Origin of the sequence: Agarivorans sp. QJM3NY_33, from assembly GCF_050870865.2 — a bacterium.
Taxonomy (GTDB): Bacteria; Pseudomonadota; Gammaproteobacteria; order Enterobacterales; family Celerinatantimonadaceae; genus Agarivorans.
Genome location: NZ_CP194039.2, coordinates 2,912,984 through 2,970,654 on the forward strand (window position 1 = coordinate 2,912,984; position 57,671 = coordinate 2,970,654).

Below are 57,671 nucleotides of genomic sequence, written 5' to 3' on the forward strand. Positions count from 1 at the left end.
TGAGCTCAGCTAAAGCCTGACATTGACTAAAGCTCTGCTCTACAAGATGCAGCTGTTTTTGGCAGCTTAGCTGCCGTTGCGCTTGCTGCTGGGCCGAAGTGAGTTGTTGCTGTATCGCTGATTTACTATTTTCTAGTGTACTCAGCTTTGCTTTTAAACCTTTGCCCTGTAACTCTTGTTCGTTTAAACGGCGCTTTGCCTCACCCAGCTCACGCTCTATTTGCTGCTGCTTTTGCAACAGCGGCTTAAAACTTTCCAGTAACCGAAGTTGCTCTTGGCTGGCACTAAGTTGCTGCTCTTTCTCCGCCACTTGTTGGAAATCTTGCTCCGCGAGTGTCAGGGCTTGTTTAGCTTCGGCAAAAGCAGTTTGGCTTTGGCTTTGGGCCAAACTGGCATTTTTAGCGTCATTAAAGCGCTTTGCCTTCGCTTGATCGGCTGGCTCTAAACGCTGAGCCGCTAAAGCCTGCTCTAATTCCAATTGTTGTTTTTGGATCCCCGCTTGCTGTTTTTTCAGCGCGCCAACACTCACCTTGAGTTTTTCTAACTCGGTAAATTCACTGGCCACCAGGTTAGCCGATTCAAACTGTTTATTTGCGATGTCATAGGCTTCACTGGCCTTTAACTGCGCTTGCTTGGCTGCTTCCAACTGCGGGCCAAGTTGGCTAATTTGTTCTGCTAATGCACTTTCTTCGCTCAACTCGGCGCCTTGTAAAATTCCCTCGCGGACATTTTTTTGCTCCAACGCCGTAGCACGGATCGTCGCTGCTTTTACTTTTAAACGCTCTTCTATTCGCCGATAGATGTGAGTTTGGAACAATTGGCTGAAGATCTTCTCGCGTTCTTTGGAATCTGCCATCAACAATTGGCGAAATTTACCCTGCGGTAAAACCATCACCTGACGAAATTGGTCTGCATCTAAACCAGTTAAACGTTCAATTTCGGCATTCGCTTCGGAGACTTTGGCTGCCACCATCAATGAAGACTCTCCCGCGAGGTCAAATTGGTATAACTGCGCCTCCGGTTTTTGCTGCGTATAACCATCCCCGGATTTTTTCAGCCGCGGCTGCTCTGGCACCCGACGGATCCGATAGCGTTTAGTTCCCAATTCAAATTCAAATGTAACTTCGGTCAATAAGGCTTCGTCACTGATATCACAACGCATTTGACCGCCTTCTCGCTCATCCCCGGTGGTTTTGCCATAGAGCGCAAAACAAATCGCATCCAGAATGGTCGTTTTCCCCGCCCCCGTCGGCCCATTGAGTAGAAATAGCGGGTTGCTACCAAGTTGGCTGAAATCGATATTCTCACAAGTGGAAAATGGCCCAAAGGCGCTCATGCTCAGGTGAATGGGTCGCATTATGCTGGCTCTCCGCGGTGTAGCTGCTCAATAGTCTGCTGTACAAACAGCTGCTGAGCCTCGCTTAAAGGCTCGCCCGAGACCTGCTCAAAAAAATCGCTGAACATGGCATATTCGCCTTTTTTGATGTGATCGCGCTGCAGTTCTAAATGCGGCTGCTGCGCCATTAAGCCGCTGCGCTCCAAATGCAACACGTTGGGGTAAACCGCACGCAGTTTGCCCATAGCATCCAAAATAGCCGACTTGTCGAGCAGCCGAATCATCAGGTAATCGTCGGCATGCGGGTCACTTAAACCCGCGGCTAATAACTCGCTAAAAAAGCCCTCGATCACCCGTACATTACGCAGGGGTTTAAGCGGCAACAACGTGACCTGCGGCCCTTGTGGAGTCAATTCAACCAAGCTAAGCGACTTGTTTTGATGCTGTTCGCTAAAAGAATACTTTAACAAAGAGCCAGAATAGCGGATATGTTCAGCCCCCTTATATTGCGGCCCATGCAGATGCCCAAGCGCGCTATAAGCAAAATCTGCGAAAAGTGATGGCGAAATCTTATCGGCACCGCCCATGCTGAGAGGCCGTTCAGAATCAGACTCGTCACCACCATCCAAAAAGCAATGCGCCACCACCACTTTGGCTAAACCGCCACTGTCATGTTGCTTCACTTGCTCCACTAACACCGCCATCGCTTCTTGATGGGTACTCACTTCACAATCAAAGACTTGCCTGACCATCGCAGGCTCTGCATAAGGCAAACCGTAAAACATCGCCGACTCGCCATTTTTCGCGCCAATTTTAATAGCTTGCAGCTCCCGACTTAATGGGCCTACAATATACAGACCACTGGCTTGCATTTGTCGAGCAGCAAAGGCGAGACGCTGCGCGCCGTCATGATTGCCGGCAATCATGATCACCGGAATAGCCAATTGCTTCACCAATCGGTCTAAGACCTCATCGAGCACTGTAACAGCTTGGCTCGGCGGTACTGAACGGTCGAACACATCACCTGCGACCACCAAAGCATCCACCTCATGTTGTTTGGCGAATTGAATCACTTGCTCCAAGACAAAGACTTGGTCCTCTAACAAAGAGTGATTGTGTAACTGTCGACCTAAATGCCAATCGGAAGTATGCAGAAACTTCATGAAATGCCTGTGCGTTAACGAAATGAAATATCAAGAATTTGCGAATTATTTGCGCGCCTCATTATCGCCAAGCAAAGCCTCTAAATCAACGAAAGCTCGGGCTTTAACGACCGCAATTGTACAAAGCTGTCAATTTTTCCTTTCGCAAAACTCGCCTCAAGCGACTGTCTCTGGCAACATAGCAACACAAACCTGATTTTAACTAAGGAAGCGTCGTGTCTACGCAAGGTTCCGCTGGCAATGTGATTGCCGCAATCTGTAGTTTTTTTATTCCCGGTCTGGGTCAGTTAGTCCAGGGAAGATTGTTAGCCGCATTGCTATTTTTTGTGGTGACCGCCGCAGGTTACGCCATGTGGTGGCTGATTTTTCCTTCAGTCATTGCTGCATTGGTTCATCTATGGGCGATTATTGACGCAGCTCGGTTTCGCTCTGGAGAATAAAAATGAGAATACTAACCCTTATGTTACTGCTGAGCTTGATACAGGGCTGTGAATCAACCTACTACTCGGCCATGGAAAAAGTAGGTTACCACAAGCGCGAAATATTGGTGGACCGAGTCGAAGACGCTCAACAGAGCCAACAACAAGCGCAACAACAGTTTGGCTCGGCCCTAGAGCAACTAAAAACACTAAGCCAATTTGAAGGTGGCGACCTCGAAGATATCTATGATGAAGTCAACGCCCAATATCAAGATGCTCAGGCTGCGGCCGAAGACGTGAGTCAGCAAATCAATCAAGTCGCCAGTGTCGCCGAGGCTATGTTTGATGAATGGCGTGGCGAATTGGACCAATACCAGTCGAAGAGTCTCAAAGCGCAAAGTAGTAAACAACTCACCACTACCCGCCAACGCTACGCCAGCATGTTAAAGGCGATGCGCAAGGCCGAAGCGCAAATGCAACCGGTATTAAGTCGACTCAAGGACAATCAACTTTACTTGAAACACAACCTGAATGCCCGTGCCATTGGGGCGGTTGGCCAAGAGTTTTCACGCTTAGAAAAAGAGGTGGCGAGTGTCATCGAACAGATGAGTAAGGCGATTGCCGAGTCCGATAAATTTATTGCCAGCATGCAATAAATACTAAATAGCCAATGCTGGCAGTCAGTTAACGACTCGCCAGCAGTGTTTTAGGCACTTCAAGAAAGCCCCCTTTCTGCAACATTTCCTTCATAAAATTGTAGTAAATTTGCCATTGCTCATACTTAGCCTAGGCGCAACAGTGACCCGCAATGCATATATTTAACCATCAAATTCGATTGACTCAGCCCCCTTCAGAACATCAGCAACGGACCCGGCAAAGTTGGTTTTCTTCGCGACATGTTAGGCCGATACTATTCACGCTTATTTGCAGCCTCCTGCCCATCGTAATGAGTTATTCTTGGACCTTAGCGCATACTAAGCAGCAGCGTCGTGAAGCATTTGCTCAGCAATTTGAACTCAGTTATCAAGCAATAAACCAAAACCTGCAGGCGCTGCATCACTATTTTATTGGCTTAGATCGACTCGATATTAACTGTGATCCTGAAACCCTACTAGCACTACGCAAGGTGCATTTTCAAATCACTTATGTCGCAGAACTTGGTTTAGTTGATCAAAGCGGACAACTCAGATGTAGCAGCTGGGGGCCGGTCAATCCCCCTTATGAGGTCCTTAAACCAGTCGCGAATCAGCAACTGCGTTACTATGGGCCAAGCGTTTTGGAATACAGTCAAGAGGTGGCGATGATTATCGCCAAAACACGCAGCAATGGGAGTGAAATTAACGCGGCAATCCCGTTATCTGTATTTAAGGCTTTTGTTCAAGGCAACGACAATAAACAAGATCTCGTTGCTTTGGTCGACTCAAACAATGGCACACCATTATTTGTCAATGGTCACTACAGCTTACCACTGCAGCACGGCAAGACACTATTTCCTTTAACTCAACCGGTGATCGATCAAACCGCCCACTTTGACGACTCAAACAGGCGGTATTACTTAGCGAAACCGTTTTCCGCTCTGCCCGGTTTAAGCTTGTTATCGACTCGTACCGAGCAACAACTTTATCTTGGGGCCCACCGCTTATCCCTGTTACAGGTCGCATTGTATTTATTGCTAATTTGCGGCATCTTTTATTTTATCCAACGCCAACAGGGGCGTCGACTTAGCCAAAAAAGTCAGTTAAAAACAGCCATCCGTAATCAAGAATTCATTAACTATTACCAAGCAATCTGGGATAGCCGAACGGGTCGTTTAATCGGCGTAGAACTGTTAGCTCGATGGTTACACCCAATTGACGGCATACGCAGCCCAGATTCATTTTTGCCAGACATCCAACGGTACCGACTTCAGGTGGCTTTAACCGAGCAGCTACTGGCGACCTTAAAGACCGATCTCAATGGCTTGCTCACACACAATGCTTTACTAAAGATCAATATCAACATCACTGGTCAGCATCTCAACGATCCCGAGTTTGTGGTGAAACTGTTGGCGATTCATCAAACTTGCCGGCAAATTTGTCTGGAAATTACCGAAACTCAACTGGTGGATATAGACTCACCACAGGTTCAAGACGCGCTCAGTAAACTACAAACCCAAGGCGTAAAATTAGCCATCGATGACTTTGGAACAGGTTATGCAGGCTTACAGTATTTGCAACAACTCCCCTTAGATACGCTAAAAATTGACCGCAGCTTTGTGGCTGCTATCCATACCGACTCTCCGCAGGCTAAAGTACTCGATGGAGTCATAGACCTAGCCTTAAATCTTAATCTACAAATTGTGGCAGAAGGAGTAGAAACCGAGGCTCAAGCTCAGTATTTACGTGACAAAGGTGTCTACTTACACCAAGGTTGGTTGTATAGCAAAGCAGGCCCTATCGAGGATTTATTAACACTCACACCAATCATTGAACCGCCAGCGGCGCGACAATTTAACCCGGTTTATGGTGAGAGCTCTTGAATTGCTCAACACTTGCCAATCCCCAAAGACTCTATCAAGCACTCCAAGGCAAATGTGCTGCTCAAGCATCTAGCTCGATACCGTTAGCAAGGATCTCTATAGAATTTACAAAACAAATTTAGTTTCAAACCGTTAGCGAAACTTGCAAGCAGGCGTCAAGTTCCGCAGAATAGCGCGGTACAATTAGCAGAGACTTAATCATGATTTCAAAATGGGCAAAACGCTTCTTTCAAATGGCTGAACTGGTTGGCTCTTGGAGTAAAGATCCTTCCACTCAAGTTGGTGCGGTCATCACCGAGCACAATCGTATCGTATCGCTAGGATTTAACGGTTACCCACACGGAATTTCCGACAGTGCAGAAACCGACAATCGCGAGATGAAACTGCTTAAAACCCTACACGCAGAAGAAAACGCGATCTTATTTGCCAAGCGCGATCTATCTGGTTGTGAAATTTGGGTCACCCACTTTCCCTGCCCCAATTGCGCCGCAAAAATCATTCAAACTGGGATTAGCGAAGTTCATTGTCCTGAGCAAAACCAAGAATTTATGGCTCGTTGGGGTGACAAAATAAAAATAAGCCAAGATATGTTTGAGCAAGCTGGTGTGCGAGTTGACTGGTTGCCTCAACAGGAACTAAGTAAAGCATCGGCAGACTAACCCCTTGCTACTGGTTGATGTAAGTCCTTAACTTTTTCGGCTGCGGCATAGCGATTGGCTAGCAGCGCACAGTAAAAAATCTGGATTGGATGATAGAGCATAATCGGTAGCAACAGCATCCCGAGGTCTGGGTTAGCGCTAAAGATCACCTTAGCCATCGGCACTCCCGCCGCTAAGGTTTTCTTGCTACCACAAAAAACTGCGGCAATTTCATCGGCCGAATTAAAGTCCAGTAGTCTCGCAACCAAACGAATACTATGCACGACACTAAGCAACACCAATAGCGAGATCAGGAATGAAAATAATAAATATCGCGGACTAAACTCCCCCCAAATATGCTCCACCACCGAATCACTAAAAGCATTAAACACAATCAATAAGATCACTAGCTTATCAATTTTATTTAAGATGCTTTTATAACGCTGAAACAGGCTTAACAACAGTGGTCGTAGAGCTTGCCCAATGATCATCGGCAACAACAATAATTGACAAATGGAACTCACCGTTGCCATTAAATCCATAGCGCCGCCGTCTCCGCCCATGAATAACTGCACTAACAAAGGCGTGATAAAGACCCCAAGCAGACTCGATAGGGAGGCATTAAATACAGCCCCCGCAACGTTCCCTTGAGCAATACTGGTCATCGCGACCGACGACGAAATAGTACTGGGCAAGGCGAATAAGTAACAGAAACCAAAGGCCAGCGCACTGGGCAATAAGGCATGTAACAAGTCACCAAACAGTACCCATAGTAACGGATAAACCACAAAAGTGGTCACTTGAACCATCAGATGTAATCGCCAATTAAACAGCCCTTTTTTGATTTCCTTCGGTGCCAAACCTAAACCATGCAAAAAGAAAATTAAGGCAATACCGATCGCCGTCAGCTGATCAAGATGCAAATAGCCTCCGGAGCGTCCCCATTGTGGCACCAGCAACGCCAGTACAATAGCGAACAACATACCGAGTAAAAACCATTCTTTTTTTATCCAACGGAAGTACATCATAATTGGGATAAGCTCTTGATATTTAAGCGACAGTCATATCATACGAAATGAACTAGCACAAATGCAAAATAATCTTTATATGAACCTATTCCGCTTTATCATCCGCTCTCATTTAATTGAATAAACAAATATTCTACTTCAACGCTCAGAGCAAGCTCAGCAGCTTTGTATTGGATATCTTAATAAAGGCTATTAAGCACTTAATCACAACTTTTCGATAAGCTGGCGCCAAATCAGAGGAGATATATGATGATTACCCCTAGCTTATGTAAGTTATCTTTAGCAGCGCTTATCGCATCGAGCTGTTTATTCAATGTCAGCCCCAGCACAGCGGGCACTCCCCAAGCCACTCAGGCCGAGCAACTGCAACAAGCGCTGTACAACGAATCCTATACCTTAGCGGTGAATGCCTATCTATGGGGTTCAACCTTAGTCAGAATGGAGCAAATCGCCCGCCAATATTCCGATGTATCTGAACCCCAAGCGGCCACCAGTTATCGTGGCCCACTCAATCAGTTTGGTCATGCCCGTCGACTCAGTACGCCTGCCGATACCGACATGCCAACAGCCAACCGCGACACCTTGTACTCCAGCGCGGTACTGGACTTAAGCCAAGAGCCGATGGTCTTGAGTGTACCAAAGCTTGATCAACGCTACTACGTCATCAACATGTTCGACATGTGGCATAACTTGTTTCAATATGTAGGCACTCGCGAAACAGGCAAGCTAGCCAAACAGTTCTTAATTGTTCCTCCGGGCTGGGAAAAAAAATCAACCACCCCGCGCGACCTGAGCATTATTGAAGCGCCAACGAGCAAAGTGTGGTTATGGGGGCGTACCCAAGTATTTGGTGAGCAAGATTACCCAGCAGCGCACCAGATCCAAGATCAGTACACCCTCACCCCACTGAGCGAGTATGCCGGTGAAGCCAGTAGTAAAGTAACATTCAGCCCCTTAGCACCTCGTCCAGGTAAGGCCGATGACCCACTCCGTTTCTTCGTTGAACTTGGTGAATACTTAATGGCTAATCCACTACCGGAACGTCAACAAGCCTTAGCGGGTCAATTTAGCAAAATCGGTCTCAGCCAAGATGGTTTCGATGTAAGTTCACTGAGTGAGTCCAGCCAAGAAGCGCTAATTGCTGGTATACAAGACGCACAGAAAATTGTTATGGCACAACAGGCCAACCCTGCCAATCTCGAATTTAAAGACGGTTGGGTATATACCTTCGCGCTAGACGCCTTTGGCGATGACAATGCAATGCGTTCACTTATTGCTCACCCCTACCTCGGTGGCCAAGGGCCTCAGGAAGCCATCTATCCGATGGCCGCGATGGACGTAAACGGTCAACCGCTATCTGGTGAAAACAGCTATGTAATGAATTTTGACGGCGAGCCACCAGTCGACGCATTTTGGTCAGTCACGGTCTATGATGCGCAAACCAAGATGTTGGTTGAAAATTCGATCCACCGCTACAGCATCAGCAACTTGAATCAACTGAATAAAAACCCAAACGGTTCATTTCAATTGCAACTTAGCCATAAAAAACCGACCGACGGACAACTTGCAAACTGGCTGCCACTGCCAGAAGGTCGCTTCTATGTATTAGCTCGACTGTATATTCCGTCGAAACAAATTCTCGACATGAGCTGGACGGTGCCAGGGATCAGCAAGGTCCAATAGCATTATTTCACCCGGAAATAGCCGAACCATATCGGCTACTTCCGATTGATTGACTTGATCATGAGTAATCCATAGTCCTAGGAAAAAATTGATGACTAAATTGGTAACCAGCCTCTGTACGCTTCCTTTAATGTTCTCTGGTTTGACTTGGGCAGAAACCGCCAGCGACAATTTACAAGACATGTCGGATCCACTTGCTGTTTATACCCAAGTTGGCGGCGGCATCACCGATATGGGCCTCAACCTAAAAATTGGCCAAAGCTATGATACCGGAGTCGAAAATCTCGGCGGGATGAATGTTTTTGAAGTAAAAGGCTTTGCCGGTGACATCACCGGTTGGAGTGACTCCCAAACGGGACCCAGAAACAATAGTATTGACTCAATCCGCTTTCGAAATTTTGAAGCCAGTCTAGAAAGCGGTCGCGGCAGACAATTGGATGTGAATTATAACCTTGCCCAAGAGTTCGGCACGGCTTCCTATAGCTTCATTCAAGCCTTGCCCAAGTTTGGCCAGCTTAGTCTGTTTCCACTGCTTGGTGCGGGTGTTGCCTTTGGCAATAATGTAATGGGCGACCACCAACAAACAATCAGCGGCTACTCGGTACCCGGAACGTTTGCGGTGGTCGGAACTTACGCCAAGTATGCGCTTAGTGACCGCCTGTGGCTTAACTATAACCCGATGTGGATGAATACATTGTCGGGCTCGGATATATACAAACAACATGGCTTTGAGGACCACGATAGCGTGTTAACTCACGAAATAGCGCTCTCCTACCAAGTATCGCCGCGCTTTAATATTAGGTATTTTGCCAACTGGTCTGAGTATAGCGACATAAGCAAAGGCAACCATCGGATAGAATTTAACTACCAGCTCTAAATCATCGAGCAACCATTTACGCTGCCACTCAAGTCGAGCGGCAGCGTGAACCCACGCCCTACACGAGAACACCGAATGGTCATTCACCCAACAACATTTCACTATCAACACTACCCCACGGTCTATGGTTGATTAGAATCACTTGCCTTTATGTGGTTTGTCGTATTGGTTACCCTCGGGATTGCAATTTGGCTCATCGCCAAACTTTGGCATATCCACTCTATCCCCAAGCACCTGGCATAGGAGCAAGGTCTGGCGCAGGCTAAACTGATTTTTTGGTTGTGCATTCTTGGGCTGTTTTATAAACCACTATGGATCCTTGCCGTTTTGGCCATCGTCACCGATTGGGAAAAACTACAACAGTGGCTTAAAGGAGCAGTCTCATGAAAGAAATTATGTTGCCCTATATATTGATCGTATGGTTACTATTCAAATTTAAGGTTCTCAAACCAAGCGCCAGAAACTACTTTGCCAGCATCGTGATTGGTTGTTTATTGGCACTGGCACTGTTTGTCGGTCACCGCTTCTACTCGCCCTTAGATTTAACCAATTCAACTACGGTCAAGGCCCCCACGCAGTGCTCTCACCCGCATTGGGTCAGCACATCGATAAGATCTACGTCGATCATAACCAACAAGTGAATGAGGGAGAGATCCTTTATACCTTAAAGGACGATAAAATTGCCGCCGCGATGAGCGAAGTACACTCGGGCTTAAGTGAAGTAAAACGAAGCATTGAAGCCCAGCAGGTGCTGCTTTCTCAGGCGCAGCGCGATTACCAGCGTAACTACGATATGCAACAGCACGTCAGCCTTAAAGAACTGGAAGAGTCAGAAGATGCGGTCGCGATGATCAAAGCCGAGTTGAAAATACTTGAGGCGAAGCGAAATGGCCTGCTGGCGAAACTTGATAACCTCAAATTTGACTTATCACGACTCACGGTTCGCGCGCCCTTCACTGGCATGGTCACACATGTATACATTGCCGATGGTTCACGGATTGGCTCGCTGCATCTTTGGGATATCAACAAAAAATTTGTCGAAATGCGGATTGCCGATCAAGCCTATCAATACATTAAACCGGGACAGTTTAGCGAATTTTATGTGGATAGCTTTCCGGGACAAATATTTCGCGCCAAAGTCCATAGTATCGTGAAGGCAACGGGCGAAGCCCAAGGCAATCTATTGCCCACGGAGCAAGCCGTATCCAACCATATTCAACGCGGTGGCGCGCCAGTAGGTCGAACCGTAATCTTGAGTATCGACCAAACCACCATGGACATGATGCCCATCGGAGCCACTGGCTCGGCATGGATCAGTGCCGAGAAGCCTCACGCCCTATTCGGCTTTCTTGACATTATTGGCGGAGCGACCTTAAGGCTAAGCTCAGTCAAATCCTATCTGACCGCACTCTAAGCGCACGCCCCTGACGCAAAGTACAGTGCTGTGCGAGCACTGGACTTTTCCTGCGGAATCAAACGCAGCCCCGATAAATGGAGGCCGCAATGGAGGCCACTATGATATTGACAAGGCCTAAAGCCATGCATGACAAGCTTGGAATTGATAACGGCTTTCCTCCCCTGAGCCAACACGGAGACTCAGCCTTGCCTTCGGAACTGACAAAATCTGGCTATCCTCTGATTGACACACTCCGACCGAAGCGAAACCGCAGACAGAGACCAAGCCAATCCACCAGCGGCCAGTCAGCGTCTATGCGACGAAAACCAAGCGACTGCTTGAAAATTTAATCTATCACGAGAACGTCAGCAACTGGTCTCAAAGCAATGAAAATCCAGACATTTCATTGCGCTTACAAGTCAAGCATAAAAAATCAGTCGATAGACAACTTGCAAACCAGCGGCCACGACGAAACGCCAACTTGCTTGTATTCAGCCGCGGGGATATTCCGTCACAACAAATTTTCGACATGAACCGGACGGTGCCAGACAGCAGCAAAATTCAATCACCACATTTCCACCGGAAATAACCGAGTCATATCGGATTTTTCCAATTGCACGCCGAACCACCTTAGACTTTTCCCAAGAAACAACCGCGCGTTTCACCAGCTTGTAAAAAAATTAATAGCGAAGGCATTGAAGATGTCTACAAAAAAACCGCACACCAGCGGCACAATAATAAACGCCCGATGCGCCGCTCCATGTTGTTTACTCACCGCCGTCATATTAGCGATGGCAGTCGCGGTAGAGCCAAGGGTGATCCCACCAAAGCCAGAGCAAATGACGCAGGCTTGGTAGTCTCTTCCCATCAAACGAAACACCACCAACAAGGAAAACATAACCGACAGTAAAATTTGTAAGCTCATCACCACCGACAAGTAGCGAAACAAACCCGCTAGCTCCCAAACTTTTAAATCCATCAGCGCCATCACAATAAACATCCCCAAACAAATATCGGAGATCAGTGACAAGCCCTGATCACTGCCCTCAACATGTGCTTTGGGTAGCACTTTACCGGGACGATTACCAATCAATATGCCTGCCATTAGACAGGACACAAACATAGGAAGCTCGGCACCAGCAGCCTGGAGACCTTGTTGTATGCCATAGCCCAACATTAATGCCAAGTTAAGCCGAAGCCAGGCAAATAGCAGGCTATAACTGTCGACCATTTGGTGGGGTTTGGTATAGGCCTGACCAATATCTAAAGACGCTTCCTGATTCCCCTGTAAACGGTGTTTGCTAATTAAATAATTGGCAATTGGTCCGCCAATTACGCAGGCAAAGATCAGACCAATGGTATTACTGGCAATGCCTAACTCCATAGCATTACTGATCCCTAAGTCATTCACAAACTTTGGCGCCCACGCCAAAGTTGTACCCACCCCACCAATCAGCGCAATCGAGCCAGACATCAGGCCAGCTCGGGGATCCATCCCAAAACTACTCGCAACCCCCATGCCGATAAGGTTTTGCAACACAATATAAATAGCAGCCAAGCCACTTAAAATCAGTAAAGGTTTCCCCCCGCGGAGCAACGATTTGATATCCGCATTCAGCCCCATCGCAGCAAAAAAGTACAGTAGCAAAATATCTCTAGCTTCAAGATCAAAACTAATTTGAATGCCAAACAAAAAGTAAACGGCCGCCACCACACAGGCACATAAAAAGCCGCCAATCACCGGCTCAGGAATGCTGTAACGTCTCAGTAATTCATAACGATTAAGACTGGCTTTACCGACAAACAATAAAATAATGGCGAGGGTAAATGAAAAGAAACCACTGGCACTCAAATTTTCCATAGCTAAACCCTTAAAATATATATGGATACTTCGCGTTGTCAGTTTAGCACTATTAATACATTTTGTTTGCGTATATCTATCGCTGCTGGGCACACTGCAAAGCTGAACGCTTTGCTTTTTTATCTTTTAAATCAATCACACATCAAGCGCTGCAATCTTTCAATAAGCCGCAAGCGCTAAATCAACAAGCCTGATCTGGCCGCCAGCCCCATTTTAGACCAGCGATGTGCATGACTCAGACGAATCCTTTGTGTTGCGCTCGCCCTTATGGCGCTAAAACGAGTGATTTAAGGTGACACCGATAAACTGATTATGATTATCAAAATGACCATTCATTAAACCGGATTGGATCGCCGGCGAACCATAATCCACGTAGCTATAATAAACATTCATCGACAACTTTGCGTTCCATTGATAAGTCGCGCCGATGCTATAACGATGCTGCTCTGCAACCGGTAGGTCTGCCGATTGGCGACTGGCATCATCCAGTGGTGAACTGGTGTAACCCAAGCCAGCTTCTAAACGAAGTGTCGGATTCAGTTGATAACGTCCCCCAATAGCTGCAAACCAAACATCCTTGAAATCACGTTTTTTTTCGGCCACCTGCTGATTATTTAGTTCGATAGAAGTGATTTCGTTAGCACTCCATTGCTCCCAACCAAGGCTCCATACCATGCTCATGGGCTGGCTCAGTTGGTGCAAACCAGACAGTTCAAACTGGGCAGGATGAACTAAATTGATCCCAACATCGCCTTCCACAGGAGAACTGGAACGCAGATGCCCCCCAAAATTGTGGTGCATCGCAGAGCGATAGCTCGCGCCCAAGCGATGCTGGTGGTTAATTTGATAACTCAAACCTAAGTTGTAACCAAAGGCAAAAGAATCGGTTTCTAAAGCTGCATTATCATTGAGCAGCTGTTGTTCAAAGTTTGCGTAATCCACTTGAATACCGGCACCCAGCGACCACGCCTCCGACAGGCGATATGAGACTGAAGGGTTAAATTGCAACACCGATAGTTGCAAGCTATTTAAACTCAGAGCCCCCGCATACTGCTTCCCGTAGTCTAAAGCACTACCGCCAGTGGCTACCAAACTAGCCCCCACAGCAAGTGTGTCAGAAAGGGGCTCAAGCCAATAGAGTGAGCCATAAGCCTGAACGCCGCCCGCATTATCGCTGTCCAGAGCAGAACTGCGCTGATCATGATATTGCACTTGCAGATCCATGGCCGCCAAATTTACCGCCAGCTGTCGTTCACTGAAATATGCCATCGCAGCGGGATTGCTGTAGGCCGTACTGGCATTGTCGGCAAGTACCGCGCTGCCCGCACCCGCAGTCCCCACATTGAGCTTGCTCATCTCCTGTACCAACGAGCCTGCCGCATAGGCTGGACTGGATAGAACGGCGATGGTGAATAGCGATAACCTGCTGCCTAACTGCATCATCATGAACTCCTGGATACTGCAACGCGATGTTGAGTCGCTAACAACAAGCGCTTGTGAGTGAAAAAATGAATGCCCTAGGCTAGCAAATTCAAGCGGCTGAACTTGCTATAAAAAAGAATAGCGTGAATTAAATAATTTAATATAAAACCAATTTTCCATAAAAAATATTCAAAAAATCAACTCAATATGAATCATCCATCGCAATTAGCAAACGTCACCCCTCTCGTTTATTAAATATATTAATAGAGCTTATTAAACCAAACCAACCCCAGCTTCGCTACACTGGACTCGTCCAACATCGGTTTGGAGCTTCTGAACTGGTGAGCGGTGCGTTGCAGGCAGTTGCTTGCAACGCACCGCTCGCCGCCAAACCATTAAGAGGTAGATAACATGACCAAAAATCGTTCTATACTGGCACTGGCGCTCGGAGCATCTTTTAGCGCCTACGCTGCGCCACAGCAACCCAATGTCGTTGCCATCATGCTTGATGACGTCACCACCATGGATATCTCGGCCTATCACCGAGGCTTAGGTGCCATCAAAACCCCCAACATTGACCGCATCGCCAAAAGCGGCATGATGATCAGTGACTACTATGCACAAGGAAGCTCCACCGCTGGCCGCTCCGCCTTTATTACCGGACAATACCCATTTCGCACTGGCTTAACGTCGGTGGGTCAACCGGGTTCCAGCATCGGTCTGCAAAAAGAGGATCCAACCCTCGCCGAAATGCTGAAAGCCAAGGGCTATGCGACGGTGCAGGTGGGAAAACACCATCTTGGCGATCGCAACTCAATGCTTCCCACGGTGCATGGTTTTGATGAGTTTTTCGGCTTTTTGTATCACCTGAATGTGATGGAAATGCCCGAACAACCGGAATATCCACAAGATCCAAATTTTGTGGGCCGCCCGCGTAACGTATTACATAGCATCGCGACCGACAAATTTGATCCGACCGAAGACCCTCGTTTTGGGGTGGTTGGCAAACAAATCATTACCGACCAAGGAAAACTCGGTGCCAAACGCATGGAAACGGTGGATGAAGAGTTTCTCAACTTTGCCACTCAATGGTTGGATAAACAGCACACAGAGGCACCCGAACAACCTTACTTCATGTGGTATAACCCCACTCGCATGCACCAGAAAACCCATGTTCGCGCCGAATATCAGGGGAGTAGCCAAACCAGTGTTTACTATGACGGTTTAAAAGAACTGGACCATCAAATTGGTGAATTGCTCGACAAACTGGAATCGCTTGGCGAAATGGAGAACACCATCGTGATGTTTACCTCCGATAATGGAGTTAATCTCGACCATTGGCCAGATGGTGGTGCGGCTTCTTTCCGAGGCCAAAAAGGCACCACCTGGGATGGTGCCTTTCGGGTTCCAATGCTGATTAGCTGGCCCGGACATATTCCAGAGAACAGCTACAGCGACGGATTTATGACCGCCGAAGACTGGGTACCCACCATCATGGCGGCAGCCGGAGACAGCAGCATTAAACAACAGTTGCTGAAAGGTAAAACCATCAATGGCATCAACTACAAAGTACATCTCGATGGCTACAACCAACTGGACATGCTGACCAAAGACGCCCCCAGTAATCGTCATGAGTTCTTCTACTATAACGAGCAAGATCTAAACGCGGTTCGAGTGGATGAATGGAAAGTGCATTTAAAGACTAAAACCGAATGGATGGCACCTGCAAAAGAGTGGCCCTTGGGTATTTTGCTGAACATTAAAGCCGATCCCTACGAGCGCTCACCCGATACCTACGGTTGGTTTTTGTGGATGAAAGAGAAAACCTGGGTGGTACCAAGCCTGCAGCAGAAAATTGCGCAATACCAGCAATCTCTCAAGGACTTTCCACCACGCCAAAAAGCCGGAGGAATAGGCATGGCAGATAAATCGGTTATCGCCAAGTAACTGACTAGCTTCGGTAGAGGGTTGAGCCTCTATCGAAACGTTAAATCCAGACCAACAGCGGACTTTGCGGCTCATGGACGACTGAACGACAACTCACCAGAGGTAATCCATGACAACTCAAGCACCTGTTCCTTATAGCCTATTCATTAAAGCCGAAGGTGCAAAGTGCAACTTAGATTGCAGCTATTGCTACTACCTTAAGCAAGCCGAGCAGCGCAGCACCAGAATGAGTGAGGCCAAGCTGCAACAAGTGATCAAAAATCACATTCAATCGCAACCCGATTCAAGCCAGCCTGTCGACTTTATTTGGCATGGCGGCGAACCCATGTTACGTGGCCTGGAGTTCTATCAGCAAGCGGTGGCTCTGCAACAACAACATGCGGCGGGCCGACCCCTGGCCAACACTCTGCAAACCAATGGCACGCTGATCAACCAGCGCTGGGCTCAGTTTTTCCGTGAGCACAAATTTTTTATCGGGGTGAGCATCGATGGAGACCAAGTGCATCACGATATCGCGCGGATCGATCATTCCGGTCAGTCGTCATTTCAGCGCACCATGCGTGGCATTGCCCACCTCAAGGCCCATCAGGTTGATTTTAATACCCTGACCGTAGTGAATAATCGCACTTATCAACAGGGCAAGGCTATCTATCAGTTTTTGAAACAACATGGCAGCGGCTACATGCAGTTTCAACCCTGTATTGACCACCCCTTGGACCGGCGTTCAGAACACGACTGGAGCCTTAATGGTAAGCAGTGGGGAGAGTTTCTGTGTGATGTTTTTGACCAATGGAGCGAGCAAGATGTGGGTCAAGTTTACGTGCAATTTTTTGAAAATTGTCTGATGTTGTTGATGGGCTACCCCAGCCAAATGTGCCACCATGCCGCCAGCTGTGGACAACAGTTGATGGCAGAAGCCGATGGTGAAGTTTATAGCTGTGATCACTTCGCCTACTCTGATCACCGCCTCGGCAATGTGCAACAAGACTCGCTGCAAAGCATGGTCAGCGGCCAACAGCAACGTCAATTTGCCGCGAATAAATCGGCGAGCCTTTGCAGCCAGTGCCAAAGCTGTGATTTTTTAGCCCTATGTCAAGGTGGCTGTCCGAAAAACCGTAGCCTCGCCGCTGAACCAGGCAAAGCCCTGAATCAGCTCTGCGAAGGCTATCAAATGTTTTTTATCTATGCACTGCCCCGATTATTAAAGATGAGCGATGCAATGATGAAGGGCTATTCTCCTGCCCACTACAAGATGTTTTAAGCCTCTGTAGAGGCAACCACAGCTGTTTAAGCATAGCAGGAGCGCCCGTGCCTAATCACCAAATGCCATGCTCAAATTCAAGCTAGCATGAAATGGTTGCCCCACTGCCACCGCATAGGCGGAGCTACCAATAGACGAGCTGTAATATTGGGTATTAAACAAATTGTTCAAATTCAATTGCACAGTAATCGGATGTTCGCGCTCGAAGGTATAGGCTGCAAATACATCGGCAACACTGTAAGCTGGCAGGTAAAAAGAGTTGTTATTGTCACCCGCCCGTTTACTGGCGGCGCGAAGCCCCCCACCGTAACGTAAACTCCCCTTACCAGAGAAAAGCGATCCTTGATCATAACTTAACCACAGCGAAGCGGTATGTTTCGCAACGTTCGCCAAACGCTTGCCTGCATAGTCAGGATCTTCCAACACCTTCGCATCCGTCAGACCATAACTGGCAACAACTTGCAATCGCTCGAAAAGTTCACCCGCCACATCCAATTCGATGCCTTGAGAGCGAACCTGACCTGCGGTGCGATAAACCGTTTCATCGTTCACCGTTTCGGAGTAAGCCACGTTTTGCTTAAGTGCATGATAAAACGCCAGCGTCATGCTAAAACGCTGGCCCAGATCAAACTTACTGCCAAATTCGTAAGCCGTGCCCTGTTCAGGGTCCAAATTACCGTAGGGATTGCCAATTGAACTATTCGGACGAAAAGTTTGGCCAACATTAGCATACAGCGAGCTATCCCCAGTCACCTTCCATACCAGACCTGCATTAGGTAATAAGGCGGTGCCACTGGAGTCGGTATTGTGCGCAGCGCCTCGACCAGCATCGATATCAAACTGCTGCATCCGTAATCCAGCAACAGCTATCCATTGCTCATTCAAGTGCAGTTGGTCCTGCAGATAAAACGCACTCGTTGTTATGGTTTCATATTCGCCCACTGCTTGCTCGGCATTGTAATCACAGCCCTGCATCTGTCCATACAGCGGGTCATAAATATTAAAATCTGAGTTGGTATTACAGTTTTGCAGTTTGGAACGTCGAGTTGTTTCATGGTCGAAGGAAGCGCCCAATAATAAATGATGCTGCCCCCCCAGACTGGCGGTCTGGCCGGTGAGGTCGCTGCGAACCGCATGCATACTCCGTTTATAATAGTCTCGAACATCCGCCCGTCGGGTCACATTGCCGGTCGCCGAATCGTAGCCTCGAGTTCGAACCTGATTGGCGACAAAATCATCCTGAGAATAGGCATAATGGAGTGCCACATCCCAACTTGCATTGAGATGATGGTTCAGCGCTAGTTTTGCCAGATCCGAGTCCCCTTCGATTTCCGAGAACACTTCATCGAAACGAAGTCGTGGGTCTGTCGCAACAAAATCTCCCTGAGTCACATCAAAGATGGTGCCGCGATCATAGGGGGCTAAATATTGTTGATGGGTATAAGAAAGTAGCACTTCGGTGTTCATTCCTTGCCAAAGCAACGAAGGTGCAATCGTCCAGTTTCGATTCTGACCAAAATTTCTCCAGTAGTCGCTGTCTTCAAATTCACCAATCAGTCGGTAGGAAAAATCACTATTGCCGAGCTGCCCGGTCAGGTCGCCCCCCAACACCTCGCCAAAACGCCCTGCCCCCAAGGCAGAATACTTTGACCAAACTTCAGCAGAAAAAATTTGCTGTGGTTTTTTACTCACCACATTTACCATTCCGCTTGGGTCGAGCACACCATACAGCGTAGAAGAGGGACCCTTTAATACTTCGACATAGGCGGTGGTTACATTAAACGAATGAGGAAAAGCCGTCTTTAAACCATCGCTTAACAAAGAGCCATCACGACTAGAGCCAAAGCCGCGGCGAATAATTGCGTCTTCTTTCCCACCAATGGTATTGGTTTCGCTCACGCCACTCACATGAGAAAGAGCATCGATCAGGGAGTCACTGGAGCGGTCTTTGAGCTGCTGAGGGCTGATCACGGTTATCGATTTTGGGATGTCCATGACAGAGGTGGCTGTTCGTGTCGCCAGCGAACTGTTTGCTAAACGATAACGGTCTTGAGCGGCTTGAACCTTCATCACCGTAAGCTCTAAGGTTTCCTTGGTCAGGCTGCTTTCAGTCGCAGCATACAGTAAACGAGGACATACCAGTAAAGTAAAACCCAAAACAACGCGGCACTGGCCTGCCTGTCTAGAAGAAATATTGAATAACATCGATCATTCCATTTATACGATGGCTACACTGCAAACGGGTTATTTTTCAGCCTATCGCCACAACTTAATTTAACAAGACCATAAATGTTACGTGATTTTCACCTCAATAGAAACTAAAATGCGAATCGTTTGCGTTACTATTTGTATGAAATTTAAACATAATTTAGGCAAACATCGATGTCACATACGACTATTACCACCTAGGAGATAAATAAATGGACAAGCGCGCTCAGCCGACCTCAGAGCCTGCAATCCTGCGTGCTGAACATTTAGATGCCGGACACGCAGGCCATAACGTTCTAAAAAACCTCAATCTCAAACTGGCCTCCGGAAAAATGACGGTGTTACTGGGACCTAATGGATCGGGGAAGTCGACCTTGTTAGCCAGCCTTTCACGTTTATTACCAGCCCAACGAGGCTCTGTCTTTTTACAACAGCGGAATATAGCTGATATACCCAGCAAGCAAGTGGCCCGTACGCTTGGCTTATTACCACAACAACCAAGCGTGCCGGAAGATCTCAGCGTTAAGGATTTAGTTGCCCGGGGTCGCTTTCCACACCAAGGCTTGCTCAAGCAATGGAGCGAACAGGATCAACAGGCCGTGGCCGAAGCAATGCGGTTAACCGCGACCACTCATCTTGCCGCAAGATTGGTCGATAGTTTATCCGGCGGACAGCGCCAGCGCGTTTGGATAGCCATGATCTTAGCGCAGCAAACCGAGCTGATCTTGCTAGATGAGCCAACTAGCTTTCTCGACATGCGCCATCAGGTTGAATTGCTTGAATTATTACGAGATTTAGTCAAGCATCACGGGCGAACCATTGTTTGTGTGTTGCATGATCTCAACCTAGCTTTGCAATACACCGACCATCTGGTGTTCCTTAAACAAGGTCAGATCCTCCATCAGCTTGAGCATCCAAGCCAATGCACGACGGCCATCGTGGAGCAGGTATTTGAAACGCCACTATTGGCAGTGCCACATCCCCAAACTGGCTTACCGATTTTTTTAAGCAAAACCGCTCCCAATCAACACCAAGCCCAAAGCGCATGAACATATCAGCACTTAGCCCACCGCGGCAGCTTCACTTGACGACCAGCGGACAGCTCAGCTTAATGCTGCTTGTCACGCTCATATTAGGCTTGGTACATCTCATCGAAGGGCCACGCGATATTCCCTTCAGCAGTTTGGCCCATGCCATTATTGACTACGACCCAAACAACTTTGAGCAACGGGTATTGATAGCACTGCGGCTGCCAAGAGTTACGGCGATCCTGCTTGCAGGCATCTGCCTCGCTATAGCCGGATATTTAATGCAACTCACGCTGGCTAACCGTCTCTGCGAACCCCATATCTTAGGTCTTAATGCTGGTGCCAGCTTAATGGTGGTAAGCCTGACGGCCTTTCCAATTGTGCCATTAATTGGCCCTTTACGGCCGCTGGCTGCAAGTATTGGTGCCGCCATCATGTTCAGCATGGTATTAACGCTAGCCTCCTCTGGACGCAAGGGTTTACAGGCGCTGAAACTCATTTTTTGTGGCATCGCGTTTTCCACTCTCGCGAATGCCATTAGCGCCACCATCTTGCTGCTGGATGAAAACACTCTGGACGAGTTGCGCTTTTGGTTAGTGGGTGACGGGGCCAGTGCGCAACTATCCACAGTGCTCGCCGGCTTGCCTTTTATCGGCCTGGCGGTGTTGATGAGCTTGCTACTACTGCCGCAATTAAATGCAATGTCACTGGGCGACAATATGGCTCGAGGTTTAGGAGCCTCGGTTAAGCTGACCCGATTTTTTGCCCTTTGTGCCGCAGCGCTGTTAAGCGGAACTGCGGTATCCCTAGTGGGACCGATTGGTTTTGTGGGTTTAATCTCCCCTTCAATATGGCGGGGTGTGCACGCCCGTCCCACGCGGCAATCAATGCTGCTTATTGCACTCACCGGGGCGAGTTTATTACTGGCTGCCGACCTTGCTGCCACCAGCATCATCTCGCCTCAGGAGTTACCCACGGGAGCCCTAACCGGATTGGTTGGTGCCCCGGTGTTTATGTGGATTTTCACGAGACGGATACGATGAACAAAGCAAGCGCGTTGACCCTGCGCACGGGTCCTTTTTCACTCACATTTCATTTATTGCCGCTGCTCAGCCTGGCGGGGCTGAGTATGACACTCGTTGCGGTGGCAATGACGGCCTTGCTCACCGGCAGTGAAGCTGTGCCCTTCGACACATTGTTGAGCTATTTTCATCTGGGAAGCCTCGACGACTCGGCGGCTCAACAGGCTGATTTGTTGATCCTTGATGCGTTTCGTGCGCCTCGGATCTGCTTAGCCATGTTGTGTGGTGCAATGCTCGGCTGTGCTGGTGCGGTGATGCAATCTTTAACCCGAAATGGTTTAGCCGATCCCTCCATTTTGGGGGTACGCGAAGGCGCTGCGTTAGCAATTGTAAGCGTGATACTGATGCGCTCAGAGCTGGCGTTAATTTGGCGCCCCTTACTGGGGATGGCTGGGGGATTAGCTGCCGGACTGTCGGTTAAATTGCTCGCCAAACAGAGTACCAGTCTGCGTTTGGTGATGATCGGCATTTGTTTATCGTGGTTATTATCCGCGGTGATGTTTATTTTGCTATCCTCAAGCAGTACCCAAGATCTACAAACGGTGATGCTTTGGCTTGCCGGCGATCTGCAGTCGGCAACCTGGTCCAGTGTGCAACTTGCCAGCTTGATATTGCTTAGCTGTGCACTGATATTAATCCTGTGCTGCCCCTCGGCAAATATAGAAGCACTGGGTGACGCTCTGGCAACAAGCCTTGGTGTGCGCCGATCTTTAATTGCCAGTTTGCGTTTTTGCGCAGCCGTTTTATTGGTGGCCACCAGCGTATCGGTCGCCGGGGGGATGGCCTTTGTTGGCTTAATTGCACCACATCTCGCCCGTTTGCTGGCAAACAACAGTGAACGCAGTTTGCTGCTCGGCAGTGGCGTGATTGGCGCTTTATTGGTACTCAGTGCTGATACCCTCGCCCGCGCCGCCTTTAGCCCACTCACCTTACCTACGGGGATTATATTGTCAGTGCTTGGAGCACCCAGTTTAATTTTCCTTCTTTGGATGCGCAGGGATCAATTTTGAAATTAATTCGTACGGTTTTATTCACTCTGTGTTGCTGTTTCTTAAATAACAGCAATGTATTGGCACTCACCACCACCTTCTATATTGATGACCTTGGCAGAAGCGTAGCTGTGCCGGTGCACCCGAAACGGCTCGTGTCTACCTACGACGTAGATATCACCATTCCGCTCATTGAATTAGGTATTTTGCCTATCGGCAGTCATGGTCGACTGAATCGTAATGGCACTCCCTATCTGCGCTCCAGTGCACGATTAACCGGTGTTGATTTCGATAACAGTTCAATCTCTTTTATCGGCGCCACGAAGCTTGATCTGGAAAAAATCGTGAGCTTGAAACCCGATTTGATCATCACCGAAAAAAACCGCTCAACTCCAATTGAACTGTTAGCCAGGATTGCGCCAACGGTGGTCATCGATAGTAGTAAAGGGGCGCCGCAGGTCTATCGCAAGCTGGCTAAATTAACCGCAAGCCAAGTTCAACTTGGCAGACTAGAGCGCCGTTATGCCATGCAAATCGCCGCGCTTAAAAATAGCATCGGTTCGGCCACTATCACCGCATCGGTATTTCAATCACTACGTGGCAAACTCAGTGTTTACCATAGCTATCGCGCCTTAGGCCAGGTCTTACGTGATGCCGGTTTTCATTTTCCAGAGTTAATCAATGCCATCGACCCAGGCCAGCGTATCTCGCTCAGCGTAGAGCGCCTACCGGAACTGGATGCCGACATTATTTTTTCCCCCTATCGCGCCGATCAAGCTAGTGGCGCGGCAACTGAAATAGCGCATATGAATACCATGCTGGCAAACTTTTGCAACTTTCTGCAAGCCTGTCGAAGTGGCAATTATGTATTGGTGCCACGCGACTTGGCCATCTCAAACTCTTATGCTGGCTTACAGGCAATGGCCACTATGGTACAAGCTCACCTTATTGCCCGGCCAAAACAAAACAGCTTGCCGGACGAGCCAATAAAGCCTGCCGACTCAGCCTTTATACCTTAAAGCTGCCCACCTGCTTGTTCAGCTCTTGGTATAAATCGGAAATATTATGCGACTGAGACTGAATTTCATCCGCGACATTTTGCACACCATCGGTTTGCTCTTTTAAAGAAACAAGATTTTGATTGATTTCGCTGGAGACTGCCGATTGCTCCTGAGTCGCCTGAGCCGTGTGATCGGCCATTTCCTGAACCCGCCCAAAAGACGCACGAAGCTCATCAAATATTTGAATAACCTGACTAAAGTTATCAACCGTACTCTCGGCATTTTTCCGACTATTTTGAATGGCACTTGAGGAACGTTCCACGTTTACTTTCAACTGTTCAATCATGCCCTCAATTTCATTGGTACTGTCTTGGGTACGAGTCGCTAAGGTTCGGACTTCGTCAGCAACCACCGCAAATCCACGCCCCTGCTCTCCGGCTCGAGCCGCTTCAATCGCCGCATTCAAAGCCAGCAAATTAGTTTGCTCGGCAATTTTACGGATCACCTCTAGTACTGAGGCGATGGTTTGTGAGCTTTTTTCTAACTCTATAGATTGACTCTCGGTCACCTCGATATCATTGACCAAGCTAGATATGGCTTGATTAGAGGTATTGACCGCGGCAATCCCCTGTTTGGAAAGCTGGTTGGAGTTATTCGCTTCCTTAACTGTATCTTTGGCAACCTCAGCCATTTGCTGATTAGACATATTCATTTCGCTACTGGCACTCACAATTGAGTTTGAGGCATCCACTAAAGCCAAGGTGATCGCGCTGGCTTCACTGGACACACCGTTAAACTGTTCGGTCATCCCTCCTAAGGCCTCACTTTTATTGTGAATCACTTTAATAATTGAACGTAGGTGCTCAACAAAACCGTCAAACTCATGAGCGAGGTCACCTAGTTCGTCACCAGCGCTGGAATTAATACGAGCAGTTAAATCACCATCACCCTCGGCGATTTCTTTAATTCGATTGGCCATATTTTTTACGTTACGCGTCAACAGCAAAGGCATGTAATAACCAAATCCGATCGCGACGATAAAAGCTAATATAATGATCACCATGGCAATACTTTCTAGACTTTCCACCTGTTCTCTTAAAATTTCATCACTCTCTTGAGATTTTGCTCTAACGTCTTCTCCGGCTTGATCTAATTGAGAGCGAACCACTTTAAACTTTTCATCGAGCCGCATTAATGCCTCAGAGAGTGCACCGTTAGTCTTGACTTCAGTGGATTCAATAAAAGCAATACTGTTGTGATGCCACTCGGTAAACAAGGTATCAAGCTTCTGATAAGGTTCCGTTAAATTAGGCTCATCAATTAAGTAAGCACGATAGGCATGAAAACGTTGCAAGGCTTGAGCGGCATTTTTTTTAAAAGAAGCTTTATTCTGCTGCGGCAGACCATCGTGAATCATCAATTTCTGCATCGCTAAGCGCGCTTGATAGATGTCCACATCTGCTTTCAGTACTTCAGATATAGCTTCAACGTAACGATTCAGTGTAGCCTGATCGATGTTTTCCGCTTCCAATTTCTGAGTATGTTCATTCAGCTTCTCTCCCGCTTGGTCAAGCATCTGCCGAATCACTCCAAATTGCCGATCCAACTCAATAAACTCAGGGCCAAAATCAACCCCCTCTTTTGCAGATGCCATGACGAGTTCGCTCGCAGAGTACCAATCCTGAAAATACTGTTCAAATTGGGTGTAGGAAGCGAGTAACTCGGGTTCACTTTCAAGATTCTTACGATATAAATGGAAACGGTCCAGTACCTGTTGGGCATTTTCTTCAAATTCAGCTCTATTCTCAACGAGAGCCCCTTCGCCACAATAGATTTTTTCGATTGCTAAACGCGCCTGATAGATATCTCGGTCCGCATTTAATACCGCCGATATTGCTGCAAAATAATGCTCACTCTGAACGGTTAGAGCTTTTTGTTGAATAGAAGTCATAGCTTTAGAAAAAATAAATAAGCCAACCAAAATAACCGCCAGCAAGGCGGTTGGAAACATCGCCTTTAATCGAATAGAGTTAATTCGCATGTTCATCCTTTATATGCATGTTATGACGCCATACAACTAGTCTAGGTAATAGATACAAAAAACAACAAAAAAATAATCTTAAAATCAATAGCGATTTTTTGGTCATAAATATATTTATTCACAAGCTTAATGTTTTGCGACACAGCAAAGATTATTAGAAGCAACATCGTATTGAATCAAAGAGCATCAGCCCTCTTCTCCGTTGTCTTAATGGGAGCGACAAAACCACCAACACTCATCAAACCAAAAGGACGAACAACATACACTTAGTGGAAGACGACTCACTTGCAGGATTTTATTTTAAACTACGCACAACGCCATCAGAATACAAAAATCCATATAAACAAATCAGTAACTTAAGGTGGTCTATTTTTTGTTCCGGTGTTACTGGTACATAAAACTCTGGCATTCAGGAAACAAAACCCATGGAATGTCCACTGGGTTTTGAACAAGCGAAAATAAATCGCTTAAAGAGTTTGTTTGATCACCTGTGGCATTGGATATTCATTATCAAGCACTTGTTGAGTCGGCTCATATAAGCGAAGATGCAAATAAAAGTCATCTTCTGGTGCTGGTAGCCAATTACAATGCTCGCCTTCTGGACGTTGATGTTGAATGCAAATCGGCAAGGTGCCATCTGTCGCATACTTCAACTCTTCAGGACGATTAGTGGAAATCGAATAACGATTGATTTCATTCTCCACCATAAACAAATTTGTAGCATCGTACATAGTTAAGGACCAGAACTCTTTTGCTGGCGCATCCGCTGGCATGGTCATTCGATACTGATATTTACCCGATAATTGCATACCTTGAGAGTCGGTGTAGCGGTTTGGGTAAAGTGCTCGCTCTGGCACATTTAAGCCAGCGGCGCGTAAATTAATACTCGCGCGGCTCAAATAATCCTGGCCATAACGCCCCCCTTCAAACATCATCGACCAACCGTGACTAGTTGCGCCAAGTTGACGACCTGCGTAGTCAATAATACGGGCTGAAGATTCCACCGCACGCAGCAAACCGCGTTTTTGCGCTGCAGAAAGCAGCTCCGAATTAAAAGGCGTTTCTCCTCCAATACCAATGTATTTAAATTGCGCCACCATAGCGGCATCTTCGGCTAAAGGGTTTTGTCTTAATTCTTGATCAATTAAGGCAAACCACTCCAAACCTTGGGGACGAGCCATTGGCGGAATACCACCTGAAGATTGTTGAAGGCTAACTACGCCGTGAGACTCACCGTATTCAGATAAAGGATAATGGATAAAACCGTCATGTACTTCAAGCGCCGCATCCAGATCTTGCTCTCCTGCCACACCAGTACGTTGAATATACCAAACCATGGGGGTACGTGACTCAATCACCCCGCTAATGCCCTCTGGGATTTCCCCCTGCCAACCCTGCTGGACCAATAAAAACTTAGCCCCTTGAGTGCCAGCATTTTGCTTAATAAGGTCATCGATAGAATCAGAGTAGGCATCGAGCAACTGAACAATAAAATAACGGTTATCGGTTCTAGGGACTTCGATAACCATCGGCCCAGATACATCCAAATCAATATGTGATTGAGAGTATAAGGTGTCGTTGTTTACCGTAGGAACAATACGGTGTTGCGGACCCGATAAGACGCGCGTTTTGCCCATTTGATTTAGCGGTGCCATCGCGTTATCCATCGGGGCTGTCACCGATGTAGAGGTTTGGCGAACGGCTGCCACAGTGAGCGGACCCGTCCCATAAATAAAAGCTTGTACCCCGAGATGATAAGCAAGCTCCTCTTCAGCGCTGTGTTGAGACTGCGCGAAACTAGAAAGAGCAAAACCTGAAGCAAAACAAAACATGACTGCGGAACAGAACTTATGGTTCATTTAAACCCCTTATAAAGTGAATCATTAAATTACTTTATAAGCCTAACAAAAGCGCTTTCCTCCCCCCATCGATGAATTTCTATAAGCTCCATTAGAAATATTAATAATGCTATTCACCATCAATAATTGCGGAAGCTTCCTCAAATAGCCAGTTGGTAAGCGGGTCAATGCGATTTCGCTGATGGGTAAATAGCGCAATACTTCGGAATCTGCTTTTATTAGGCAGAGAATGAGGTAAAGGCTCGAAGCGAAATTTATAAGGAAATCGAGCAGCAATATTCCTAGAAACAATACCAATATAATCACCATCAGCAACCAAGGCTAACATTAAGCCAATATCACTGGTACGCACACTAATCTTTTTGTCGAGCTCAAGAGACTTAAGTATCTGCTCACTACGAGAGACGCTGGATTCACCAAAGATTAAATTAATACACAAGGGATAAGCTAACACGGCACTGAGTTCTGAGGACTGAAGCGGATGGTCTTTACGCATCACCATTACAAATTCATCATCACCAATATCCTTTTGCAAAATATTTTTATTGGTTTCCATGGGTAGATAACTAAAACCCCAGCATTGGTTTTTTAACTCCAGATCTCGCTGAGCCTCAAAGCCCCAATGGTAACACTCGACCGTAATTAACGGGGCCTGAGCACTAAGCTTACTCACTAAGGGGGCGGCGAAAGAGCTCATTAAAGGGGGGGACAATATCAAGGTGATCTCGCCTTCGAGCAGGGAAATGTCCCAATTTTTCTGGTTAATATATAACGAATCCAATTGATCCAGCAGCGCAGGGAGCTGCATCAGTAACTGCTGACAACGCACCGTTGGCTCCAACTGATTTTTGTCTCGAACAAACAGTGGGTCATTAAATTGCTCACGTAGTTTTCGCAGCATGACGCTGATCGTTGGTTGACTAAGGTGCAACCGTTTCGCAGCTAATGTTGTTTGCCGCTCTTCGTTTAACACCAGTAACAGCCGCAATAAATTAAAGTCTTTGATCATCATTGGGTATCATTTTCAACTAAAGCCCTATAATACAACAATGGCTTAGCGCAAGCTGCAATGCTACGAGTATTTATAACTCAGACCCGATTTTAATATTATCGAGCTTGGTTGAGCTGGCAGTTTTTTGCAATAGAGAACCGAGCTAAATAACAAGATCAAAAATAGTCTAAACTAATACAACCGCATCAACTATGTGGAACTTATGAAAAAGCTCTCAACAGGGATAATATTTGCACTTTTACTCTATCCGTCATTTCCAACATTAGCGCTCCATTCGCTAATTCTTAGCAATGGCGAATGGGAGCCTTATCTATCTGTAAATTTGAAACACGGTGGCGTTGCTTCACACATCGTGAGTGAAGCATTCAAACTTCAAGGGATCGAGGTTCATTATCAATTTTACCCTTGGAAAAGAGCCTACCTATTAGCTGAATTGGGTGAAGTCGATGGCTCGCTCATTTGGTCTTACAATGACAATCGCGCGCAACAGTTTTTGTATAGTGCAGACTTCGTAATAGAGGGGACTTCGGTATTTTTTCATCTGAAAAGTTTTGCATTCGATTGGCATAAACCGCAAGACTTATATGGCGTTAAATTTGGTGGGGCGGCGGGTTATAAGTACCAACTACTAGAAAAACTAGAGAGACAGAAGCTCATCACAATTGACCGAAGTAAGTCGGACCGCAGTAACTTCGCTCGCTTACTAAGAGGTTATATTCAAGTTTTTCAACTCGATAAAGCTGCTGGTTATTATCTATTGCAGCAATATTTTAATCCCAATGAAATCGCTCAAATCACTCATCACCCCAAATCAGTCACGAGCGATCGTTATTACCTCATCATTTCTAAACAAACACCAAATGCGCAACAGCTGATAGCTAAATTCAATCGAGGGCTAAGCCAATTAAAGCAAAGTGGACGTTATCAGCACATGCTTCAAGCCTCACTCGATGGTCAGTATATGGACACCGACATGGAACCATAAACGATGATCAAGCTATTTAGTTTGACCAACAAACATCGCCCCTATTGCTACTCACAACTTATAACTATTCACAAGCCGTTTAAGCTCGGTGGCCAATGCAACGACACGTTCGCTAATAATATGCTGCTGGCTGGCATCATGCGCGGTGACGTCAGCGATATCTTGAATGCTCGTCACATGCTGATTCACCTCTGAAACCGCTTGGTTCTGCTGATCAGCGGCTTGCGCCACTTGTGAGTTTAGCTGGGCTATCTCGCGGCTTTGTATGGCAATATCTTCCAAGATCGCACATAACTCTTCAATACTCGTTTCCGAGTTACTAACTGCAGTATTCGCCTCGTTCATCACCGAAATCACACGATCTTTTTGTTGGGTCAGCTGCTCATTAATCTGTTTAATCTCCCCTGTCGACTGATGGGTTCGACTCGCTAACGAACGCACCTCATCTGCTACAACCGCAAACCCTCGACCTTGCTCTCCCGCTCGCGCTGCTTCAATGGCGGCGTTCAAGGCTAATAGATTGGTTTGCTCAGCAATAGCTGAAATGGCTTCAACCATCGAATTCACCCTTTCGCTTCGCTCGCCTAATTCAAGTAAGCTTTCGTTGGCATCTTTTACAATCGCCACTAAGGCTTGCATATAAGCAAGTATTTGTTGCGCCTTCTTCGCACCAGACTCAACATGTAGACTGGCGTGCTGGGTTCGGTCGGTGGTGAACTGCGCATTTTGTTTCACATCATTCGATGAGGCTTCTATTTGGACTAAGGTGGTCGCAACAGAATCGGTTCCAGCCTTCAGCCTTGTGACTGATTGTTCAGTTGAACCAGCCACATGACTGACCTGCTCGGCAGTATCATGTAATTCGTCACTACTACTCGTCAGCTGAGTTAAACTCTGTTTAAAACTATTCACTAATGATTGTAACGAAGCATAAACGCCACTAATTTCATCGTGGTATTGATCCGAAAAATCCACAGCTAGATCTGAGTTATCAGCCGCTTTCAACAAACGATTACGCAGTAATTTAAGACGCTTTGCCACCGCACTTCGAAAAATCAAGGCCAACATCAACATGCCAATAAAAAAAACTACCGTTAACAGACTGGCTTGCTTAAGCAGTGCGCTATAAATAATTTTTTGAGCGCTGGCGAGTGAAAATGCAACTTCAATCACCGCTGCGGTCTCGCCTTCCTTACTGGTCACATGACAAGAAAGGCAATCAACACCGCCATGATCGCGGCTCATGATGATAGGTGTCAGTACCGTCAGCGCAGATTGTTGTTCAATCATACTTTGCTTAACCACCGTTTGCCCAGTGAAAGCCTGACGTTGATTGTCGGTTAAACTAACCGAAGCTTCACTGGGATGAAACATCGCCTGAATCGATTCTGAGCGAATCAGTTTGATATCAAGGATATTCTCTTGGCTAGACATCTTTTTATGCAATAAATTTTTATTTGCCATCGCCCCCGATAACATCAAAGTATTCAGGCCCTCGAAATAACTTTCGCTCATGGCCTTAATTTGCTGACGAGCCATCGCTTCAACCAAAGATTTTTCGTGTTGATAGGTGTAGTTAAGGGTGATGATCAACAGCGAGCAGCCCACCACAAGCATCGTCACATATAGTTTTGTCGCAATGGATAAGCGCCCCCAAAAAAAACTCATAACTGTCTCCCATACTTGAAGAAATCAGTGCACTAAATTATTCGGATTCGGGGTAAAAAATTGCTCAACACCAGTCTTAAGGCGATTCACAACCTCTACTTTGCTTACCGTAAATCAGTATCTGATATGCACTTTAAATACAGCATCAGTAAAGCGCTTCATTGCCATTGGGCTAAATTGATTTTATTCGCGTGGCAAGCCCCTACATTCTCAAACAATTCACATAAAACTGGCGAATTGTTACTAAAATATGAATTGCATCGTAAGTTAAGCCTACATTACCCCACTCGGCAAGATTCAAAAAGTCCAGTTCACCGCGATGTGATGCGCTTATCGCTTCCACGCAAAATAGAAGTAGAATCAAATGATAATGTGAAATATACAAGGACAACAACAGCGCCCAAAAAAACACGAAATGTAAAACAAGGAGGGAGAAACCAAGCCTTTCGATAAAATAATATCAGTTTGGGTTCACGATTTTTTTAAACACACTGCTAACAATTATGACATTTATTGTCGCAAGCTAAAGGCATCTAGCGCTTCGGCGGACCCAAAATATCCTCAATGATATAAGTTTACCTCGCCTAAGCCGATCATATTCAAGGATTCATATATAAAAAGAGCTACTAACAAACTTAGCAGCTCAATCATTAAAGCAAGGAAGCCGGAACAGCTAACGATTGAAGGAGATATCTGGTATCACTGTCGCTCCGCTCCCCAAAGACCTAAGCCTAATACACGCGGCTTAGCCCCACTTCATTTCGCCCATGGCCACTTTTGCACCAATTTGTAGGGCTACGCCCATTCCAGCATTCGGGTAACGTTTCGTCATGGCTTTGATAAGCTGTTCGCTATTCGTAGCTTTAGCGAGTTCTTCTTCAAAAGCCAATAAATAGTCTCGAGTATAACGAATAGCACTGGCGTCAGTCGGTGCATCGGGACTCATGTGCCCAGCAATCACCATCTTAGGTTCACGCTCAAGCATGGCATTCAGATTGTTGATCCAGGCTTCACGCCCCGCTGCACCAGCGGTATCAGCGGTCCATACATGCACCCCTGAAAATACCATCACACCACCCAAAATAGCTCGACTTGAAGGCTCCCACAAGTAACGACGGTTGGCTAAACCCTCTGCGTTGACGATATCCAAGTGATGCGATTCGATACGAAGAGAAGATTCATCATAGGCTTCTGGTAGCACAATATCGTCCATGGTTTGTGGACCATTCGCTTGAAGTTGAGGCCCCCAAATAGCGAGTTTTTTCTTCACATTAGCTTTAATTGCCTCAATCGTTGCCGAAGCAGCAATCACCCGTACATCAGGAAATGCCGCTTTTATCGGCGCGAGACTGAAATAATAATCGGGATCGCTTTGACTCACATAAATAGTGGTTAAGGTCTTACCCGAAGCATTAATAGCAGCCACTAAAGCCTGACCGTCGGGGTAAGTAAAACCACCGTCAATCAACAGCGCGTCATGTTCGCCGCTAAGCAATACTGGAGCGCGATAAAAGCCGTGTTCTCCAGCCGGAAAATGCTGCACCTTCAATGCAGACTCTGCCGCAAATGCAGCACCGTTGATACTAGAAACTGCAACGATGCCAGCCGCGATAAACTTCATAAAATTATTTTTAATAGACATTATCTTTCCTTTTAAATTGTAACTAATCGCACATTAAGAGTGCAGAAATAAATAAGCTTAGCTAGCGCTCTAAAGCGCTTTAAGCTGACGCAATAAAGCTTGTGAGTCGGCATAAAAATCTGCTGTAGATAATTGCACACGACGTCCCTTAGACTCAGCAATCAAACTTGGCACTCCACGGGCAGCGAACTCTTGCATTAAATTTTGAGCCTGCTCGAGGCGCTGTTGATTCGCTTTGTGCAACTCAGGGCTGTCTAATAATGCAACTGCATCGCTAAGTCCTAATGTATGTAAGGCCTGCTCCAAGGTCGCTCGGTCAGTGACATTGCGGCCTTCCACATAGCGAAGTTTCTGAATCGCTTTCAGCATCTCCAGCTCTTTTTCTGGCTGGGTTAAAGCAACCGCCGTCAGCACGATTGTTGGCAAGCTACTGTCAAAACGTTGCTGATGATCAGCTAATACACGGTGACGATATTGTTCACTAAAAGGCTGTCCAGTTAGGCTGGCAATACGCTGATCATTTGACCAGGCAAAAGCTGCAAATTCTTCGTTCATCGCTCTTGAGCCTGCGCCGGAAAAAAGTCCAGTGGGTAGCAGTTTGATATGAACTTGCTCGCTAGCGTTCGCGAGCGCTGAAAACGCAGGGGAGATGCCGTAGCACCAACCGCATAATGGATCGAATAAATAGTTAAGGGTGATGTTCATTGTTTATCTCCTCAGTTAAGTGTAGCTACTTTAAACCGAATACATTGACAGTTAAACGCATTACATATATACATATAGTATGCTAAAAATAAACAATAAGACTGAAACTAACTTAGGTGACCTCGGTAACATGCGTCGCTTAGTCTATTTTACCGCTGTGGTAGAGACGGGTTCCTTCACCGCAGCAGCCGAGCGTCTCGGCATCACCAAAGCCGTGGTGAGCCAGCAGGTCGCTAGACTGGAGCAAGAATTCCGAGTATCGCTATTAGTACGAACCACTCGCTCAGTTAAAGTCACAGATGTAGGACAAGCCTTTTACCAACGCTGCGTATTAATTTTGCGTGAAGCGGAAGAGGCCTTCGACGAATTAACCGACACCGTACTTGAACCTTCAGGGACCTTGCGGATCGCCGCACCTTTCGATTACGGGATCGGCATTATCGTCCCCACCATTGCTGCATTCACCCGACACTATCCAAACTGCAGAGTAGATGCCGCCTTAAGCGATCAAACTGTCGACATCATGTCTGGACAGGTTGAACTGGCAATCCGCGTTGGTTGGCTTAGCGAAGATAACCTGCCCGTAAGACGAATTGGCGAATTTCAACAATTTTTAGTGGTATCCAAGTCGCTGCATGCTCAATTACCAGAACCGCTGAACCTAAAAGATCTAAGCCAATTACCGTTCATCGCCAACACCGCATTAAATAATCCTTTACGCTGGAATTTTTTATCCGATGATGGTGAGCAGCAAAGTATTGAGATGCAAGCTTCGATCTACTTAGATGCCACGCTCGCAGTACGAGAAGCAGTACTTGCCGATGCTGGCATCTCCGTATTACCTGATTATGCGATTGCCGACGATCTTGCCGCCGGCCGATTAATCAAACTTCTGCCACAATGGCAGCTACCGAGCGGCGATATTCATGTGGTCTTCCCTTCGGCCCGCTTTCGCCCAGCGAAAGTAAGAGCTTTTGTCGACCTCTTAATCGAAAAGATAAATGGATGAGCGCCAACAGGATAAGACTTAGCACCACAGAAGAGTGCAGCCAACAAGTTCTCAATTGCTAAACCGCCCCCTTAAAACGATGACATGAGCGCCAACAGGATAAGACTTACCAACACAGGAGAACGTAGCAAACAAGTCCTCAATTGCTAGCCCCCCCTTAAAACGAAGACTTGGCGTCAAAGGCTCGAATTAATCGCTCAAGACTATCCAGCTCAAGAATCACTTGCCGAGTCCGGTCTTCTGACAACTCGGAGAGACTACCAGTACCTGAAATAGCCTCTTTCATTCGATGAATATGGTTCACCATTTCATGAGTCACCGTCGCCTGTTCCGAAAGCGCTTCGGAAGTGCGCGCCGAGCGTTCACCAATTGAATTGATATGAGAGACAATGTCGCTAAAGGCTGAATGGGTTTGCTGCGTTTGCTCAACACTTTGATTTGAATAATGCTGCCCTGCTAAAATTTTCTTACCAGTATCTGTTGCTGTGGCTTTCAAACCCTCAATCTTGTTTCTAATATCATCCACAGAATGAGTGGTTTTCTCCGACAAGGTCCTCACTTCGTCGGCCACCACCGCAAAACCACGACCAGACTCCCCGGCTCTCGCCGCTTCGATTGCAGCATTGAGGGCCAGTAAATTGGTTTGCTCAGCAATAGCTTGGATTAAACCTAAGATCCCTTCAACACTATTCACATCTTGGTTTAACTGTTCTAGCGATGAGTGCGACACCAATAACTCTTGATGTAACTGTTGTGCCGAATCTAAGGTATTATTGACCACCGCTTGTCCATCCAATGCAATCTGCTGAACTTTTTGAGCATACACTGAATTCTCTTGGGCGTCGTTAGCCACTTCCTCAATTGCCGACAGCATTTCTTCGGCTGAAGCCGCCATTGCCTCCGTGGCGACCGTTTGCTCGTTGAGATTCTCTGTGAGACGTTTTCGACTGGCTAATTCGTCACGATTGGCTTCACGAATTTGGGTTGTGGTATCGATTGACCTTGCGGTCACAGCTCTAAGCTCAGCCCCTTTCATTTTTACCGCTAATTCAATCGCTGACCAGTCATCAAAATGGCCGGTATAAGGGTATTCCATCAAAGCATTGCTATATTGGCGCTGCGCTAAATCTACAACGGATCGATGGCGACGATGATTCCACCACATGACTGGCAATTGCAGACCCGCAACAATAACTGGCAGCCACCACCAAAGATAGCCTGCCGCTCCCAGCAACACCGCCACAAATGTAACGCACGCTAAAGCGGAAGAGACTCCCAGCCAACGACGGCGAAAACGTTTATCCTCTCCCTTATTCAAGGCTTGATAGACAGTTTCAGCACGATGGATCTGCGCATCATCCGGTTCGGTTCGAACCGACTGATACTCGTATACTTTGCCGCTTTTATCAACGATGGGGGTAACAAATGCCGACACCCAATAATGACCGCTGCCTTTACAGCGGTTTTTAACCAAGCCCATCCAACTCTGACCCGATTGAATATACTGCCACAACTGAGTAAATGCGGCTTTAGGCATGTCTTGATGACGGATCACATTATGCGGTTTACCTTTCAATTCCGCAGCTTGGTATCCAGACACTCGGCAAAAATCCTGATTACAATAAGTGATGTGGCTATCTGAAGTGGTAGTAGAAATTAAACTGTCTTGTTTGCTATAACGGACCCGCTCATCGCTCATAGAATTACCCCAAATATGAATAGATTAGTCACATATCGAGTGTAGTCCATTGCACCTAATAATTGTCTTTTAAGTTAATATAAACATGCTGCGTGAACTGCTAGTGCCTATCGCGCTTATGATACTGTCGTTTAGCCAGACTTTTGAGCAAGCAATAAAAACAGGCTTGCTCTGCCGCAACAAATCCAGCAAGTAAATACTCAATAGTCTAGTCCTCCCCACAAAAATCCACCAAACTATTCGTTGGCGCTCATCTCAGGGCTTTATTTTTTGCGCAGTTAGGCCGGCTCGTTCAGCTTTTATCGGACAGTCATCCCATAAACTGGCTAAGCGGTCAAAATAAGCACGCCAAAAAAACTCACCTTAAACCAATAACAAAACACTTCGCTAGCAACAAACTCGGATGCAAATCAGATCCAGACATCAAACTCAGATAACAGCTTAATCCAACGGCCACGCCTCTGCTGTAGGCGGTTAGCATGAACAATGTCATCCCAAATGTTGCATATGCTAAAAATAACGAGTATAAATAGCATATGCCAAATACAGGCTAGTTTTTTAATACCAAACTGCACTCGATGAGGGCTTAAATGATGAACATTGATATGCCCTGCAAACAGCGTTGTGCTGATGTACTTTCATACCTAGGAGTAACACCCAATGATAATTGCCATCCCCATTAATGATGATCGACTCGCACCACACTTCACCAAAGCCGACAGTATCTTGTTTGTCAACGAACAGGGGGAACAACTGTCCCGGCACGCTAATCCGGGATTGAACACCAACTGCTCGGGGAAAAAAGACTTACTTATTCTACTTCAGCAGCAACAGGCCAACTTAGTGATCGTTCGCAACATTGGCGAACAAATGCTCGGTAAGTTACTAGCTCTATCATTAAACGTATTACAATCACCAACCAGTAATAAAACCATTGAGCAGTTAGCTAGCAACGCCAGCCAGTTAATTCCGCTTCAAAATGCCTCTCAAGGACGTCCATCGATCAATCATCTGAAAAAACAAGCTGAAGGTGGTTGTGGCTGCACCCATGATGAACCTGCTAATTCAAAGCAAGGGCGCTGCTGTGAAGAACGCCATCATCAAGGACATCACCATGAGCAAAAATCAGGTCGATGTAACGACAACCCAGGCCATGCTCACCCGCAACACCAAAAAGGCCGCGGCCGATGCTGTCACTCTTAGCTTATTGCCTCAGCGCCTTTGTTATCATATTGCTATTTGTTGGGATCATGCTCGGTTTTAAACGAAAAAAACGGGCTAGACTCACCAAACCAATGCTTCACGATCAACGTTTATGTGGCTGTAAAACTGCCTGTGCTGAACACCTTTATCAAATCGAAGAACCACCCACAGCACCATAATTATCGAGCTCCGCAGGCGCGGAGCTCATATCTCATGAGACCCTATATGCAAACTTATCCAAAAGCCATGCAAAGCCATTCGCACTGTATGGTCTGTAGCGACCCCAAGTTCAACCCACACTCTCTTAATTTACGCTTTCAACTAGATGCTGAAGGTTGGACCAACAGCCAATTTTCGGTGACCGCTCAACATCAGAGCTATCATGGGTTATTACACGGCGGCATGACCAGTACACTACTTGATGCAGCCATGACCCACTGCTTGTTGATGCGCGGCATTAAAGCGCTAACCGCCGAATTAAGCGTACGTTTTATTGCCCCAATTCGGGTGGGAACAACAGTAACAGTGCAAGCTAAACTACTGAGCCAAAAAAGAGGATTTTATCGACTGGAAGCTTTTATTTGCCAAGGATCACAGCAACTAGCGCGGGCCTCGGCGAAATTTATTCAAGCTAGCGATGCACTACTCACCAATGACTGAGCGAAACCTCGGTATCACAGCAAAACAAAATGGCCGATGATTGACAATAAACCCAGCAACGGATTGTCAGAAAACATCGAATATTCTGACTATATTACCCGAGGCTTATGTACCAATAAGGCTTCCACAATATATCGCTGCTGGGCTCCACCACTTAATTGGTTAAAGGGATAACAAGTAATCAAGGTGAGGCGGTTATCGTCACTTGGTGCCATAAACTGAGTCGCGGATTGATCGACGATCTGAGTATTCATCACTTGATAAAGCAAGGTTTCGCCATGACTCGCTTCAATCTGCAACAAATCCCCCTTATTCACCGCAGCTAAATTTGCAAAATGAGTATCTCGATGCCCAGCGATCACGGTATTGCCCACCTCCCCAATCTTCGCACCACTCAGAACTAAGCCAGGGCCAAAAGCGAGCGTACGCCCAGATGCCCCCGCCAACACATAAACGGAATCCACTTGATGCTTAAAATTTATGCTCTCTTGTTTGGTCACGAAGCTAAGCTTACCCACCGGATAAGTATCGGCCCACTGCCAAGGTTTATGCGGTTGCTGATCAACTAAAGTATGCTGCCATGCCTGCGCAATCAACAGCTGTGCAAGATAAGCTTTGGCCTGAATATACAAACCGTGGCTCAACACCAGAACACCGAATAGAAATAAACTACATGGTAACGGATGTTTGGCTAAGAAACTTAAGATCATAACTTGCTCCCCATACTGTCAACTCCCTCTAACAAAACCAGCCAAAGAGAGCTGACTCATTAAGCTAAATCAAGGCGGAAGTTCGCACTGCCGCTGCACGACGATGATTAAAGTATCCCCATCCCCAGGCACCAAGCAGCAAGCTTAGCCCAAATAAAATATCTAGCCGACTGCCCGTCGCGGTTTGAGGCAATACGCCATTCGATTGCCATCCCTTCGGCATCCCACCATCTATCGATTTGTCGACTGCACGAAGCGTTGCAGGTTTCACCGGACTAATATCTACCGCCACCAAGCTAGTTTGCGAACTAACGAGATGATATTTCATCGCCAGTGCTAATACTTGCTGATCAACGCGTTGCTCGTTAGCACCGTTTTTACTCAGCTCTAAGGCCGATATTTGCTGCCTCGCCCAAAGCAAATCTAAACCTGCAACCTGTTTATTGCTCTTTAAATTCACATTTTGTTGCCATTGTTGTGTGCCAAATTTACCGCTGACCCAAACTTGTGAATGTCGACCATGCGCCTGTTTAATACTTAACATTAAAGGTTGCCCCGAATACAAATCAGGAATATTCGTGGGCCAATAATCGGGGACTGTGCCATCATCATATCTCAGCTGAATGTCACTCAATACCGGATGAGCTATCTGTTCAAACAAGGCTGTTACTTTTTGTTCCACTTCGCTCTGCTTACCAATGTAGGTAAATGTGCCTTTACCTAATTCGGCAGCCCGCTGCATAAAATGTGAATTAGGCGCGGAGCCTATCCCAATGGTAAATAGGCGATTCGCACCAAGCTGCAGCCGAATTAATTCAAATAGCTGCACTTCGTTACTCACTGCACCATCGGTAATAAATATAACTTGGCGTAAAGAGCCATTTTTTTGGCCTTCGTTGTGGCTCAGGGCAGCCTTAAGTGCACTAAACATTTCGGTGCCGCCGTCTGCGCTTAAACTTGCAATAAAGCCTTTAGCGGCTTGTAAATTACCTTTATTTGCCACCAAGGAGTGCGCCGAAAATTGCCGATAATCCGAGTTAAATTCGATGATATTAAAGGAATCATCAGGCTCTAAACCATCCAATGCATATTGTAGCGCTTGACGAGCCTGAGTCATCGACTGCCCCGACATCGATCCTGAAGTATCAATCACTAAGATCAGTTCTCTTGGCAAGTCTAACTGATCCACTTTAGCCCCTTGAGGCGGCATTAACATCAACAAAACATAGTCATCTCGATTGCTGGTTTGAGCCTTTTGGTAACTTTGCCCCTGCTGCACATAAATGGCCGCTTCTGGCCGCAGACCGACTTGAGGGCGAAACTTCAGCACAAAATCTTGATTGGCATCACTAGAAAGCAAGTCAATATCAACACTGCCATCCTTGCGCGGATGACTGGCAATTGGATGATACAAACTAGTGAGTTGGGCTAAGTCAAAACCACTGTCGAGATGGATCTTCAATTTAACTGGTAGAGGCTTTGCTCCTATCGAAGTATATTGAGCAATACTGTGCTCTACTAAACGATAGGCGCTATTGTGATACGAATTTATCGCGTTCAATCCACTGAAATGCTCAGCAGACCAAGCCCCTGAGTGCTCCGCCCTTGGTTCCACATCTGGAGGCTGGATAATCGCCATCGATTTACGAAAAATAAGCGGCGTATAACGCGGATTAACCAGCATCGGAAACCGCAGACTAAATTCACCATTTAGATAATCCAAACGCTGTTGATAAGTGATTCTCACCTGCAATCGCTGGTGAGGACCGAGGTTGGCGATGGCGGTATTAAATACATTCGGCCTTAACTGGCTCAGCAAACTTGCCCGTTTACCTTGCCGCTTAGCCACTTCAAAAGTGCGTAGTGCTTGCTGTTTGGCCTGAACCTGCCCCTCAATCACCCGATCCCCTACCACTAACTGAAGCTGATCAACCGCCGCCTCATTAGGTAGCGGGAAAAGGTACTGACCGTTAATCCACTGCTCACTCTCATTAATAAAGGTTTGAGTCAGCGTCACTCGATTGGTCAGACCCGAGACCGTCATCGAGACGTCACTATGCAGTGGTAAACTGCGTTGAGCTTGACCATTTTGATCGATATAGCGTAGTTGTCCTAAACCTAAAGGATCTTGCGGCGTCGTCAGGCTTTGATTAGCGACTACCGCACAGGGTGACAATAACGCAGCCCCGAATGCGAGAACCACAGCACCAAAGTTAAAGGGGGAACCCCAGCCTCGGCGACAGCGGATTAATTGCTGGTCCATTTGCTATCTCCTAAACGCAATTACTGGGCGGCTAACATGCCACGCTGAGCACTAAGTTTGAGAGTGACTCGGCGGTCAAAAAAGTTGTTTTCTACACTGGGCTCGGCCAGCAATGGAGAACGATCACCAAAGGCTTGCGAATTCAGTCGTTGCTCAGCAATCCCTTGATGAATTAAATAGGCGCGAACCTCAGCTAAACGTTGTTCCGACAGCGCTTGGTTATAACGAGAATCGCCTTGACGATCGGCATAGCCAGTTAAGTTCAACTTCAGCTCTGGCGCGAGAGACATGGTATAAACCACATCATCTAATTGCTGTTTAAAATGCGGTTCGATCACCGATGAACCGGTTTTAAATTGCACATTCAGACCTAATTCAAGTTCTGACATCTTTTCTTGATGGGCGTTTTTAAGTTGCTCCAACTGAGCATTAACTCTGGCATGCTGCGCCGCTAATGTCTGGTATTGCTCAGTCTGTTCACTCAACTGAGCCAACTGCTGCTGTTGCTCACTTAACTGCTGCTGTTGACTGGCAAGTGCCTCTTCGTCAGCCACCGATTTACCAATAAACACCCCTGTAAAACCGCCAATAAAGGCGCCAATCGGGCCACCAATAATCGCACCAACAGCAGCGCCAGAACCTAAACCGATCATTTCCGTTTTCCCATCACGTTCACTCAGTTGCGGACTAGGCTCAGCCGCATAACTCAATGAAGAAAGGCTTAAGCTGGTCACTAAGGCGAGACTAATAACTGACTTGTTCATAATTAATATCCTTGTTCAATGGTTTCATTCACGAGGTTTGAAAAGCTCAAACCGTTTCGATGGATCCATTAAACAATAAACAAATGGCATTCACGGGCCGCAAAAATGGCAGTACGCTTATCAATTGTGGCAATAAAATGGCAATTCACTTAAGCCCCGCAAACTTGCTTAAAAATGAGGTATAGTTCACCTGAGTCAATCACTTAGAAGATCCATGCCCCTATGAAACGCATTGCCATCGTAGAAGATGAAGCGGCTATCCGCGAAAACTACAAAGACGTCCTACAGCAACAAGGCTATAGCGTCCAAGCCTATGCAAATCGCCCTAGCGCTCTGGCAGCCTTTAACACCCGCTTACCCGATTTAGCGATTATTGATATTGGCCTAGAAGATGAGATTGACGGCGGTTTTTCGTTGTGTCAGTCGCTGCGTGCGATGTCTAGCAGCTTACCGATTATTTTTCTAACGGCCCGTGACAGCGACTTCGACACCGTTTGTGGCTTGCGCTTAGGGGCCGACGATTACCTCACTAAAGACATTAGTTTTCCGCACTTAGTAGCACGCATCGCCGCCCTCTTTCGCCGCTCAGAATTACTGGCGGCCCCCCCTGTAGAAGATAACTTACTACAACGAGGCCCCTTAGCCATCGACGGCAACCGGATGCAAGTTTTATGGAATCAACACACGATTGAACTAACCGTCACCGAGTTTTGGATGGTACATGCCCTCGCCAAACGCCCTGGGCATGTGCGTAGTCGTCAGGACTTGATGAGCGAGGCGAAAATTTTTGTCGATGACAGTACCATTACTTCCCATGTTAAACGGATCCGCAAGAAGTTTTTAGCCAGCGACCCCAATTTCGAATGCATCGATACGGTCTATGGCATGGGTTACCGCTGGGATAGCCTCGCCTAATGCTGCCGGTATTACCTTTAGGCTTGCGAGCCAAGGTCACTTTTTTATCATTATTTTTGCTCTGCCTGCCTTGGTTGGGTTATCAATACGTCTGGGAAATGGAGAAATACTTACGTTTAGGCCAAGAGAAAACCCTCGAAGGAACGACCCAAGCCTTAGCGACCGCCTTACACGAACGCCCCAAATTATTTGACAGCCAAGCCAGCTTTTTAAGCCAAGTAGAGAAAGGACGCGATCTCTATGCTTATCCATTGGCGGGCCCGATCCTATTAGATGGTAAATTAAGTGATTGGCAAGACTACCAGCATCGAATGCTCACTTACGGCAAAGAACATGTGATTTACCAAGCCGATCCCGATGCACCGATCAACAGTCAATTTACTCACATGGTAGGCAAGTTTGGCCGCTATCTTTATGCCAGTTTTGAAGTCACAGATCCCGATGTGGTGTATCGCGGCAAAAATACCCTGCGCATCGATAATAACGATCATCTGGCGATCGCAACTTTGGCTCCTGACGGTAATTTTCGCCGCTATATTGTGGCCACCACCGAAGACGGTTGGATCAATGCCTTCGAGCTACCGCTCGATCCCAAGCTAAACACCCCCGTCAAACCAGAGATAAAGATCCAAGGACAGTGGCTAAGCACCAAGCAAGGCTATAACATAGAATTACGGATCCCGCTGAAGATGGTGGGCAGTAAACTTGGCTTTGCGATTTATAACGTGAATCGCCAAGCCAAACGAAAACTGATCTCTATTATTGGCACCTCAGCAATTGATAGTGTCGACCAACTCGGTACTGTGTTAGTCCCTTCGCCTGAAATTGAAAGCATTATTAAAGGCATGAGCCATAATAGCTCGCGTATTTGGGTGGTTGACAAACACGGTCGTGTATTGGCTAAATCTGGTGATATTCGCAATACCCAAAGTATTTGGGCGCGTAGTCTCAATCATAAATCCAAGACAAATTGGTGGAACCAGCTGATGCAACAATATCTGTATCCGCTGTACTACAAAATACTCACCAAACCGCCGCAAGACTTTGTTGACTCCTTGCAGGACTCAACCGAACTTAGGGGCAGCCATATTCAGCAAGCCTTGAATGGTAAACCCGGTTCAACTTGGCGGCTCACGCCCGATGGCCGAGCGGTTGTGTTGGCTGCCGCGAGTCCGATTTGGATCGACGACAAGGTTATGGGGGTGGTCATTGCCGAGGAAACCACCAACGGTATTCGAACGCTGCGTAATCATGCCCTCGAACGACTATTCAATATTATTCTGATTGTGATGTCGGTGGGTACATTGTCGCTATTTATTTTCGCTTCGAGTATTTCAAATCGGATCCGGAAGTTACGCGACCAAGCCGAACAGGCCATCGATAGTCAAGGTAGAGTGAGCGCACCACTGCGAGGCTCCAAAGATAAGGATGAAATCGGCGATTTATCCCGTAGTTTTGCCAATGTGGTTAGCCGTTTAAGCCAATATACTCATTATTTGGAAAATATGTCTTCTCGGCTGTCTCACGAACTGCGCACACCGGTCGCCGTCGTGCGCTCTTCATTAGAACATCTCGGTTTACAACGCCTCGACCGGGACGCTCAAAAATATGTCGACCGGGCTCAAGAAGGTGTCAATCGCTTAAATATGATCTTAAATAATATGAGCGAAGCGACTCGACTTGAACAGAGCCTATCGCAAGCAGAACGCTGTTCTTTTCCACTCACGAAGGTGATATCGGGCTGCATGCAGGGTTACCAATACACTTATCCTGAACAAGTCTTCGACTGTGATATTTGCACTGATGACTTAAACATCATTGGAGTTCCTGAATATATAGCCCAATTAATGGACAAATTGGTCGCCAACGCAATGGAGTTTAGCCTGCCCAATAAAGCCATTCAGGTGAGCTTTCAACGAGACAATAAAGACGCAGTATTACTTATTAGTAATCATGGCCCGACTCTGCCAGACAACATGGTAGAACAAATTTTTGAATCAATGGTGTCAATTCGCAGCCAACAAGCGCAACAAAAACCCCACTTAGGCTTGGGTTTATATATCGCACGTCTAGTCTGTGAATTTCACAAAGGTAAGATCTCAGCTCGTAATTTCAGTGACAACAGCGGTGTTGAATTTTGCGTCAGGTTGCCACTGATCTAATTAAATATTGAGTGGGCAGTTCACAAACTGATATTTAAGGGAAAAGCATAAGTCAGCTTCGCTCACTATACTTGGACTATCCAACTGTAGTGAGCGTATCATCATGCGGCTTTCCCAATATTTATTTCTATTGCTTGTTGCTCTCTCTCCGGCGCTTACCTCAGCAGCAACGCCTGCTCTCTCCTATATCACTGAAGAAGCCTTTCCGTTTAATTATACCGATGAACGTGGTCAACTTCAGGGTATTTCGGTAGAACTATTAAGGCTGACATGGCAAGTCATGGGCGAGCCCGAACAAGAAATTAGAGTGATGCCTTGGGCGAGAGCCTATTATCTGATGACCCAAAAACCAGATATTGTACTATTTTCTACCGCCCGAACCAGCAAACGTGAACCTTATTTTAAATGGGCTTGTCCAATCGATAGGATTAAAGTGGTCATCTTCGGGCCCAAAAATACGGCAATAAAAATAACCCATTTAAATCAATTCAAAAGCAGCATGATTGCTGCAATGCGCACTGATGTAGGGGAGCAACTGTTGCTCAATCACAGCTTTGACGACCACAATATCAAGCTAACCAATAACTACCGACAATTAATACGGCTATTATTATCAAAACGGGTCGAGTACATTTCCGGCGTAGAAACCATTATTCGCCAAGCCGCAATTGAAAATCAACTGCCACTAGACGCTTATGAGGTGAAATGGCTACTCCAAGACGTGCCTCTTTGTTATGCCTTTAATCGTACGATTAGCGATCACTTTATAGAGCGCTTTCAAACCGCCTTACTCAAGATTTTGGACAGCCCTCGTTACTCGGAGATCCTAAAGAAATATCAATCTTTGCGAGCACCAAGCAACCATTTACCTAAGTAGTGACTCGTCCTATCAAACGTTTAGCTGTCATACATCCCAACATAATGACTGCTCCTGCAACCACCCCAACTAGAGCGTTAAGCAATACTGGCACACTATATTTCAGTAATAGTAGGAAACCTTTTGCCGAAGCAAAGTAATGACTTATCTGATGCGCTAAGTCTGCGAACAACGGGATACCATGCACTAATATACCGCCACCAACCAAAAACATGGCAGCGGTGCCAACAATGACTAACAGCTTCATTAAGCGCGGTGCAAACCCTAATAGGGCACGGGCAAAAGCTCGCAGTATAAAACCACGATGATGAACTTCTGCATATTTCAACAAATATAGACCCGCATCATCAAGCTTCACGATACCTGCAACCAAGCCATACACGCCCGCAGTCATCATCACCGCAATCCCCGAAACGACGATTGTTTGAGTAAGCAGTTCCGCACCGTTCACCGTGCCCAAAGCGATCACGATAATTTCCGCCGATAAAATAAAATCAGTACGGATCGCACCTCGTATTTTTACTTTTTCAAAAGCGACGAGGTCAATGGCCGGATCCGAGTTTGCCCGTATACGCTGCTGTCGATGCGCATCTTGCTCTGGTCCCGTTTGCTCAAACAAGGCATGAGATACTTTTTCAAAACCTTCAAAACAAAGGAATAAACCGCCTAACATTAACAGCCAAGTGATTGCCACAGGTAAAAATACACTCAACAACAAGGCCAAAGGAACCAAAATTAACTTGTTGAGCAAAGAGCCCTTAGCGACCGCCCATACTACAGGTAACTCACGATCAGCGTTAACCCCGGAAACTTGTTGAGCATTTAGGGCTAAATCATCACCTAACACACCCGCCGTTTTCTTTGCCGCCACTTTGGTCATCAGCGCCACATCATCTAATACCGCGGCGATATCATCGAGTAAGGCAATTAAACTTAAACCAGCCATGCAGACCCTTATTGTGATGGGAAACACCCATTTCCATTATTACTTTAAGAGCTAGAGTGCCAATCGCTCCTTCGCTGGCATTGCTCAGAGGCTTACAAAAATAGGCGCTTTATCCCGATTGGTATAAGTCCGCAGCGCTTAAAGTTCAGCCTTAAATCTCGCCAAACCCGCCGCTAAATCGGCGAGCAAATCAGCCGTATCTTCTAGCCCAATGTGCACCCGGATCAGAGTACCAGTTGCCTGCCACTGAGTCGCAGTGCGCAGTTTATCAACCCCGTTTACGCCCATGATCAAGCTTTCGTAGCCGCCCCATGAGTAGCCCATTTTAAAATGCTGCATGCCATCAAGTAAGGCAGTTAAAGCCTGTGAATTTCCCCCTTTCATCACAAAAGAAAATAGACCACAAGAACCTTGAAAATCCCGCTTGAAAAACTCATGCCCGGGACAACTGGCTAAAGCAGGGTGACGAACGTGATCCACATCATCATGTTGCATCAACCAATGAGCGACTTCTAAGGCGTTTTTTTGATGCTGAGCTAAACGTACGCCAAGGGTACGTATGCCTCGCATTGCCAAATAAATATCATCCGGCGAGGTACATTGACCCAATAAGTAAGAGTTTTCGCGAAGTTGATCCCAACAGCGTTTATTGGCGGTTGCCGTCCCCAACATCACATCGGAATGGCCAACAATGTATTTAGTCGCAGCCTGAATAGAAATGTCGATATCAAACTCAAAGGGGCTAAAATTAAGTGGTGAAGCCCAAGTATTATCGAGCATCACCACAATATCGTGATTTGCTTGTCGCGCAGCAGCGACAATCGCTGGCGCATCTTGTACTTCCATGGTTAAGGAACCAGGAGACTCGAGGAAAATCACTTTGGTATTGGCTTGGATAAGATCGCTGATGCCAGCGCCGATCAAAGGGTCATAATAAGTGGTACTAATGCCATAACGTTTTAACAGCATGTCACATAAATTACGAGTCGGCTCGTAGGCGGTATCCACCATCAGTAGATGATCACCCTGCTGCAAAAATGACAACAGCGCCCCACTAATGGCCGCTGTACCACAAGGATACAAGGCACAACCCTCGCCACCTTCAATTTGATTCATCGCTTCTTGGAAAGCAAAATGGGTTTGAGTACCACGGCGGCCATAAAATAAAGTTTTATCATGGCGATTAGCCGTTGCCAACTTCATTTCTTTAACACTGTTAAATACCACGGTAGAGGCACGCGAGACCGGCGGATTGACTAAACCTTGGGTCCACTTCTTATCACGACCCGCACTAATTAATGTTGTTTGTTTTTTCATTTGTTTAAGTCCAGATTAACCCCAATGCCACCCATTTGATAAACACTTAAGCCGAAGGCTCTTGAGTAAAGCAAGCGATTGATTGCTATCGCTGCAGTTCCAATTGCTAAGCGCATCATCAAGCTAGCATTCATTTTTAGCTAGGTAAATAGGGTATGATTACCTTAGGTAGCAGCAACAAAAAACCAGCCCGTAGGCTGGCTTTATTAAGACTGACTCATTAACCTCGAGAGGTCTTATTTAACTCAGCGACAACCATGTCACCAAAAGCATCGGTATCGATTAATTTGGCATCATCACCTTTCGCGAGATCCGGCGTGCCATAACCATTGGCAAATACCGATTTCATCGCATGCCACAGATTTTTCGCTTCTTGTTCCATACCAAAGCTCATCTCTAACATCAGCGCAACCGAGCCAATCATGGAGTAAGGGTTGGCTATATTTTTACCCGCGATATCAGGAGCACTGCCATGAGAAGGCTCATAATAAGACTTCTCAGGTCCCATACAAGCTGAAGGCATCAAACCTAAAGAACCCAAGATCCCACCACCTTGGTCACTTAAGATGTCACCAAACATGTTTTCCATCACCATCACATCAAACTGGCCTGGATTTAAACATAAGTAAGTCGCCGCAGCGTCAACCAAAATATGTTTAACTTCAACATCGGGGTAATCCACCGCTACTTCTTCTAAAATTTCGTTCCACAATACGCTAGATTTTAAAACATTACTTTTGTGAATATTATGCAGTACTTTCTTACGACGTTGGGCGGTCTCAAAACCAACTTTTAAAATGTCACGAATTTGGTCTTCATCATACTCAAGCACTTCACGCACATAGCGTTTACCACTCTCATCTTTACCCATTTCTTTTTCGCCGAAATACAAACCACCCACCAATTCGCGAATGATCATGATATCGATACCCTCACCAATCACTTCTGGTTTCAATGGTGAGAAATGCGCTAATTCTTTAGGTAGATATACAGGGCGGAAGTTCGCATAAGTATTGTAGCGTCGACGCAAAGGTAACAAAGCGCCCCGCTCGGGTTGCTCATCTACCGGAATTTTTTTAGAATCTTCGTGATTTAAACCAATCGTACCTTTAAGGATCGCATCCGCCTCATCACAGATGGCCATGGTCTCTTCAGGGAAAGATTTACCCGTTTCAAAATAAGCCACAGCACCAAATAAGGCTTCATTAAGTTCAAATGCGACTTCTGGGTTACGCGCTTCAACAGCTTTAAGTACTTTGACCGCTTGTTTCATTACTTCTGGGCCGATACCGTCACCAGCCAATAAGGCGATCTTATAGGTCTTCATTATGTTTGCGTCTCCATTGCTCTAATTTATATTTTTGCTTGCCGCATCATAGCAAAACCAGCGCAAGGGTAAACCTAAGAACGCGCTTTTTCACCGTCAAAGCAGCATCAGCTAGCTGTCAAAATCGGATTTATTACGAATATTATGTTCTCGAAGTTTATTGGCTATCGCGGTATGAGATAAACCCAACTTCTTCGCCAGTAAACGCGAACTTGGATGTTGCGGATAATGGTAACTCAGCAGCAAATGTTCAAATTGGCCCATCGCTGAATGATAATCTTGTTGCAACAGACTTTCGATATTCACACTGTCCACTACTTTTTCATGGTGGTATTTAATATCATTCACTTGCCAGTGTTTAATATTACCGAAGTCGAGTGAATCTTGTAAAACCTGATAAAGTTGCGGAATGTTGCCCGGCCAACTCAGAGAACTTAAATAGCGCTTTACCTCTCGCGTTAGCGGAGGCGAAACTTCCTGATGTTTTGCATACTGAAAGTCTAACCAGGATTGACTTAAGGGGACAATATCTTCTTTTCGTTGCCGAAGCGGAGGCACACATATACTATTTTTGATCAACGTATAATAACGATCGCCGCCCCATAACGCCGCCAGTTGTTCTGGCGTATAACGACTAGTAAACAAGAGGTGTTTAATCCCAAGTTGAGGTGCGGACAGCGCGCTAATCGCATCTTCAACCTCAACACTTTTTAAGCCTTCAATATTACTTAACAATACCGTATGCGGCCGTTCGGCAGCAATTTCTGCCAACTGTTCCAACAAACTATATTGCTGATCTTGACAATTGAATGCATAAAGACCTTGATCACTGCCCATCGAGAGCTCGTTCAGTAAACGGCCAAAAAATCGTTTTCCTACGCCTGCTTCGCCGAATAATAAGGTTGGCATCGGATGCTCAACCAGACGTTTGATACCGCTTAAGACAAGATTAGTTTCATCGCTGCTCGCAACCAAGCGACCTTCGCTAATTCCCAATTCAAGCTGAGATAAGTCAAAACTTGACTCTAGCCAATGCGCCGATTTAAACAGCATAATCGCGCCAGGAAGGTGAGAAAATAATACCGTTTCAGACAGCGGAATGATGTCAGCCATATAAACTCGACCACTCAGCTGAACTTCCACTAACTCACGTTTTCCAGAACCGCCACCGAACCAACGTTGTACACTAAAACCTCGTAAAAATCGGCCTACATCACTGTTTGTTAGAGACTGCGTGGAATCTGGGCAGGATTGTTCAAATGCCTGATTAAACTGTCGGATCTGACCTACCTTATCGATCAAGACCACCGGATAAGGCACATTGTCTAACAAAATTTGTACTTCTTTATGCTCAATTTCCGAAGGTAAAGCTGAAACAATACGCGCATCGGAAACGCCATTCACATAACGAAACTCACTCAGTAGTTGTTGCGTAAGAGAGAGTTCCATTTCAGCTAAATGTAAAAACAAATGGCCACTATCAACACTTTGCATCGCTTTTAGCGCCAATCCATGTTTTACCAATACTGTTAATACGGCACTAAAAACTGAGGTACTTTGCTCACAATTAAGTTCTATGCGCATAAAACGCCTACTACATCACCCCGTGGTTTGATACATTGACTGAGGCTCAAAAAAAAGCCACCTTCGTATTGTATTGCTTTCTGCTTAAACATCCGCGTTAACTGCAAAAAAGCTCTCCTATTCCTTAGTGACTTCAACATACTATTCGACTTAATGCGCTTATATGTGTTTAGTCTAACCAAAAAAGCTAGCTTAACCAAAGTGTCATTTGCTAATGAATTGGGTTAATTTGAGGCGTAAGCAATTTACTGCTCCAATATCGGTTAGATCAAGCGCTGAGGGCAACATTAATTCCAAGAGGGTGATTGCGCAATGGTTATTTGTGAATAACGATCGCCAATAAATGTAAGCTGTAATGAGGTGAGAGTCGAAAGGCTTGATGCCATCCCCAACGACTTCACCTAGGCCAGAATCATAACTGCTGCCTGAAGCCATATCCATGGCACAGTCAACTGAATATTCATGTAATTCGAATTACAAATCCTTAAACTGACTATGGAGGTCAAAGTTACGAGCAGTAACCATTTTTTCAACTTTACGTAAGCGTTGCTCAAATCCATCAAATTGAGAGTCGAGTTCTTTTAAGGCTTGACTTGGCGTTTCGCCACGTTGCCATACTTTCGATTTTACGGTGACCTCATCGTTAACTTTGGCGTCGACAGGCTGCTTGTCCAAAAATAGCCAAGCCGCGCCATATACAATTAAAAATAACCCAAAATTGGTAATCGCCAAGGTCACTGCGATGATTCGAATTAACCAAGTTTCAGCGCCTAGGCTATGTGCCAATCCAGCACAAACACCCGCAACTTTGCCTTTAACTGGATCGCGATAAAAAGGTCGTTCAAACATTAGCGGTCCCTCCAGTGCGGCACTCGCTCATCAAGAATACTTTCTAATGCGCTAATACGAGACGACATTTCTTTCGCTCGTGCCGCTATCGCATTCAGTTGCTCTCGCTCTTGTTCACTAATGCCGTGTTCCAGCTGACGTTTACTTTTATAATGCAAAATCAACCATAAGGGAGCAACTATCGCCATAAATAGTATTAACGGTGTGACTAATACAGTAAGCATACCCTCTCCCATTATTTAGCCAATTTTGCTTTTAGTTTAGCTAACTCATTGGCAATTTCCGCATCAGCGCTTAACTCAGCAAACTGCTTCGCTAAGTCTTGATTCCCCTCATCCGTACCTAACACTTCCGCTTTAGCTTCTAGTTGATCGATTTTAGCCTGAAACTGCTCAAACTTCTCACGAGTTTTTAAGGCGCGATCGTTATCTAATTGTTGTCGAACCGCATGACGATTTTTTACCGTGGTTTGACGAGCTATCAATCCTGCTTGTCGATTACGAGATTCAAGCAATTTAAGTTCTAACTGCTCAATTTCTTGCTGTAGTTGTATTAAGCTATCATCCACTAAACCGAGCTCGTGTTGCTGAACCTTGATTGACTCTTGTAAATGTTTCTTTTCCACTAACGCTAAACGGGCCAAATCTTCACGCTCGCGACTTAAAGCTAATTCAGCTTTCGCTTGCCAGTCGTCCATTTGCAACGCCAAATGTTCGATTTTTCGAAGCAATTGTTTTTTATCAGCCAAAACCTTTGCGGTACTTGCGCGTACTTCTACCAAAGTATCTTCCATTTCCTGGATGATAAGACGCAACATTTTTTGTGGATCTTCAGCCTTATCTAACATTGCACTAATATTGGCATTAATGATATCGGCTAATCGAGTGAACATACCCATGGGAATTCCTTATTCAGTAAAATTGGTCTATTGTTCTCTATCAAGACTCATACCAATAATTTAAACCATTGATATTAAAGGGTATAATCTATAGGTGACAGAAGTGACGACCAAAGATATAGTTAAATTAACCAACTATTAGTGAGAATAACCAATGGAAAGCCCCAGTTTACTCGGAAATAGTCCTAGTTTTTTGGAAGTACTCGACCGAGTGTCATTACTGGCGCCACTGAATCGTCCGGTATTGGTCATCGGCGAAAGAGGAACGGGTAAAGAACTAATTGCCGCTCGTCTTCATTACCTGTCGGAACGCTGGGATAAACAATATCTAGGTTTAAACTGCGCCAGCCTCAATCCCAATTTAATCGAATCAGAACTATTTGGTCATCAAGCGGGGGCATTTACCGGTGCCACTCAGCAACGCCAAGGACGATTTGAACAAGCCAACCATGGAACGCTATTGTTAGATGAATTGGCGAATATGCCGATGGAAGTACAAGAAAAACTACTGAGAACTATCGAGTCAAACCAAATCGAGCGAGTTGGTGGCAATAAAAGTATCAACATCGACGTACGTTTAGTCTGCGCCACAAATCAAGATCTGCCCACCCTCGCCCAACAAGGACAATTTCGAGCCGACCTGTTAGACCGATTATCTTTTGCAGTCATCACTCTGCCTCCCTTACGCCATCGACCTGAAGACATTCTGCTACTGGCCAACTATTTTGCTTTAAAAATGACCCGTGAACTAAATCTACAATCTAAACCTCGATTCAGCCAAGCAGCGCAACTCAAACTGGAACAATATCATTGGCCTGGAAACATCCGCGAGCTAAAAAATGTGGTGGAACGAGCGGTGGTTGAAAATGGAGATCCCAAAGACTTAATTAACGACATAAACTTTGACGCCTTCGCGTCTCCTTGGCGTCCCAAGCAAGCTCCCCAAGCAACTCTAGAGGACAGTCACGACAGCACTGGATTTTACCAACAAGTCGCGACCTTCGAAAAAAAATTAATTACTCAAACGCTTAAGAAAAATCATTTTAAACAAACGCTTACTGCCAAATCGCTACAAATAAGCTACCATCAGCTAAGAGGATTAATTAAAAAGCATCAAATTAATACTCAAGCTTAGGTCTATCATTGGTTGAGATAAGCAGATGGTTAATGGTAAATTATCCCGCGGTTATCAGGATATCAGCTTTACATGAATGCATTTTTATACGGCACAATGATGTGCCTAAGCTTGCTGCTAGTCGGTTGTGAGCAACAACAAGACGTTAAAAAGCTAGGTTTAGTTTATTGTACCGAAACCGCACCTCGTACTTTTAACCCCCAACTCGAAAGCTCTATCAATGCGATTGCGGTCACTTCGCGGCATTTATACGACCGTTTAGTTGAAATTAATCCAATCACCCAACAATTGATCGGCGGGGTCGCCAGTAGCTGGCAAATTAGTGAAGATGGTCTGCACTATCGTTTCGATCTTAGGCAGGGGATCCATTTTCATCAAACCAAGTACTTCTCGCCAAGCAGAACGCTTAATGCCGATGATGTGATGTTAAGTTTTCAGCGAATTCTGGATCCCGATCACCCCTTATATAAACTGGTGCACGGTGACTATCCATTCTTCAATAATATTGGTTTCGCAAATAATATTCGTCAACTCCATAAGCTTTCGCAAAGCACGGTCGAGTTTGTTTTAAAAAAACCTGATGCTGCTTTTCTCGCCAGCTTAGCCAGTGACTATGCGGTGATACTATCCGCAGAATACGCTGATCACCTGCGACAACAGAATCAGTTAGCCTTAATCGACCAGCAACCAATCGGCAGTGGGCCTTTCTATTTCGCCAATCAGCGCAAAGATCACTTTATTCGTTATTATCGCCATTGGCGACATTGGCGAGGTGCCCCACCGATGCAGCAGTTGGTATTTGATATTACTCCAAGCTCATCGGTCCGTTTAGCAAAATTACTCACCGGACAGTGTGACATTATGGCGCAACCTGCCGCCAACCAGTTGCAAGTATTGAAACAACGCGATGACTTATTAGTTTCGGTACAAGCAGGGCTGAATGTCTCTTATCTGGCCTTTAATACCCAAAAACCGCCCTTTGCCGATGTGCGGATCAGACGCGACGTGGCAGGTTTAATTGATAAACAGCGTATTGTTGATTCCGTTTACTTAAATACCGCTGAGATTGCACATGGGCTACTTTCGCCTTCTTCTTGGGCTTATCGACGTGAAGCCCATTCACCCGCCCAAAATAACTTGGTTTATCCTTATGTGGAAAAAGCCAAACAAACCGCGATAGAGTTTTGGGTTTTAAATCAAGCCAAGAGTTATAATCCTCAACCCCGTAAAACAGCTGAACTGATCCGTAATGACCTGATCAGCGATGGGTACCAAGTCAATGTGCGTTTGATGGATTGGCAGGTGTTACGACGCCACCTACTCGCCGGACAAGCAAATTACGACCTACTGTTAGTTGGCTGGTCTAGCGATAACAGCGACCCCGACGACTTTTTTAGGCAACAATTTTCTTGTGATGCAATAGAACAAGGTTATAACTATAGCCGTTGGTGTAATGGTCAAATTGAAAGCTTAATAGAAGATGCAATCCGTTCACCGCGTTTAATTAACAGATTAAAAAACTATTACAAAATTCAAGAGATCATCGAACAAGACGTTCCAGTACTGCCCTTAACTCACGCCTTAAAGATGTATTCATACAGTGATACTCTTGGTGGTATCACTTGGAATCCATACGGTGGTGTGTCGTTTAACAACGCATACAGGAAGTAAGCCATGCTACGCTATTTAATACGACGAATTAATCTATTTATAATCACCTTTTTAATTATTAATTTAATTGCTTTTATGTTCCAACATAGTCAGTCACTGGCGAGTCCAGCCGAAGCCAAAAGCATTCAGCAATTCAGCCAATTTGTTTGGCATAATCTGAACGGTGACTTTGGCATATCGAGAGTCACTGGGAAGCCTGTTTTTGATCAATTGATTATTTTTCTACCCGCCACTTTAGAGTTATGTTTTACCGCCTTTATTCTGGCATTTCTAATCGGCATTCCTTTAGGAACCTTAGCTGGTATTTTCCATCAGCACTGGATCAGAAACGTCATTCTTAGCCTCACCATGATTGGCTACAGTATTCCGGTTTTTTGGTTAGCACTGTTATTAGTGATGAATTCTTCACTATTACTCGGATGGTTTCCTGTCTCAGGACGTTATGACCTGCTACTAGAGATCCCTCAAGTTACCGGATTTGGCATTATCGACGTATTCTGGTTACCACAACAGGCCCGCTGGCCAGCATTAATGAGTGTAATAAGTCACCTAATTTTGCCAACTTTAGTATTAGCAGTCGTACCAACCACCGAAGTCATCCGCCAACTCTCAAATTCGATGGCGAAAGTCATGAATGAAAACTACATAAAAGCTGCAGCGACCAAAGGTTTGTCCAAGAGTCAAATTGTGATCCGCCATGCGCTGCATAATGCTTTACCGCCCATTTTACCCAGTTTAGGTTTACAATTTGGTAATGTACTCACCATGGCAATGGTATTAGAAGTGGTGTTTGCCTGGCCGGGGATTGGCCGTTGGCTAATATCAAGCATCTACCAGCAAGATTATGCGGTGATCCAAGGCGGCATGTTAGCCATATCGACTCTCGTTATTGGCACTTTTGTTCTCACCGACTTATTTACCGTCTTGATCCACCCGCTTCGCCGAAGAGAAGTGTATGCTCAGCACTAACGTATTTTCTGAAACTACGGTTTCCAGCGCTCTACAAAGGGTTCTTAGTCGATTTCGTGATAATTCAATTGCGATGATTGGCTTTTGGGTATTCTTGATTTATATGGTCATCGCCTTGTTTGGTCCACTGCTCGCTCCCTATGCGTTGGACTTCCAGGGAGATAATCTAATGCAACCCCCGTCATGGAATCCAAGTGGCCATGTTGATAACTTTTTTGGGACCGATGATTTAGGTAGAGATGTATTTAGCCGACTCATTTACGGTTGTCAGCTTACCTTTGGCGGCGGATTATTGGTCGTCTGCTTCGCCGCATTTATCGGCATTCCATTAGGGGTATTTTCTGGCATGAGCCGCGGTGTAAAATCCAGTATATTACACCACTTAATGGACACCGCTTTATCCATACCCTCACTGTTAATCGCCATTATGGTGGTATCGTTCTTAGGGCCTGGATTACAAAATACTCTAATTGCGATTACCTTAGCTCAAATTCCACAATTTATTCGTTTCACCTACATCGTTGTCTCAGCCGAGATCCAAAAGGAATACATCACAGCAATTCGTTTGGATGGTGCCACCCACTACCGGATCTTAAAAAACGGCGTGCTACCTAACATCGCCGATGCCATAGTATTTCAAATCAACCGTAGCTTTTCGTCTTCACTGATTGATATTACCGCCTTGGGATTTATTGGCATTGGCGCGCAAGCGCCCCTTCCTGAATGGGGAGCAATGCTCGGTAACAGTCATGATTTGTTATTTTCAGCCCCTTGGACTGTAACCTTACCAGGATTTGTAATCATGAGCAGTATTCTAAGCGTTAACTTGGTTGGGGAAGGCTTGCGTAAAGCGATGCTCGAGGGAGTCGATTAATGGCATTATTAGACATTAGAAATCTGACGATTGAAATTGATACTCCCGCAGGAATCGTCAAAGCAGTGGA

Annotated in this window: 49 protein-coding genes (2 of these 49 running past the window's edge); 26 read left to right on the forward strand and 23 right to left on the reverse strand. The window is 46.1% G+C overall.

Features of this window, described 5'->3' with window-relative positions; all coding sequences use genetic code 11:
- Both ACRRSY_RS13125 and ACRRSY_RS13130 read right to left on the reverse strand, forming a co-directional pair.
- Positions 1-1,357 carry the beginning of an SbcC/MukB-like Walker B domain-containing protein gene (locus tag ACRRSY_RS13125; RefSeq protein ID WP_432463364.1) on the reverse strand. It extends 1,700 nt beyond the left edge of the window, so 1,357 of the gene's 3,057 nt are visible here — the first part of the coding sequence; it begins with the start codon at positions 1,355-1,357; the stop codon falls past the left edge of the window.
- Positions 1,357-2,499, reverse strand: a complete 1,143-nt coding sequence (locus tag ACRRSY_RS13130) for an exonuclease SbcCD subunit D (protein WP_432463365.1) — start codon at positions 2,497-2,499, stop codon at positions 1,357-1,359. The genes ACRRSY_RS13125 and ACRRSY_RS13130 overlap by 1 nt, the downstream gene beginning before the upstream one ends.
- Positions 2,500-2,714: 215 nt before the next feature.
- Between ACRRSY_RS13130 and ACRRSY_RS13135 the strand changes: the two genes are divergently transcribed.
- From ACRRSY_RS13135 to ACRRSY_RS13150, 4 genes are all read left to right on the forward strand, one after another.
- Entirely contained in the window at positions 2,715-2,939 is a 225-nt protein-coding gene (locus tag ACRRSY_RS13135) for a hypothetical protein (RefSeq protein ID WP_432452764.1), read from the forward strand.
- Between the two features lie 2 nt (positions 2,940-2,941).
- Positions 2,942-3,574, forward strand: coding sequence for a DUF2959 family protein (locus ACRRSY_RS13140; protein WP_432459561.1), 633 nt, complete (start codon positions 2,942-2,944; stop codon positions 3,572-3,574).
- Between the two features lie 152 nt (positions 3,575-3,726).
- On the forward strand, positions 3,727-5,436 hold the full coding sequence (locus tag ACRRSY_RS13145; protein ID WP_432463366.1) for an EAL domain-containing protein: 1,710 nt from the start codon (positions 3,727-3,729) through the stop codon (positions 5,434-5,436).
- A 200-nt stretch (positions 5,437-5,636) separates the two neighbouring features.
- A complete protein-coding gene (locus ACRRSY_RS13150) occupies positions 5,637-6,095 on the forward strand; it encodes a dCMP deaminase family protein (RefSeq protein ID WP_432463367.1) in 459 nt (152 codons plus the stop codon).
- Here the strand turns inward: ACRRSY_RS13150 and ACRRSY_RS13155 are convergent.
- Entirely contained in the window at positions 6,092-7,102 is a 1,011-nt protein-coding gene (locus ACRRSY_RS13155; RefSeq protein ID WP_432463368.1) for a bile acid:sodium symporter family protein, read from the reverse strand. The genes ACRRSY_RS13150 and ACRRSY_RS13155 overlap by 4 nt on opposite strands.
- A gap of 246 nt (positions 7,103-7,348) precedes the next feature.
- Here ACRRSY_RS13155 and ACRRSY_RS13160 point away from each other — a divergent pair, with 246 nt between their 5' ends.
- The 3 genes from ACRRSY_RS13160 (at position 7,349) to ACRRSY_RS13170 (ending at position 11,076) form a co-directional block, all read left to right on the forward strand.
- Positions 7,349-8,785, forward strand: coding sequence for a DUF1254 domain-containing protein (locus tag ACRRSY_RS13160; RefSeq protein WP_432463369.1), 1,437 nt, complete (start codon positions 7,349-7,351; stop codon positions 8,783-8,785).
- A gap of 91 nt (positions 8,786-8,876) precedes the next feature.
- Positions 8,877-9,662, forward strand: a complete 786-nt coding sequence (locus ACRRSY_RS13165) for a hypothetical protein (RefSeq protein ID WP_432463370.1) — start codon at positions 8,877-8,879, stop codon at positions 9,660-9,662.
- A gap of 577 nt (positions 9,663-10,239) precedes the next feature.
- Positions 10,240-11,076 carry an HlyD family secretion protein gene (locus ACRRSY_RS13170; RefSeq protein WP_432452756.1) on the forward strand — a complete coding sequence of 279 codons (837 nt, stop codon included), beginning with the start codon at positions 10,240-10,242 and terminating at the stop codon, positions 11,074-11,076.
- A 643-nt stretch (positions 11,077-11,719) separates the two neighbouring features.
- On the opposite strand, the gene gltS is transcribed toward ACRRSY_RS13170, so the two are convergent.
- Together gltS and ACRRSY_RS13180 are read right to left on the reverse strand one after the other, a co-directional pair.
- Positions 11,720-12,919: a sodium/glutamate symporter gene (gene gltS / locus ACRRSY_RS13175; protein ID WP_432463371.1), complete on the reverse strand. Its 1,200-nt coding sequence runs from the start codon at positions 12,917-12,919 to the stop codon at positions 11,720-11,722.
- Between the two features lie 273 nt (positions 12,920-13,192).
- Entirely contained in the window at positions 13,193-14,365 is a 1,173-nt protein-coding gene (locus ACRRSY_RS13180) for an OmpP1/FadL family transporter (RefSeq protein WP_432463372.1), read from the reverse strand.
- A gap of 387 nt (positions 14,366-14,752) precedes the next feature.
- Here ACRRSY_RS13180 and ACRRSY_RS13185 point away from each other — a divergent pair, with 387 nt between their 5' ends.
- Together ACRRSY_RS13185 and ACRRSY_RS13190 are read left to right on the forward strand one after the other, a co-directional pair.
- Positions 14,753-16,288: a sulfatase-like hydrolase/transferase gene (locus ACRRSY_RS13185; protein WP_432463373.1), complete on the forward strand. Its 1,536-nt coding sequence runs from the start codon at positions 14,753-14,755 to the stop codon at positions 16,286-16,288.
- A gap of 109 nt (positions 16,289-16,397) precedes the next feature.
- Positions 16,398-17,549, forward strand: a complete 1,152-nt coding sequence (locus ACRRSY_RS13190) for an anaerobic sulfatase maturase (RefSeq protein WP_432463374.1) — start codon at positions 16,398-16,400, stop codon at positions 17,547-17,549.
- A 51-nt stretch (positions 17,550-17,600) separates the two neighbouring features.
- Here ACRRSY_RS13190 and ACRRSY_RS13195 read toward each other — a convergent pair whose 3' ends face one another.
- A complete protein-coding gene (locus ACRRSY_RS13195) occupies positions 17,601-19,754 on the reverse strand; it encodes a TonB-dependent siderophore receptor (RefSeq protein ID WP_432463375.1) in 2,154 nt (717 codons plus the stop codon).
- Between the two features lie 215 nt (positions 19,755-19,969).
- Between ACRRSY_RS13195 and ACRRSY_RS13200 the strand changes: the two genes are divergently transcribed.
- The 4 genes from ACRRSY_RS13200 to ACRRSY_RS13215 are packed head-to-tail and all read left to right on the forward strand — an operon-like array spanning position 19,970 to position 23,875.
- A complete protein-coding gene (locus ACRRSY_RS13200) occupies positions 19,970-20,806 on the forward strand; it encodes an ABC transporter ATP-binding protein (RefSeq protein ID WP_432463377.1) in 837 nt (278 codons plus the stop codon).
- Complete coding sequence (locus ACRRSY_RS13205) at positions 20,803-21,828, forward strand: FecCD family ABC transporter permease (protein ID WP_432463378.1); 1,026 nt, start codon at positions 20,803-20,805, stop codon at positions 21,826-21,828. Before ACRRSY_RS13200 ends, ACRRSY_RS13205 begins: the two co-directional genes overlap by 4 nt.
- Complete coding sequence (locus tag ACRRSY_RS13210; protein WP_432463379.1) at positions 21,825-22,877, forward strand: FecCD family ABC transporter permease; 1,053 nt, start codon at positions 21,825-21,827, stop codon at positions 22,875-22,877. The genes ACRRSY_RS13205 and ACRRSY_RS13210 overlap by 4 nt, the downstream gene beginning before the upstream one ends.
- On the forward strand, positions 22,874-23,875 hold the full coding sequence (locus ACRRSY_RS13215) for an ABC transporter substrate-binding protein (RefSeq protein WP_432463380.1): 1,002 nt from the start codon (positions 22,874-22,876) through the stop codon (positions 23,873-23,875). The genes ACRRSY_RS13210 and ACRRSY_RS13215 overlap by 4 nt, the downstream gene beginning before the upstream one ends.
- Here the strand turns inward: ACRRSY_RS13215 and ACRRSY_RS13220 are convergent.
- The 3 genes from ACRRSY_RS13220 to ACRRSY_RS13230 all read right to left on the reverse strand — a co-directional run bounded on the left by ACRRSY_RS13220 (position 23,865) and on the right by ACRRSY_RS13230 (position 28,769).
- Complete coding sequence (locus tag ACRRSY_RS13220) at positions 23,865-25,898, reverse strand: methyl-accepting chemotaxis protein (protein WP_432463381.1); 2,034 nt, start codon at positions 25,896-25,898, stop codon at positions 23,865-23,867. The genes ACRRSY_RS13215 and ACRRSY_RS13220 overlap by 11 nt on opposite strands.
- A 467-nt stretch (positions 25,899-26,365) precedes the next feature.
- Positions 26,366-27,757, reverse strand: coding sequence for a DUF1254 domain-containing protein (locus ACRRSY_RS13225; RefSeq protein ID WP_432463382.1), 1,392 nt, complete (start codon positions 27,755-27,757; stop codon positions 26,366-26,368).
- A gap of 109 nt (positions 27,758-27,866) precedes the next feature.
- Positions 27,867-28,769, reverse strand: a complete 903-nt coding sequence (locus ACRRSY_RS13230) for a LysR family transcriptional regulator (protein ID WP_432463384.1) — start codon at positions 28,767-28,769, stop codon at positions 27,867-27,869.
- Between the two features lie 202 nt (positions 28,770-28,971).
- Between ACRRSY_RS13230 and ACRRSY_RS13235 the strand changes: the two genes are divergently transcribed.
- Positions 28,972-29,754, forward strand: coding sequence for a substrate-binding periplasmic protein (locus ACRRSY_RS13235; protein ID WP_432463385.1), 783 nt, complete (start codon positions 28,972-28,974; stop codon positions 29,752-29,754).
- Positions 29,755-29,805: 51 nt separating this feature from the next.
- Here the strand turns inward: ACRRSY_RS13235 and ACRRSY_RS13240 are convergent, their stop codons facing one another.
- The 3 genes from ACRRSY_RS13240 to ACRRSY_RS13250 all read right to left on the reverse strand — a co-directional run bounded on the left by ACRRSY_RS13240 (position 29,806) and on the right by ACRRSY_RS13250 (position 33,769).
- Positions 29,806-31,422, reverse strand: coding sequence for a methyl-accepting chemotaxis protein (locus ACRRSY_RS13240; protein ID WP_432452742.1), 1,617 nt, complete (start codon positions 31,420-31,422; stop codon positions 29,806-29,808).
- 745 nt (positions 31,423-32,167) lie between these two features.
- A complete protein-coding gene (locus ACRRSY_RS13245) occupies positions 32,168-33,064 on the reverse strand; it encodes an MBL fold metallo-hydrolase (RefSeq protein ID WP_432452741.1) in 897 nt (298 codons plus the stop codon).
- Positions 33,065-33,133: 69 nt separating this feature from the next.
- The gene (locus ACRRSY_RS13250; RefSeq protein WP_432463386.1) at positions 33,134-33,769 is read right to left on the reverse strand and encodes a DsbA family protein; all 636 of its coding nucleotides are present in this window, start codon (positions 33,767-33,769) and stop codon (positions 33,134-33,136) included.
- A gap of 130 nt (positions 33,770-33,899) precedes the next feature.
- On the opposite strand from ACRRSY_RS13250, the gene ACRRSY_RS13255 reads away from it, so the two are divergent.
- Entirely contained in the window at positions 33,900-34,778 is an 879-nt protein-coding gene (locus ACRRSY_RS13255; protein WP_432463387.1) for a LysR family transcriptional regulator, read from the forward strand.
- Positions 34,779-34,935: 157 nt separating this feature from the next.
- Here the strand turns inward: ACRRSY_RS13255 and ACRRSY_RS13260 are convergent, their stop codons facing one another.
- Complete coding sequence (locus ACRRSY_RS13260) at positions 34,936-36,477, reverse strand: methyl-accepting chemotaxis protein (RefSeq protein WP_432463388.1); 1,542 nt, start codon at positions 36,475-36,477, stop codon at positions 34,936-34,938.
- A 660-nt stretch (positions 36,478-37,137) separates the two neighbouring features.
- On the opposite strand from ACRRSY_RS13260, the gene ACRRSY_RS13265 reads away from it, so the two are divergent.
- The 3 genes from ACRRSY_RS13265 to ACRRSY_RS13275 are packed head-to-tail and all read left to right on the forward strand — an operon-like array spanning position 37,138 to position 38,340.
- Positions 37,138-37,680, forward strand: a complete 543-nt coding sequence (locus ACRRSY_RS13265; RefSeq protein WP_432452737.1) for a NifB/NifX family molybdenum-iron cluster-binding protein — start codon at positions 37,138-37,140, stop codon at positions 37,678-37,680.
- Positions 37,665-37,859, forward strand: a complete 195-nt coding sequence (locus ACRRSY_RS13270) for a hypothetical protein (RefSeq protein WP_432452736.1) — start codon at positions 37,665-37,667, stop codon at positions 37,857-37,859. Before ACRRSY_RS13265 ends, ACRRSY_RS13270 begins: the two co-directional genes overlap by 16 nt.
- Positions 37,860-37,905: 46 nt before the next feature.
- Positions 37,906-38,340: a PaaI family thioesterase gene (locus ACRRSY_RS13275; protein ID WP_432452735.1), complete on the forward strand. Its 435-nt coding sequence runs from the start codon at positions 37,906-37,908 to the stop codon at positions 38,338-38,340.
- Between the two features lie 89 nt (positions 38,341-38,429).
- Here ACRRSY_RS13275 and ACRRSY_RS13280 read toward each other — a convergent pair whose 3' ends face one another.
- The 3 genes from ACRRSY_RS13280 to pdsO all read right to left on the reverse strand — a co-directional run bounded on the left by ACRRSY_RS13280 (position 38,430) and on the right by pdsO (position 42,077).
- Complete coding sequence (locus tag ACRRSY_RS13280; protein ID WP_432459581.1) at positions 38,430-39,050, reverse strand: class GN sortase; 621 nt, start codon at positions 39,048-39,050, stop codon at positions 38,430-38,432.
- Positions 39,051-39,114: 64 nt separating this feature from the next.
- On the reverse strand, positions 39,115-41,313 hold the full coding sequence (locus ACRRSY_RS13285) for a marine proteobacterial sortase target protein (RefSeq protein ID WP_432463389.1): 2,199 nt from the start codon (positions 41,311-41,313) through the stop codon (positions 39,115-39,117).
- Between the two features lie 20 nt (positions 41,314-41,333).
- Entirely contained in the window at positions 41,334-42,077 is a 744-nt protein-coding gene (pdsO, locus tag ACRRSY_RS13290) for a sortase-associated OmpA-like protein PdsO (RefSeq protein ID WP_432463390.1), read from the reverse strand.
- Between the two features lie 222 nt (positions 42,078-42,299).
- On the opposite strand from pdsO, the gene pdsR reads away from it, so the two are divergent.
- The 3 genes from pdsR (at position 42,300) to ACRRSY_RS13305 (ending at position 46,031) form a co-directional block, all read left to right on the forward strand.
- A complete protein-coding gene (gene pdsR, locus ACRRSY_RS13295; protein WP_432452731.1) occupies positions 42,300-42,992 on the forward strand; it encodes a proteobacterial dedicated sortase system response regulator in 693 nt (230 codons plus the stop codon).
- On the forward strand, positions 42,992-45,154 hold the full coding sequence (gene pdsS / locus ACRRSY_RS13300) for a proteobacterial dedicated sortase system histidine kinase (RefSeq protein WP_432452730.1): 2,163 nt from the start codon (positions 42,992-42,994) through the stop codon (positions 45,152-45,154). Before pdsR ends, pdsS begins: the two co-directional genes overlap by 1 nt.
- Positions 45,155-45,257: 103 nt before the next feature.
- Complete coding sequence (locus tag ACRRSY_RS13305) at positions 45,258-46,031, forward strand: substrate-binding periplasmic protein (RefSeq protein ID WP_432463391.1); 774 nt, start codon at positions 45,258-45,260, stop codon at positions 46,029-46,031.
- Here ACRRSY_RS13305 and ACRRSY_RS13310 read toward each other — a convergent pair.
- The 7 genes from ACRRSY_RS13310 to pspA all read right to left on the reverse strand — a co-directional run bounded on the left by ACRRSY_RS13310 (position 46,024) and on the right by pspA (position 52,946).
- Positions 46,024-46,977: a DUF808 domain-containing protein gene (locus ACRRSY_RS13310; protein WP_432463392.1), complete on the reverse strand. Its 954-nt coding sequence runs from the start codon at positions 46,975-46,977 to the stop codon at positions 46,024-46,026. The two genes, ACRRSY_RS13305 and ACRRSY_RS13310, sit on opposite strands and share 8 nt — an antisense overlap.
- Before the next feature lie 138 nt (positions 46,978-47,115).
- Positions 47,116-48,294: a cystathionine beta-lyase gene (locus tag ACRRSY_RS13315; RefSeq protein WP_432463393.1), complete on the reverse strand. Its 1,179-nt coding sequence runs from the start codon at positions 48,292-48,294 to the stop codon at positions 47,116-47,118.
- A gap of 220 nt (positions 48,295-48,514) precedes the next feature.
- Entirely contained in the window at positions 48,515-49,621 is a 1,107-nt protein-coding gene (gene leuB / locus ACRRSY_RS13320; RefSeq protein ID WP_432459582.1) for a 3-isopropylmalate dehydrogenase, read from the reverse strand.
- A 111-nt stretch (positions 49,622-49,732) separates the two neighbouring features.
- Positions 49,733-51,205, reverse strand: a complete 1,473-nt coding sequence (locus ACRRSY_RS13325) for a TyrR/PhhR family helix-turn-helix DNA-binding protein (RefSeq protein WP_432452725.1) — start codon at positions 51,203-51,205, stop codon at positions 49,733-49,735.
- Between the two features lie 474 nt (positions 51,206-51,679).
- A complete protein-coding gene (gene pspC / locus ACRRSY_RS13330) occupies positions 51,680-52,054 on the reverse strand; it encodes an envelope stress response membrane protein PspC (RefSeq protein ID WP_432452724.1) in 375 nt (124 codons plus the stop codon).
- Complete coding sequence (gene pspB, locus ACRRSY_RS13335; protein ID WP_432452723.1) at positions 52,054-52,278, reverse strand: envelope stress response membrane protein PspB; 225 nt, start codon at positions 52,276-52,278, stop codon at positions 52,054-52,056. The genes pspC and pspB overlap by 1 nt, the downstream gene beginning before the upstream one ends.
- Positions 52,279-52,289: 11 nt before the next feature.
- Positions 52,290-52,946 (reverse strand): phage shock protein PspA, encoded by a 657-nt coding sequence (gene pspA / locus ACRRSY_RS13340; protein WP_432463394.1) that lies wholly within the window; start codon positions 52,944-52,946, stop codon positions 52,290-52,292.
- Between the two features lie 160 nt (positions 52,947-53,106).
- Between pspA and pspF the strand changes: the two genes are divergently transcribed.
- From pspF to ACRRSY_RS13365, 5 genes are all read left to right on the forward strand, one after another.
- Positions 53,107-54,087, forward strand: a complete 981-nt coding sequence (gene pspF, locus ACRRSY_RS13345) for a phage shock protein operon transcriptional activator (RefSeq protein WP_432459584.1) — start codon at positions 53,107-53,109, stop codon at positions 54,085-54,087.
- A 72-nt stretch (positions 54,088-54,159) separates the two neighbouring features.
- Positions 54,160-55,758 (forward strand): ABC transporter substrate-binding protein, encoded by a 1,599-nt coding sequence (locus tag ACRRSY_RS13350; protein ID WP_432459585.1) that lies wholly within the window; start codon positions 54,160-54,162, stop codon positions 55,756-55,758.
- Between the two features lie 3 nt (positions 55,759-55,761).
- Positions 55,762-56,727 carry an ABC transporter permease gene (locus tag ACRRSY_RS13355; RefSeq protein ID WP_432452719.1) on the forward strand — a complete coding sequence of 322 codons (966 nt, stop codon included), beginning with the start codon at positions 55,762-55,764 and terminating at the stop codon, positions 56,725-56,727.
- On the forward strand, positions 56,714-57,601 hold the full coding sequence (locus ACRRSY_RS13360) for an ABC transporter permease subunit (protein ID WP_432452718.1): 888 nt from the start codon (positions 56,714-56,716) through the stop codon (positions 57,599-57,601). Before ACRRSY_RS13355 ends, ACRRSY_RS13360 begins: the two co-directional genes overlap by 14 nt.
- Positions 57,601-57,671, forward strand: partial view of a peptide ABC transporter ATP-binding protein gene (locus tag ACRRSY_RS13365; protein ID WP_432452717.1) — the 5' end (the start) only. Its footprint extends 940 nt past the window's final position; the window shows 71 of its 1,011 coding nt (coding positions 1-71); it begins with the start codon at positions 57,601-57,603; its stop codon lies beyond the right edge, outside the window. The genes ACRRSY_RS13360 and ACRRSY_RS13365 overlap by 1 nt, the downstream gene beginning before the upstream one ends.

Bases quoted from the DNA above. Each gene is read 5' to 3' on its own strand.
- ACRRSY_RS13220 (WP_432463381.1), bottom strand. From the start codon at position 25,898: ATGCGAATTAACTCTATTCGATTAAAGGCGATGTTTCCAACCGCCTTG.
- ACRRSY_RS13165 (WP_432463370.1), top strand. From the start codon at position 8,877: ATGACTAAATTGGTAACCAGCCTCTGTACGCTTCCTTTAATGTTCTCT.
- ACRRSY_RS13140 (WP_432459561.1), top strand. From the start codon at position 2,942: ATGAGAATACTAACCCTTATGTTACTGCTGAGCTTGATACAGGGCTGT.
- ACRRSY_RS13270 (WP_432452736.1), top strand. From the start codon at position 37,665: ATGCTGTCACTCTTAGCTTATTGCCTCAGCGCCTTTGTTATCATATTG.
- ACRRSY_RS13250 (WP_432463386.1), bottom strand. From the start codon at position 33,769: ATGAACATCACCCTTAACTATTTATTCGATCCATTATGCGGTTGGTGC.
- ACRRSY_RS13285 (WP_432463389.1), bottom strand. From the start codon at position 41,313: ATGGACCAGCAATTAATCCGCTGTCGCCGAGGCTGGGGTTCCCCCTTT.
- ACRRSY_RS13240 (WP_432452742.1), bottom strand. From the start codon at position 31,422: ATGAGTTTTTTTTGGGGGCGCTTATCCATTGCGACAAAACTATATGTG.
- ACRRSY_RS13350 (WP_432459585.1), top strand. From the start codon at position 54,160: ATGAATGCATTTTTATACGGCACAATGATGTGCCTAAGCTTGCTGCTA.
- pdsR (WP_432452731.1), top strand. From the start codon at position 42,300: ATGAAACGCATTGCCATCGTAGAAGATGAAGCGGCTATCCGCGAAAAC.
- ACRRSY_RS13160 (WP_432463369.1), top strand. From the start codon at position 7,349: ATGATGATTACCCCTAGCTTATGTAAGTTATCTTTAGCAGCGCTTATC.
- ACRRSY_RS13315 (WP_432463393.1), bottom strand. From the start codon at position 48,294: ATGAAAAAACAAACAACATTAATTAGTGCGGGTCGTGATAAGAAGTGG.
- ACRRSY_RS13230 (WP_432463384.1), bottom strand. From the start codon at position 28,769: ATGATGATCAAAGACTTTAATTTATTGCGGCTGTTACTGGTGTTAAAC.
- ACRRSY_RS13245 (WP_432452741.1), bottom strand. From the start codon at position 33,064: ATGTCTATTAAAAATAATTTTATGAAGTTTATCGCGGCTGGCATCGTT.
- ACRRSY_RS13225 (WP_432463382.1), bottom strand. From the start codon at position 27,757: ATGAACCATAAGTTCTGTTCCGCAGTCATGTTTTGTTTTGCTTCAGGT.
- ACRRSY_RS13180 (WP_432463372.1), bottom strand. From the start codon at position 14,365: ATGATGATGCAGTTAGGCAGCAGGTTATCGCTATTCACCATCGCCGTT.
- pspB (WP_432452723.1), bottom strand. From the start codon at position 52,278: ATGCTTACTGTATTAGTCACACCGTTAATACTATTTATGGCGATAGTT.
- ACRRSY_RS13310 (WP_432463392.1), bottom strand. From the start codon at position 46,977: ATGGCTGGTTTAAGTTTAATTGCCTTACTCGATGATATCGCCGCGGTA.
- pdsO (WP_432463390.1), bottom strand. From the start codon at position 42,077: ATGAACAAGTCAGTTATTAGTCTCGCCTTAGTGACCAGCTTAAGCCTT.
- ACRRSY_RS13205 (WP_432463378.1), top strand. From the start codon at position 20,803: ATGAACATATCAGCACTTAGCCCACCGCGGCAGCTTCACTTGACGACC.
- ACRRSY_RS13355 (WP_432452719.1), top strand. From the start codon at position 55,762: ATGCTACGCTATTTAATACGACGAATTAATCTATTTATAATCACCTTT.
- ACRRSY_RS13275 (WP_432452735.1), top strand. From the start codon at position 37,906: ATGCAAACTTATCCAAAAGCCATGCAAAGCCATTCGCACTGTATGGTC.
- ACRRSY_RS13130 (WP_432463365.1), bottom strand. From the start codon at position 2,499: ATGAAGTTTCTGCATACTTCCGATTGGCATTTAGGTCGACAGTTACAC.
- ACRRSY_RS13210 (WP_432463379.1), top strand. From the start codon at position 21,825: ATGAACAAAGCAAGCGCGTTGACCCTGCGCACGGGTCCTTTTTCACTC.
- ACRRSY_RS13360 (WP_432452718.1), top strand. From the start codon at position 56,714: ATGCTCAGCACTAACGTATTTTCTGAAACTACGGTTTCCAGCGCTCTA.
- pspC (WP_432452724.1), bottom strand. From the start codon at position 52,054: ATGTTTGAACGACCTTTTTATCGCGATCCAGTTAAAGGCAAAGTTGCG.
- ACRRSY_RS13280 (WP_432459581.1), bottom strand. From the start codon at position 39,050: ATGATCTTAAGTTTCTTAGCCAAACATCCGTTACCATGTAGTTTATTT.
- leuB (WP_432459582.1), bottom strand. From the start codon at position 49,621: ATGAAGACCTATAAGATCGCCTTATTGGCTGGTGACGGTATCGGCCCA.
- ACRRSY_RS13305 (WP_432463391.1), top strand. From the start codon at position 45,258: ATGCGGCTTTCCCAATATTTATTTCTATTGCTTGTTGCTCTCTCTCCG.
- ACRRSY_RS13325 (WP_432452725.1), bottom strand. From the start codon at position 51,205: ATGCGCATAGAACTTAATTGTGAGCAAAGTACCTCAGTTTTTAGTGCC.
- ACRRSY_RS13185 (WP_432463373.1), top strand. From the start codon at position 14,753: ATGACCAAAAATCGTTCTATACTGGCACTGGCGCTCGGAGCATCTTTT.
- ACRRSY_RS13190 (WP_432463374.1), top strand. From the start codon at position 16,398: ATGACAACTCAAGCACCTGTTCCTTATAGCCTATTCATTAAAGCCGAA.
- ACRRSY_RS13260 (WP_432463388.1), bottom strand. From the start codon at position 36,477: ATGAGCGATGAGCGGGTCCGTTATAGCAAACAAGACAGTTTAATTTCT.
- gltS (WP_432463371.1), bottom strand. From the start codon at position 12,919: ATGGAAAATTTGAGTGCCAGTGGTTTCTTTTCATTTACCCTCGCCATT.
- ACRRSY_RS13145 (WP_432463366.1), top strand. From the start codon at position 3,727: ATGCATATATTTAACCATCAAATTCGATTGACTCAGCCCCCTTCAGAA.
- ACRRSY_RS13150 (WP_432463367.1), top strand. From the start codon at position 5,637: ATGATTTCAAAATGGGCAAAACGCTTCTTTCAAATGGCTGAACTGGTT.
- ACRRSY_RS13195 (WP_432463375.1), bottom strand. From the start codon at position 19,754: ATGTTATTCAATATTTCTTCTAGACAGGCAGGCCAGTGCCGCGTTGTT.
- ACRRSY_RS13265 (WP_432452737.1), top strand. From the start codon at position 37,138: ATGATAATTGCCATCCCCATTAATGATGATCGACTCGCACCACACTTC.
- ACRRSY_RS13235 (WP_432463385.1), top strand. From the start codon at position 28,972: ATGAAAAAGCTCTCAACAGGGATAATATTTGCACTTTTACTCTATCCG.
- ACRRSY_RS13155 (WP_432463368.1), bottom strand. From the start codon at position 7,102: ATGATGTACTTCCGTTGGATAAAAAAAGAATGGTTTTTACTCGGTATG.
- pspF (WP_432459584.1), top strand. From the start codon at position 53,107: ATGGAAAGCCCCAGTTTACTCGGAAATAGTCCTAGTTTTTTGGAAGTA.
- ACRRSY_RS13255 (WP_432463387.1), top strand. From the start codon at position 33,900: ATGCGTCGCTTAGTCTATTTTACCGCTGTGGTAGAGACGGGTTCCTTC.
- pdsS (WP_432452730.1), top strand. From the start codon at position 42,992: ATGCTGCCGGTATTACCTTTAGGCTTGCGAGCCAAGGTCACTTTTTTA.
- ACRRSY_RS13200 (WP_432463377.1), top strand. From the start codon at position 19,970: ATGGACAAGCGCGCTCAGCCGACCTCAGAGCCTGCAATCCTGCGTGCT.
- pspA (WP_432463394.1), bottom strand. From the start codon at position 52,946: ATGTTCACTCGATTAGCCGATATCATTAATGCCAATATTAGTGCAATG.